General features: G+C 72.4%; 45 protein-coding genes and 1 pseudogene (1 of these 46 cut by a window edge). 32 read left to right on the top strand and 14 right to left on the bottom strand.

Going from position 1 to position 57,671, the window contains the following annotated elements:
- A protein-coding gene (locus QFZ75_RS15465) for a response regulator transcription factor (RefSeq protein WP_307537412.1) crosses the window boundary here: on the top strand, positions 1–318 show its end. Its footprint begins 360 nt before the window's first position; only the last 318 of its 678 coding nucleotides appear in the window; its start codon lies beyond the left edge, outside the window; it ends in the stop codon at positions 316–318.
- Between the two features lie 156 nt (positions 319–474).
- Entirely contained in the window at positions 475–1,746 is a 1,272-nt protein-coding gene (locus QFZ75_RS15460; RefSeq protein ID WP_307537410.1) for an ATP-binding protein, read from the top strand.
- Between the two features lie 155 nt (positions 1,747–1,901).
- On the opposite strand, the gene QFZ75_RS15455 is transcribed toward QFZ75_RS15460, so the two are convergent.
- Positions 1,902–2,462 carry a GtrA family protein gene (locus QFZ75_RS15455; protein WP_307544507.1) on the bottom strand — a complete coding sequence of 187 codons (561 nt, stop codon included), beginning with the start codon at positions 2,460–2,462 and terminating at the stop codon, positions 1,902–1,904.
- A 203-nt stretch (positions 2,463–2,665) separates the two neighbouring features.
- Here QFZ75_RS15455 and QFZ75_RS15450 point away from each other — a divergent pair, with 203 nt between their 5' ends.
- The 3 genes from QFZ75_RS15450 to QFZ75_RS15440 are packed head-to-tail and all read left to right on the top strand — an operon-like array spanning position 2,666 to position 5,552.
- The gene (locus QFZ75_RS15450; RefSeq protein WP_373465878.1) at positions 2,666–3,826 is read left to right on the top strand and encodes a 5-(carboxyamino)imidazole ribonucleotide synthase; all 1,161 of its coding nucleotides are present in this window, start codon (positions 2,666–2,668) and stop codon (positions 3,824–3,826) included.
- Positions 3,823–4,350 carry a 5-(carboxyamino)imidazole ribonucleotide mutase gene (purE, locus tag QFZ75_RS15445; protein WP_307537408.1) on the top strand — a complete coding sequence of 176 codons (528 nt, stop codon included), beginning with the start codon at positions 3,823–3,825 and terminating at the stop codon, positions 4,348–4,350. The genes QFZ75_RS15450 and purE overlap by 4 nt, the downstream gene beginning before the upstream one ends.
- A 14-nt stretch (positions 4,351–4,364) precedes the next feature.
- Positions 4,365–5,552, top strand: coding sequence for a dipeptidase (locus QFZ75_RS15440; protein ID WP_307544505.1), 1,188 nt, complete (start codon positions 4,365–4,367; stop codon positions 5,550–5,552).
- Here QFZ75_RS15440 and QFZ75_RS15435 read toward each other — a convergent pair.
- Positions 5,549–6,754, bottom strand: a complete 1,206-nt coding sequence (locus QFZ75_RS15435; RefSeq protein WP_307537406.1) for a methyltransferase domain-containing protein — start codon at positions 6,752–6,754, stop codon at positions 5,549–5,551. The two genes, QFZ75_RS15440 and QFZ75_RS15435, sit on opposite strands and share 4 nt — an antisense overlap.
- Before the next feature lie 90 nt (positions 6,755–6,844).
- Here QFZ75_RS15435 and QFZ75_RS15430 point away from each other — a divergent pair, with 90 nt between their 5' ends.
- The 4 genes from QFZ75_RS15430 (at position 6,845) to groL (ending at position 11,014) form a co-directional block, all read left to right on the top strand.
- The gene (locus tag QFZ75_RS15430; protein WP_373465877.1) at positions 6,845–7,813 is read left to right on the top strand and encodes a polysaccharide deacetylase family protein; all 969 of its coding nucleotides are present in this window, start codon (positions 6,845–6,847) and stop codon (positions 7,811–7,813) included.
- Positions 7,810–8,595, top strand: coding sequence for a polysaccharide deacetylase family protein (locus QFZ75_RS15425; protein WP_373465876.1), 786 nt, complete (start codon positions 7,810–7,812; stop codon positions 8,593–8,595). The genes QFZ75_RS15430 and QFZ75_RS15425 overlap by 4 nt, the downstream gene beginning before the upstream one ends.
- Before the next feature lie 365 nt (positions 8,596–8,960).
- Positions 8,961–9,269 (top strand): co-chaperone GroES, encoded by a 309-nt coding sequence (gene groES / locus QFZ75_RS15420; protein WP_307537404.1) that lies wholly within the window; start codon positions 8,961–8,963, stop codon positions 9,267–9,269.
- Between the two features lie 119 nt (positions 9,270–9,388).
- On the top strand, positions 9,389–11,014 hold the full coding sequence (gene groL / locus QFZ75_RS15415) for a chaperonin GroEL (protein WP_307537402.1): 1,626 nt from the start codon (positions 9,389–9,391) through the stop codon (positions 11,012–11,014).
- 118 nt (positions 11,015–11,132) lie between these two features.
- Here groL and QFZ75_RS15410 read toward each other — a convergent pair whose 3' ends face one another.
- Positions 11,133–11,906 (bottom strand): SDR family oxidoreductase, encoded by a 774-nt coding sequence (locus tag QFZ75_RS15410; protein WP_307537400.1) that lies wholly within the window; start codon positions 11,904–11,906, stop codon positions 11,133–11,135.
- Between the two features lie 76 nt (positions 11,907–11,982).
- The gene (locus QFZ75_RS15405) at positions 11,983–12,660 is read right to left on the bottom strand and encodes an MOSC domain-containing protein (RefSeq protein WP_307537398.1); all 678 of its coding nucleotides are present in this window, start codon (positions 12,658–12,660) and stop codon (positions 11,983–11,985) included.
- An 80-nt stretch (positions 12,661–12,740) separates the two neighbouring features.
- Between QFZ75_RS15405 and QFZ75_RS15400 the strand changes: the two genes are divergently transcribed.
- A complete protein-coding gene (locus QFZ75_RS15400) occupies positions 12,741–13,655 on the top strand; it encodes a LysR family transcriptional regulator (RefSeq protein WP_307537396.1) in 915 nt (304 codons plus the stop codon).
- Between the two features lie 54 nt (positions 13,656–13,709).
- On the opposite strand, the gene QFZ75_RS15395 is transcribed toward QFZ75_RS15400, so the two are convergent.
- Positions 13,710–14,033, bottom strand: a complete 324-nt coding sequence (locus tag QFZ75_RS15395) for a WhiB family transcriptional regulator (RefSeq protein ID WP_307537394.1) — start codon at positions 14,031–14,033, stop codon at positions 13,710–13,712.
- A 380-nt stretch (positions 14,034–14,413) separates the two neighbouring features.
- Here QFZ75_RS15395 and QFZ75_RS15390 point away from each other — a divergent pair, with 380 nt between their 5' ends.
- The 4 genes from QFZ75_RS15390 (at position 14,414) to QFZ75_RS15375 (ending at position 18,828) form a co-directional block, all read left to right on the top strand.
- Positions 14,414–15,025, top strand: coding sequence for a response regulator transcription factor (locus tag QFZ75_RS15390; RefSeq protein ID WP_003948568.1), 612 nt, complete (start codon positions 14,414–14,416; stop codon positions 15,023–15,025).
- 271 nt (positions 15,026–15,296) lie between these two features.
- The gene (locus QFZ75_RS15385; RefSeq protein WP_307537392.1) at positions 15,297–15,884 is read left to right on the top strand and encodes a sigma-70 family RNA polymerase sigma factor; all 588 of its coding nucleotides are present in this window, start codon (positions 15,297–15,299) and stop codon (positions 15,882–15,884) included.
- Positions 15,885–16,074: 190 nt separating this feature from the next.
- Entirely contained in the window at positions 16,075–17,580 is a 1,506-nt protein-coding gene (gene guaB / locus QFZ75_RS15380; RefSeq protein WP_307537390.1) for an IMP dehydrogenase, read from the top strand.
- 123 nt (positions 17,581–17,703) lie between these two features.
- Positions 17,704–18,828: a GuaB3 family IMP dehydrogenase-related protein gene (locus QFZ75_RS15375; RefSeq protein WP_307537389.1), complete on the top strand. Its 1,125-nt coding sequence runs from the start codon at positions 17,704–17,706 to the stop codon at positions 18,826–18,828.
- A gap of 402 nt (positions 18,829–19,230) precedes the next feature.
- On the opposite strand, the gene QFZ75_RS15370 is transcribed toward QFZ75_RS15375, so the two are convergent.
- On the bottom strand, positions 19,231–20,436 hold the full coding sequence (locus QFZ75_RS15370; RefSeq protein ID WP_307537388.1) for a nucleotide sugar dehydrogenase: 1,206 nt from the start codon (positions 20,434–20,436) through the stop codon (positions 19,231–19,233).
- 287 nt (positions 20,437–20,723) lie between these two features.
- Between QFZ75_RS15370 and QFZ75_RS15365 the strand changes: the two genes are divergently transcribed.
- The 9 genes and pseudogenes from QFZ75_RS15365 (at position 20,724) to QFZ75_RS15325 (ending at position 38,941) form a co-directional block, all read left to right on the top strand.
- Positions 20,724–22,430: a glycerol-3-phosphate dehydrogenase/oxidase gene (locus tag QFZ75_RS15365; RefSeq protein ID WP_307537386.1), complete on the top strand. Its 1,707-nt coding sequence runs from the start codon at positions 20,724–20,726 to the stop codon at positions 22,428–22,430.
- Between the two features lie 286 nt (positions 22,431–22,716).
- A complete protein-coding gene (locus tag QFZ75_RS15360) occupies positions 22,717–24,888 on the top strand; it encodes a serine/threonine-protein kinase (RefSeq protein ID WP_307537385.1) in 2,172 nt (723 codons plus the stop codon).
- Between the two features lie 154 nt (positions 24,889–25,042).
- Positions 25,043–27,845 (top strand): annotated as a pseudogene (locus tag QFZ75_RS15355) (protein kinase).
- Positions 27,846–28,136: 291 nt separating this feature from the next.
- Positions 28,137–29,951 (top strand): serine/threonine-protein kinase, encoded by a 1,815-nt coding sequence (locus tag QFZ75_RS15350; RefSeq protein ID WP_307544499.1) that lies wholly within the window; start codon positions 28,137–28,139, stop codon positions 29,949–29,951.
- Positions 29,952–30,113: 162 nt separating this feature from the next.
- Positions 30,114–31,727 carry a serine/threonine-protein kinase gene (locus tag QFZ75_RS15345; RefSeq protein ID WP_307537383.1) on the top strand — a complete coding sequence of 538 codons (1,614 nt, stop codon included), beginning with the start codon at positions 30,114–30,116 and terminating at the stop codon, positions 31,725–31,727.
- A 108-nt stretch (positions 31,728–31,835) separates the two neighbouring features.
- The gene (locus QFZ75_RS15340) at positions 31,836–33,626 is read left to right on the top strand and encodes a serine/threonine-protein kinase (RefSeq protein WP_307537381.1); all 1,791 of its coding nucleotides are present in this window, start codon (positions 31,836–31,838) and stop codon (positions 33,624–33,626) included.
- A gap of 136 nt (positions 33,627–33,762) precedes the next feature.
- Positions 33,763–35,196: a diacylglycerol kinase family protein gene (locus QFZ75_RS15335; protein ID WP_307537380.1), complete on the top strand. Its 1,434-nt coding sequence runs from the start codon at positions 33,763–33,765 to the stop codon at positions 35,194–35,196.
- 203 nt (positions 35,197–35,399) lie between these two features.
- The gene (locus QFZ75_RS15330; protein ID WP_307537379.1) at positions 35,400–37,025 is read left to right on the top strand and encodes a succinic semialdehyde dehydrogenase; all 1,626 of its coding nucleotides are present in this window, start codon (positions 35,400–35,402) and stop codon (positions 37,023–37,025) included.
- A gap of 77 nt (positions 37,026–37,102) precedes the next feature.
- Positions 37,103–38,941, top strand: coding sequence for a GMC family oxidoreductase (locus tag QFZ75_RS15325; protein ID WP_307537377.1), 1,839 nt, complete (start codon positions 37,103–37,105; stop codon positions 38,939–38,941).
- 239 nt (positions 38,942–39,180) lie between these two features.
- Here QFZ75_RS15325 and QFZ75_RS15320 read toward each other — a convergent pair whose 3' ends face one another.
- Positions 39,181–40,203, bottom strand: a complete 1,023-nt coding sequence (locus tag QFZ75_RS15320) for an LPXTG cell wall anchor domain-containing protein (protein ID WP_307537375.1) — start codon at positions 40,201–40,203, stop codon at positions 39,181–39,183.
- A gap of 258 nt (positions 40,204–40,461) precedes the next feature.
- On the opposite strand from QFZ75_RS15320, the gene QFZ75_RS15315 reads away from it, so the two are divergent.
- Both QFZ75_RS15315 and QFZ75_RS15310 read left to right on the top strand, forming a co-directional pair.
- Entirely contained in the window at positions 40,462–41,691 is a 1,230-nt protein-coding gene (locus QFZ75_RS15315) for a hypothetical protein (RefSeq protein ID WP_307537373.1), read from the top strand.
- A gap of 95 nt (positions 41,692–41,786) precedes the next feature.
- Entirely contained in the window at positions 41,787–42,608 is an 822-nt protein-coding gene (locus QFZ75_RS15310; RefSeq protein ID WP_307537372.1) for a hypothetical protein, read from the top strand.
- A 647-nt stretch (positions 42,609–43,255) separates the two neighbouring features.
- Here QFZ75_RS15310 and QFZ75_RS15305 read toward each other — a convergent pair.
- Positions 43,256–43,558, bottom strand: a complete 303-nt coding sequence (locus QFZ75_RS15305) for a chorismate mutase (protein WP_307537370.1) — start codon at positions 43,556–43,558, stop codon at positions 43,256–43,258.
- A 496-nt stretch (positions 43,559–44,054) separates the two neighbouring features.
- On the opposite strand from QFZ75_RS15305, the gene guaA reads away from it, so the two are divergent.
- On the top strand, positions 44,055–45,632 hold the full coding sequence (guaA, locus tag QFZ75_RS15300; RefSeq protein WP_307537368.1) for a glutamine-hydrolyzing GMP synthase: 1,578 nt from the start codon (positions 44,055–44,057) through the stop codon (positions 45,630–45,632).
- A 30-nt stretch (positions 45,633–45,662) separates the two neighbouring features.
- Here the strand turns inward: guaA and QFZ75_RS15295 are convergent, their stop codons facing one another.
- Complete coding sequence (locus QFZ75_RS15295; RefSeq protein WP_307537366.1) at positions 45,663–46,145, bottom strand: pyridoxamine 5'-phosphate oxidase family protein; 483 nt, start codon at positions 46,143–46,145, stop codon at positions 45,663–45,665.
- A gap of 29 nt (positions 46,146–46,174) precedes the next feature.
- On the bottom strand, positions 46,175–46,768 hold the full coding sequence (locus QFZ75_RS15290) for a hypothetical protein (RefSeq protein WP_307537365.1): 594 nt from the start codon (positions 46,766–46,768) through the stop codon (positions 46,175–46,177).
- A 272-nt stretch (positions 46,769–47,040) separates the two neighbouring features.
- On the opposite strand from QFZ75_RS15290, the gene QFZ75_RS15285 reads away from it, so the two are divergent.
- Positions 47,041–47,835 (top strand): class II aldolase/adducin family protein, encoded by a 795-nt coding sequence (locus QFZ75_RS15285; protein ID WP_307537363.1) that lies wholly within the window; start codon positions 47,041–47,043, stop codon positions 47,833–47,835.
- Positions 47,836–47,893: 58 nt separating this feature from the next.
- On the opposite strand, the gene QFZ75_RS15280 is transcribed toward QFZ75_RS15285, so the two are convergent.
- A complete protein-coding gene (locus QFZ75_RS15280) occupies positions 47,894–48,877 on the bottom strand; it encodes a DUF4429 domain-containing protein (protein ID WP_307537362.1) in 984 nt (327 codons plus the stop codon).
- Between the two features lie 198 nt (positions 48,878–49,075).
- Here QFZ75_RS15280 and QFZ75_RS15275 point away from each other — a divergent pair, with 198 nt between their 5' ends.
- Positions 49,076–50,377, top strand: a complete 1,302-nt coding sequence (locus tag QFZ75_RS15275) for a hypothetical protein (protein WP_307544497.1) — start codon at positions 49,076–49,078, stop codon at positions 50,375–50,377.
- Positions 50,378–50,512: 135 nt separating this feature from the next.
- Positions 50,513–51,052: a DoxX family protein gene (locus tag QFZ75_RS15270; protein ID WP_307537360.1), complete on the top strand. Its 540-nt coding sequence runs from the start codon at positions 50,513–50,515 to the stop codon at positions 51,050–51,052.
- A gap of 61 nt (positions 51,053–51,113) precedes the next feature.
- Here the strand turns inward: QFZ75_RS15270 and QFZ75_RS15265 are convergent, their stop codons facing one another.
- Positions 51,114–51,350: a hypothetical protein gene (locus QFZ75_RS15265; protein WP_307537358.1), complete on the bottom strand. Its 237-nt coding sequence runs from the start codon at positions 51,348–51,350 to the stop codon at positions 51,114–51,116.
- Positions 51,337–52,782, bottom strand: a complete 1,446-nt coding sequence (locus QFZ75_RS15260) for a PspC domain-containing protein (protein ID WP_307537357.1) — start codon at positions 52,780–52,782, stop codon at positions 51,337–51,339. The genes QFZ75_RS15265 and QFZ75_RS15260 overlap by 14 nt, the downstream gene beginning before the upstream one ends.
- 299 nt (positions 52,783–53,081) lie before the next feature.
- Between QFZ75_RS15260 and QFZ75_RS15255 the strand changes: the two genes are divergently transcribed.
- The 3 genes from QFZ75_RS15255 to QFZ75_RS15245 all read left to right on the top strand — a co-directional run bounded on the left by QFZ75_RS15255 (position 53,082) and on the right by QFZ75_RS15245 (position 56,167).
- Positions 53,082–54,365, top strand: a complete 1,284-nt coding sequence (locus QFZ75_RS15255; protein WP_307537355.1) for an ATP-binding protein — start codon at positions 53,082–53,084, stop codon at positions 54,363–54,365.
- Positions 54,362–55,144, top strand: a complete 783-nt coding sequence (locus tag QFZ75_RS15250; RefSeq protein ID WP_307537353.1) for a response regulator transcription factor — start codon at positions 54,362–54,364, stop codon at positions 55,142–55,144. The genes QFZ75_RS15255 and QFZ75_RS15250 overlap by 4 nt, the downstream gene beginning before the upstream one ends.
- A gap of 792 nt (positions 55,145–55,936) precedes the next feature.
- Positions 55,937–56,167 carry a hypothetical protein gene (locus QFZ75_RS15245; protein ID WP_307537351.1) on the top strand — a complete coding sequence of 77 codons (231 nt, stop codon included), beginning with the start codon at positions 55,937–55,939 and terminating at the stop codon, positions 56,165–56,167.
- Between the two features lie 248 nt (positions 56,168–56,415).
- Here the strand turns inward: QFZ75_RS15245 and QFZ75_RS15240 are convergent, their stop codons facing one another.
- Positions 56,416–57,477: a C40 family peptidase gene (locus QFZ75_RS15240; protein WP_307537349.1), complete on the bottom strand. Its 1,062-nt coding sequence runs from the start codon at positions 57,475–57,477 to the stop codon at positions 56,416–56,418.
- Between the last annotated feature and the right edge of the window lie 194 nt (positions 57,478–57,671).

The following is a 57,671-nucleotide window of genomic DNA, read 5'->3' as shown; positions in this document are numbered from 1 at the left end:
GCCGCCGAGCCCCAGCAGCCGCCCGCCACGCACGGGGTGCGCATCGACGTCGAGTCGCACCGGGCGTGGATGGGCGACGAGGAGCTCCAGCTCACGGCGAAGGAGTTCGACCTGCTCCGGGTGCTCGTCCGGGACGCCGGCCGGGTCGTCACGCGCGACCAGCTGATGCGCGAGGTCTGGGACACCACGTGGTGGTCGTCGACCAAGACCCTCGACATGCACATCTCGTGGCTGCGGAAGAAGCTGGGTGACGATGCCGCGAACCCGCGGTACATCGCGACGGTGCGCGGGGTCGGGTTCCGCTTCGAGAAGAGCTAGCCGCTCCGCCGGACTTTCCGAGTTCGCCTTTTCGCCGTTCGGGTGCCGGTGCGCATGCGGCTGCGGGCCGGTGGGGGCTCGTCGCGCAGTTCCCCGCGCCCCTGAAAGGGCGTGCCGGGTCACACTGGTTCGGAAGCCATCTGCCCGGAGGGACCTGTGCGCCGTCGTCTCATCAACTCCACGCTCGCCGTCGTGCTGGTCGTGATCGCCGTGTTCGGGGTCTCGCTCGTCATCGTCGAGACCCGCACGATCAGCAACAGCGCCCAGGAACGGGTGGACTCCGAAGCGGTGCGGCTCGTCAGCATCGTCGACAGCCGCATCCTCGGCGACGAGCAGATCAACGCCCGTGTTCTCAAGGACCAGGTCACCGGCGACCGGTTCGCGCGCATCAGCATCCCGGGCCGCGACACGATCCGTATCGGCACCGAGCCCACCGGCGACGTCATCACCTCCAGCCGCACGGGCGAGGAGGGCGAGACGGTCACCGTGGAGGAGGCCCGCTCGGCCGTCACCCGCGAGGTCGGCCGGACCCTGCTGATCATCGCCGCGGTGGCCCTGCTGGCCGTGATCGCCGCCGTGCTCCTCGCGGTCCGCCAGGCCAACCGGCTCGCCTCCCCGCTGACCGACCTCGCGGAGACCGCGGAACGGCTGGGCTCGGGGGACCCGCGGCCGCGCCACAAGCGGTACGGGGTGCCCGAGCTGGACCGGGTCGCGGACGTGCTGGACAGCTCCGCCGAGCGCATCGCCCGCATGCTGACGGCCGAGCGGCGCCTGGCGGCCGACGCCTCGCACCAGCTGCGTACGCCGCTGACCGCGCTGTCCATGCGGCTGGAGGAGATCACGCTCACCGACGACCCGGGCACGGTGAAGGAGGAGGCCGCCATCGCGCTCGGGCAGGTCGAGCGGCTCACCGACGTGGTGGAACGGCTGCTGACGAACGCCCGTGATCCGCGTACGGGGTCCGCCGTCACCTTCGACCTCGACGAGGTCATCAAGCAGCAGCTCGCGGAGTGGCGCCCGGCCTACCGCAACGCCGGGCGCGCCATCGTCAGCTCCGGCAAGCACCATCTGCAGGCCGTCGGGACGCCCGGGGCCGTGGCCCAGGTCCTGGCCGCGCTGATCGAGAACTCACTGATGCACGGTGGGGGGACGGTCGCCCTGCGGACGCGGGTCACCGGCAACCAGGCCGTGATCGAGGTCACCGACGAGGGGGCGGGGGTGCCGGCCGACCTGGGGGCGCGGATCTTCGAGCGGGCGATCAGCGGGCGCAACTCCACGGGGATCGGGCTCGCCGTGGCGCGGGACCTCGCGGAGGCGGACGGGGGGCGGCTGGAGATGCTTCAGGCGCAGCCGCCCGTTTTCGGGTTGTTCCTGTCGCGTACGCCGCTTCGGGTTCCGCGGGAGGGGGATGCGCCCACCGTGCGGTAGCGGTCCCCTCGGTCTGGCGTGGGGTGCGTGTCGGGTGCGTGTCGTGGGTGGGTGCGGCGCCGTCGTGGCTGGTCGCGCAGTTCCCCGCGCCCCTAAAAGACAAAGGCAAAGGCTAAGGACAAAGGATTGCGCCGTTTCCCGTATCCCTGGTGGTCCTAGCGGACCCGTTGGACCTGGCGGGACGGGGGGTCCTCCTGGAGCCGGGGGGCCGAGGGGGTCAGGAACGATTCGGCGCCGGAGACCGCCTCGTGGGCCGGGGCCACCCGGAAGACCCAGGTGCGGTAGGACCAGAAGCGGAAGAGCGTCGCGACGCCGATGCCGACGAACTTGAAGACGTTGCTCGCCAGGGGGCTGTCGAAGCCCAGGCCGTACGTGGCGGCGAAGAGCACACCGTTCTCGATGACCAGGCCGATCGCGCTGAACAGCACGAACAGCGTCATCTCCTTGGTACGGCCGCTCTTGTCGCGGTCGCGGTACGTGAAGTAGCGGAAACCGATGTAGTTCGAGACGATCGCGACGACCGTGGCGATCACACTGGCCCGGACGACCTGGAGGTCGGTGGTACTGCGCACCAGGTTGAAGGTGATCAGGTTGACCAGCAGTCCCGCTCCGCCGACCGCGCCGAACTTGGCGATTTCCCTGGTCAGACGGTCGATCCGGACACGGACGGCGCTCGGTGGCCGGACACGGGACCTGCGTTTGCCACCTTTGCCCATGGTGTCGCCCAGCCCCCGTCTCGTCGGATACCTCGTGTTCGTCAACCTTCGTCGACCTGGCCATGCTAACCAGCGGGTCCTCCGGGTGCCCGGCCCGGACTCGAAGATGTGGCCGGGATGTGACGGGCCGCGGAACTTCCGGCGATCACGTGCGTGACAGGCGCGCGACAGGAGTGGCTCGAAACGGCCGATACCCTGGAGGCGTGACGTTCCCGGTAGTCGGCATGGTCGGCGGCGGTCAGCTCGCTCGTATGACGCACGAGGCTGGCATCCCGCTCGGCATCAGGTTCAAGCTCCTCAGTGACACCCCCCAGGATTCCGCGGCGCAGGTGGCCGGCGAGGTCGTCGTCGGCGACTATCGCGACCTCGGCACGCTGCGGGCCTTCGCGCGGGGCTGCGACGTGATCACCTTCGATCACGAACACGTACCCACAGAGCATCTGCGGGCACTGGAGGCGGACGGCATCCCCGTACGCCCCGGCCCCGACGCGCTCGTGCACGCCCAGGACAAGGGCGTGATGCGCGCGAAGCTCGTCGGGATCGGCGTGCCGTGCCCGCGGCACCGGATCGTGAGCGATCCGGCCGACGTGGCCGCGTTCGCGGCCGAAGGCCTCACCGAGGGCGCCGAGGGGGACGGCTTCCCCGTCGTCCTCAAGACCGTCCGCGGCGGCTACGACGGCAAGGGCGTGTGGGTCGTCCGGTCCGCCGCCGACGCCGAGGACCCCTTCCGGGCCGGCGTCCCGGTCCTCGCCGAGGAGAAGGTCGACTTCGCGCGCGAGCTGGCCGCCAACGTCGTACGGTCGCCGCACGGCCAGGCCGTCGCCTATCCCGTGGTCGAGTCCCAGCAGGTCGACGGGGTCTGCGACACGGTGATCGCGCCCGCGCCCGGCATCGCCGACGAACTCGCGCTCCGGGCGGAGGAGCTGGCCCTGCGCATCGCGAAGGAACTGGGCGTCGTCGGCCACCTCGCCGTGGAGCTCTTCGAGACGAGGGACGGCCGCCTCCTCGTCAACGAACTGGCCATGCGCCCGCACAACTCCGGCCACTGGACCCAGGACGGCGCGATCACCTCGCAGTTCGCCAACCACGTCCGCGCGGTCCTGGACCTGCCCCTGGGCGACCCGCGCCCGCGCGCGCCCTGGACGGTCATGGTCAACGTCCTCGGGGGCGACTACCCCGACATGTACTCCGCGTACCTGCACTGCATGGCCCGCGATCCCCAGCTCAAGATCCACATGTACGGAAAGGACGTGAAGCCCGGCCGCAAGGTGGGCCACGTCAACACCTACGGCGACGACCTGGACGACGTGCTGGAGCGCGCCCGTCACGCAGCCGGCTACCTCAGAGGAACGATCACCGAATGAGCCCTGTCGTAGGCATTGTCATGGGGTCGGACTCCGACTGGCCCGTCATGGAGGCCGCCGCGAAGGCCCTCGACGAGTTCGAGATCGCGTACGAGGTGGACGTGCTCTCCGCGCACCGGATGCCGCGCGAGATGATCACGTACGGCGAGGAGGCGGCCGGCCGCGGCCTGAAGGCGATCATCGCCGGCGCGGGCGGCGCGGCGCACCTGCCCGGCATGCTCGCCTCGGTCAGCCCGCTGCCCGTGATCGGCGTGCCGGTCCCGCTGAAGTACCTCGACGGCATGGACTCGCTGCTGTCGATCGTCCAGATGCCGGCCGGTGTCCCGGTCGCCACGGTCTCGGTGGGCGGCGCGCGCAACGCGGGCCTGCTCGCCGCCCGCATCCTGGCCACGCACGACGAGGAGCTCCTCGGGCGGATGCGTGACTTCCAGCAGGAGCTGAACGACCAGGCCACCGAGAAGGGCAAGCGGCTGCGCTCCAAGGTCGACAGCGGCACGGGCAACGGCTTCGGCTTCGGGAAGTGACGGAAGTGACAGAAGTGACGAACACGGCCTCCCTCGACGACGCCCGCGCACTCCTCGCCGAGTTCCCCGTGGTCGACGGGCACAACGACCTCCCCTGGGCGCTGCGCGAGCAGGTCCGCTACGACCTCGACGCCCGCGACATCGCCGGCGACCAGAGCGCCCACCTGCACACCGACCTGGCGCGGCTGCGCGCGGGCGGCGTCGGCGCGCAGTACTGGTCGGTGTACGTGCGCTCGGACCTGCCCGGCGCGGTCACGGCGACCCTCGAACAGATCGACTGCGTACGGCAGCTGATCGAGCGCCACCCGGCGGACCTGCGCGCCGCCCTGACCGCCGCTGACATGGAGGCGGCCCGCGCCGAGGGCCGGATCGCCTCGCTGATGGGCGCCGAGGGCGGTCACTCGATCGACAACTCCCTCGCCACCCTGCGCGGCCTCTTCGAGCTGGGGGTCCGCTACATGACCCTCACCCACAACGACAACATCGCGTGGGCGGACTCGGCGACGGACGAGCCGGCCGTCGGCGGCCTGTCGCCCTTCGGCCACGAGGTCGTCCGCGAGATGAACCGCCTGGGCATGCTGGTGGACCTCTCCCACGTGGCCGCCACGACCATGCGGGACGCGCTGGACACGTCCACCGCGCCGGTGATCTTCTCCCACTCGTCCGCGCGCGCGGTCTGCGACCACCCGCGCAACATCCCGGACGACGTCCTGGAGCGCCTGCCGGCCAACGGCGGCGTGGCGATGGTGACGTTCGTGCCGAAGTTCGTCCTGCAGGCGGCCGTCGACTGGACGGTCGCCGCGGACGAGAACATGCGCGAGAAGGGCTTCCACCACCTCGACTCGACCGCCGAGGCGATGAAGGTCCACAGCGCCTTCGAGGAGTCCCACCCGCGCCCCGTGGCGACCGCCTCGACGGTCGCCGACCACCTCGACCACATGCGTGAGGTGGCCGGCGTCGACCACCTCGGCATCGGCGGCGACTACGACGGCACGCCGTTCACGCCCGAGGGCCTCGGCGACGTCTCCGGCTACCCGAACCTGATCGCGGAGCTCCTGGACCGCGGCTGGTCCAGGGCGGACCTCGCCAAGGTGACCTGGCAGAACTCGGTACGGGTCCTGGGCGCCGCGGAAGACGTGGCGCGCGACGAGCGGTCCCGCCGGGGTCCGTCGAACGCGACCCTGGAGCAGCTGGACGGCTAGCCGTCCCGGTCGCCGAACGTGACGGGGTGCCCCAGGAGCATGGTCGGGGCGCCCCGCACGCGCGTGAGGAACACGGTCGCGGAGTTCGGCCCCTGCGGCTTCACCCTGCGCCGCAGCTCCTCCGGTTCGACCGCCGATCCGCGCTTCTTGACGGTCAGGACGCCCACCTCGCGCTGCCGCAGGAGGGCCTTGAGCTTCTTGAGGCCGAAGGGCAGCCGGTCGGTGATCTCGTAGGCGGTGGCGTACGGGGTGGCCGTCGCGGAGTCCGCGGTGATGTACGCGATCGTCTCGTCGACCAGCCCGCCGCCGTCCAGTTCCGCGGCCACCTCGGCGACGAGGTGCGCGCGGATGACGGCGCCGTCGGGCTCGTAGAGGAACCGCCCCACGGGCCGCACCGCGGGATCGGGCAGCCCGCGGCCGGGGAGGGTGCGCGGTCCGGGCAGCAAGGTGGCGCGGACGGAACCCCCCTCCCCCGTGCCGAACCACAGCACGGCCTCCTTCACGTCCCCGGAGTCGGAGATCCACTCGGCGCCCGCCTCGGCGGGGACGGCCTCGTGCGGAAGGCCGGGGGCGACCTTGAGCGCGGCGACCGGTGCGGCGCGGGCGGCCCGCACGGCCCACGACAGCGGCGGCGAGTAGGCCTCGGGGTCGAAGACGCGTCCCCGCCCGCCCCGGCGCGCCGGGTCCACGAACACGGCGTCGTACCCGGCGGTGTCGACCTCGGTGACGTCCGCCTCGCGCACCTCGATCAGCCCGTCGAGGCCGAGCGCCGCGGCGTTCGCCCGGGCCACGGCCGCGGTCAGCGGGTCCCGGTCGACGGCCAGGACCCGGATCCCGGCCCGGGCCAGCGCGATCGCGTCCCCGCCGATGCCGCAGCACAGGTCGGCCACGGACCGCACCCCGAGCTCCCCGAACCGCGCGGCGCGGTACGCGGCCACGCTCGCCCGGGTCGACTGTTCGACCCCGTTCGGCGTGAAGAACATCCGGTCCGCGTCCGCCGCGCCGAACTTCACGACGGCCCGCTGCCGCAGCCGCCCCTGCGCGAGGGCGGCCGACACGAGCCCGACGGGGTGCTCGCGTCGCAGCCGCGTCGCCACGGCCAGCTCCTGGGCGGGTTCGGTCCCCCGGACCGCGTCGAGAAGGGCACGTCCCTCGGACGTGAGCAGAGCACCGAAGGAGGCCACCGGATCAAGGTCGTTCACCGCCCCATTGTGGGCCAGTCGATGGACGGCACGCGCGCGACGGCGGTGTCGGGCCGGGGAGGCGCCCTTGACCTGCGAGTATCCGGCCCCATGCGACTTGTGCGACAAGAGGACGGTAAGGGTGGAAGTGGGGTCCCTGTGGGCGCCCCTTCAGGCACGTGGGGAACCGCGCGGCCGGCCCTCACCGGCCCGCGGGCGGCCACCCTCCCGTCCCGCCCGGCACGCACCGTCCTGGTCCTGCTGACGGTCACCGCACTGGCCACCGGCTGCTCGGGCCGGCCCGCCCCCGCCGACGCCGGGCCGGCCGCGGGCCAGCAGGCGGCCGACCGGCTCGGCCGGGAGCAGCGCGCCCGCGCCGCCGCGGCGAAGAGGTGGGGCCTGGCTAAGGTCCCCCTGCCCGCACCCCCCGCCCCCGCGAGGAAGCCGCACATCGACACCCGTGAGGGCTTCGAGGTGGAGGACCACGAAGGCCTGCCGCCCGTCTTCACGACCGTCCCCACCCGGGACAGGATCGTCTTCCTCACCATCGACGACGGCGCCGAGAAGGACCCGGCGTTCCTGCGCATGATGAGCGAACTGAAGGTCCCGTACACCGCCTTCCTCAGCGACCGCCTCGTCAAGGACGACTACGGCTACTTCGGGAAGATGCAGGCCGCGGGTGTGGTCCTGAACAACCACACCCTCCGCCACCGCTACCTGCCGGACCTGTCGTACGCCGGGCAGAAGCGCGAGATCTGCGGCATGCAGGACGTGATCGAGAAGCGGTACGGCAAGCGGCCGACCCTCTTCCGGCCGCCCTTCGGCAACTACAACGAGGACACCCTGCGCGCGGCCGGGGCCTGCGGCATCAAGGCTGCCCCCCTGTGGAACGAGGAGGTCTTCGTCGACCACTGGGAGTACCGCGAGTGGGACCGCGACCTGCACCCCGGGGACATCGTTCTCAGCCATTTCCGCGGCCGGAAGGACTGGAACGGCACGATGCCCGACATGGTCCGCCGCTTCCTGGACCTGGTCACCGACAAGGGGTACGCGGTGGCGCGCCTGGAGGACTACCTGTGAGGCGGCGGAGCAGGGGCACGGCGGCACTGCTCACCGCCGCGCTCTGCCTCGCCGGCTGTCTCTCCGGCTGCGCCCAGTCCGTCGACCCCATCGAGCGGCTGGGCAAGAAGGCCGCGCAGAAGGTACGCACGCACGGGCCGCCGGTGGACGCGTACCGCCGCTGGGGCCTGGGCGCGCCGCTCGCCCCGGCGCCGCGCCCCGGCGTCCGGCGGCCCGCCGTGCGCGCCGCGGGGCCCGGTCTGCCGCCCGTCGTGGACCGTGTGCCGACCCGCGACAAGGTCGTCTTCCTGACCTTCGACGACGGCGCCGAGAGGGATCCGCGGTTCGTCGGCATGGTGCGCGAACTGCGGCTGCCGGTCACCGTGTTCCTCACGGACCGTGTGGTGGGGCCGGGGTACGCGTACCTCGGCCGGCTGCGCGCGGTCGGCGCGAGCGTGCAGAACCACACGCTCGACCATCCGTACCTGCCGGGTCTGCCGTACGCGGGCCAGCGGGCCGAGATCTGCGGCCAGCAGGAGAAGCTGAAGCAGCGCTTCGGGATCCGGCCGCGGCTCCTGCGGCCGCCCTACGGCGACTACGACGACGACACGCTGCGGGCGGCGGCGGACTGCGGGATCGCCGCGGTCGTCCTGTCGGGCGAGGGGGACCCGCTCCGGCCGGGCGACATCCTGCACTGCCCGCAGGACGGCGACGGCGCGGGCCTGACGGCCGCGACGGTCGCGATCCTGCGACGCGTCCAGGAGGCGGGCCTCACGGTGGCCCGCCTGGAGGACTACCTCTAGCGGGTTGCCCCCGCCCCCGCCGCGCAGTTCCCCGCGCCCCTGGGCCCCAGGAGCTTGGGCACCCAGGGGCGCGGGGAACTGCGCGGGCAGCCCCCGCCGGGCCCGTGGACGGAATTGGCGGGGGTCCGGGGCGCGGCCCAGGGGCGTTCACCCGGCCCGGGCGGGCGCCCGGACTGCCGCCATCCGCCGGAGGCAACTGGCACTCCGCTTGACCGAGTGCTAATCGCAGTCATAGTCTCAGCTCTGGCACTCACCGCAGGAGAGTGCCAATAGCGACAGGCAGGTCCGGCACCCGCGACGACGGATCCACCTGGTCGCCACCTCAGACAGTTGACCCCGTAATCTCCGAAGGGGGAGGTCGGATCGTGACGACCACCAGCTCCAAGGTTGCCATCAAGCCGCTCGAGGACCGCATTGTGGTCCAGCCGCTCGACGCCGAGCAGACCACCGCCTCTGGCCTGGTCATTCCGGACACCGCGAAGGAGAAGCCCCAGGAGGGCGTCGTCCTTGCCGTGGGTCCGGGCCGCTTCGAGAACGGCGAGCGTCTTCCGCTCGACGTGAAGTCCGGCGACATCGTGCTCTACAGCAAGTACGGCGGCACCGAGGTGAAGTACAACGGCGAGGAGTACCTCGTCCTCTCGGCTCGCGACGTGCTCGCGATCATCGAGAAGTAATTCACCCAGGTTTGCTTTGAACTGCGCCCCTGGCCCCCGCGAGTACTGAGAAGCACGAGTACTGAAAAGCCGGGCGCCTGGGGCGCTGTTCGTTTTTTCGAGAGGACTGAATCAGCTCCATGGCGAAGATCCTGAAGTTCGACGAGGACGCCCGTCGTGCCCTCGAGCGCGGCGTCAACAAGCTTGCCGACACGGTGAAGGTGACGATCGGCCCCAAGGGCCGCAACGTCGTCATCGACAAGAAGTTCGGCGCCCCCACCATCACCAACGACGGTGTCACCATCGCCCGCGAGGTCGAGCTCGACGACCCGTACGAGAACCTCGGTGCCCAGCTGGTGAAGGAGGTGGCGACCAAGACCAACGACATCGCGGGTGACGGTACGACCACCGCCACCGTGCTCGCCCAGGCGCTCGTGCGCGAGGGCCTGAAGAACGTCGCCGCCGGCGCATCCCCCGCCCTCCTGAAGAAGGGCATCGACGCGGCCGTCGCCGCGGTCTCCGAGGAGCTCCTCGCGACCGCCCGCCCGATCGACGAGAAGTCCGACATCGCGGCCGTCGCCGGTCTGTCCGCCCAGGACAGCCAGGTCGGCGAGCTCATCGCCGAGGCGATGGACAAGGTCGGCAAGGACGGTGTCATCACCGTCGAGGAGTCCAACACCTTCGGCCTGGAGCTGGACTTCACCGAGGGCATGGCCTTCGACAAGGGTTACCTGTCGCCCTACATGGTGTCCGACCAGGAGCGTATGGAGGCCGTCCTCGACGACCCGTACATCCTGATCCACCAGGGCAAGATCTCCTCGATCCAGGACCTGCTCCCCCTGCTCGAGAAGGTCATCCAGACCAACGCCTCGAAGCCGCTGCTGATCATCGCCGAGGACGTCGAGGGCGAGGCCCTGTCGACCCTGGTCGTGAACAAGATCCGCGGCACCTTCAACGCGGTGGCCGTCAAGGCCCCGGGCTTCGGCGACCGCCGCAAGGCCATGCTCGGTGACATCGCCACGCTCACCGGCGCCACGGTCATCGCCGAGGAGGTCGGCCTCAAGCTCGACCAGGTCGGCCTGGACGTGCTGGGCACCGCCCGCCGCGTGACGGTCTCCAAGGACGACACGACGATCGTCGACGGCGGCGGCAACAGCGCCGACGTGGCCGGCCGTGTCAACCAGATCAAGGCCGAGATCGAGTCCACGGACTCCGACTGGGACCGCGAGAAGCTCCAGGAGCGCCTCGCGAAGCTGGCCGGCGGCGTGTGCGTGATCAAGGTCGGCGCCGCCACCGAGGTGGAGCTGAAGGAGAAGAAGCACCGTCTCGAGGACGCCATCTCCGCGACCCGCGCCGCGGTCGAGGAGGGCATCGTCTCCGGTGGTGGCTCCGCGCTCGTCCACGCCGTGAAGATCCTCGAGGGCAACCTCGGCAAGACCGGCGACGAGGCGACCGGTGTCGCCGTCGTCCGCAAGGCCGCCGTCGAGCCGCTGCGCTGGATCGCCGAGAACGCCGGCCTGGAGGGTTACGTCATCACCTCCAAGGTCGCCGAGCTCGACAAGGGCCAGGGCTTCAACGCCGCGACCGGCGAGTACGGCGACCTGGTCAAGGCCGGCGTCATCGACCCGGTCAAGGTCACCCGTTCCGCCCTGGAGAACGCCGCCTCCATCGCCTCCCTGCTCCTGACGACCGAGACCCTGGTCGTCGAGAAGCCGGCCGAGGAAGAGGGCGACGCCGGCCACGGTGGCCACGGCCACTCCCACTAGGCGCCGACAGGCACATGGGGGCGCCTGCCCGGACGGTACGTCCGGGGAGGCACCCCGCGAAGGCCCGGTACCCCGCTCCGGCGGGGGCCGGGCCTTCGCGCCGTCCGAGCCACCGCGCTCACTTCGGCCCGTACCTGCGGCCCGCCTTCGAGCTGATGCCGCCGAGCAGACTTCGCGGGGCCACCTTCGCCACGCCCATCAGGGCCTTGTAGCGGGGATCCGGAATGGACAGCGACCTGCCCCGCGCCAGGTCGGCGAGGCCCGCCGCGACCACCTTGTCGGCGTCCAGCCACATCCAGCCGGGGATGTTGTCCGTGCCCATCCCGGCCCGCTCGTGGAACTCGGTCCGCACGAAGCCGGGACACAGGGCCATCAGCCGGACACCGCTGCCCGCCAGGTCCTTCGCCACGCCCTGCGTGAACTGCACGACCCACGCCTTCGACGCCCCGTACGTGCCGCGCGGCAGGAACGCCGCCGTGGACGCCACGTTGACCACGCCGCCGCGCCCGCGCGCCCGCATGGACTCCGCCGCCGCCGACGTCAGCCGCAGCACCGCCTCGCAGTGCACCTTGAGCATCTTCAGCTCGTCCGCCATCGGGACGTCCAGGTAGAGGCCCTTGTTGCCGAAGCCCGCGTTGTTGACGAGCAGGTCGACCGCGTTCCTGGGGTCCGAGACGCGGGCGGCCACCGCCTCGATGCCGCCGTCCGTCGCCAGGTCCGCCGTCAGCACCTCCGCCTCGATGCCGTGCCGGTCGTGCAGCTCCGTGGCCTGCTCGCCGAGCCGCTTCGTGTCCCGCGCCACCAGCACGAGGTTGTGCCCGTCGGCGGCCAGCCGCCGCGCGAAGGCGGCACCGATACCCGCCGTCGATCCTGTGATCAGAGCCGTTGTCATGGCCCAAGGTTAGTGACAGGCGGCCCGCTCCCCGGCCGTGAACGGTTCCGCGGGACGGCCGCCCCCGGCGCCCCGCTCACGTGTTCCCGTCGCCGTGCTTCTCGACGTACTTCTCCGCGATCGCCCGCGCCTCCGGGTGCAGGGCGTCGCCCGCGGCCAACAGCTGTGGCAGCAAGGTCCGTTCGAGGGTGACCGCGCGGAACTGGAGGGCCGCGGTCACCTCGTGGTCCGGCCGGTGCACGATCTCGACCGGATCGCCCGCCCGGATCTCCCCCGGCACGATCACCCGCAGATACGCGCCGGACGCGCCCTTGTGCGTGAACCGCCGGACCCAGCCCTTCTCCCCGAGGTGCCCCTGGAAGGTGAGGCAGGGGATCCGCCCGGACGTCACCTCCAGCACGACCTCGGAGCCGACGCGCCAGCGCTCCCCGATCCTCGCCCCGGACACGTCGATCCCCTCCGTCGTGAGGTTCTCGCCGAACGTCCCGCCGGTCAGGGTCCGCCCCAGCTCGCGTTCCCAGTCGTCCAGGTCCTCGCGCGCGAAGGCGTACACGGCCTGGTCGTCCCCGCCGTGGTGGCGCCGCTCGCACACGGCGTCCCCGGCGAGACCGCTCCCGCCGACCCCCTTGGGCCCCGGCGCGGACACCCGCACCGGCCCGTCCACCGGCCGCTTGTCTATCCCGGTCAGGCCCTCGGCCTGGGTCGTGTAATCGACGGCCCTGGGCCGGCCCAGATTCACTGAAAGAAGCTTCATGACGGCACGCTAGGCGATGACGAGCCAAAGCGTCGACGCGATATTCCTCGCCTTGTCCAAGATGCGCTTATGCTCGAAGGGTGATCGAGGCCCGCCATCTGCGCGTCCTGCGTGCCGTCGCCGCGACCGGTTCCTTCTCGGCGGCGGGGCGTGAACTGGGCTGCACCCAGCCCGCCGTCAGCCAGCAGATGAAAGCGCTGGAGGCCTCCGTCGGCACCCCGCTCCTGATCCGCACGGGTCGCGAGATGCGGCTGACCCAGGCCGGCGAGGCCCTCGTCCGGCATGCTGCGGGCATCATCGCCGGACTCACCGCCGCGGAGGAGGAGGTCGCCGCGATCGCGGGTCTGCGGGCCGGCCGGGTGCGCCTGGTCTCGTTCCCCAGCGGCAGTTCCACCCTCGTACCGACCGCGCTCGCCGCCCTGCGCGCCGCGCACCCGGGCACCCGGGTCTCCCTGGAGGAGGGCGAACCGCCGCGCTCCGTGGAGATGCTGCGCGAGGGCGACTGCGACGTGACGCTCGCCTTCCGGTACGAGGGGGCGGCGGGCGCCGAGGAGTGGGACGACCTGGTGGTCCGCCCCCTGCTCACGGACCGGCTCGTCGGTCTGGTCCCCGAGGGGCACCGGCTGGCCCGGGCGGGATCCGTCGCCATCGAAGACCTCGCCGGCGAGCCGTGGATCGCCGGCTGCCCCCGCTGCCGGGGCCAGCTGATCGAGGTGTGCGAGAGCGCGGGCTTCACCCCCCGCATCGACTTCGCGACCGACGACTATCCGGCGGTGGTCGGTCTGGTCGGCGCCGGTCTGGGCGTCGCGGTCCTGCCCGAACTGGCTATCGAGTCCGTGCGCCCCAAGGGTGCACGCACAGTGACGGTGGAGCCTGCCCTGCGGCGGGAGATCGTCGCGCTCACGCTGCCGGATCTGGCCCAGGTGCCCGCCGTGGCGGCCACGTTGGACCAGCTGGCGGGAGCGGCCGGGGCGGGGGACCGGAGGTCGCGGTAGGGGCACGCGCGTGCATGTCGCCACGTCGCCGCGCCGCTGCGGAGAAACGTTCCTTCAGTGGTGTGCCGATTCGCCTCCGCCCGACGCCGTGACCAGCCGGTTGCGCGCCCGGCCCATCAGTTCCTCGCGTTCGTCCTCGGTCAGGCCGCCCCACACGCCGTACGGCTCGCGCACCGCCAGGGCGTGTGCCGCGCACTCCGCTCGTACCGGGCACCTCATGCAGACCTCTTTGGCCGAGTTCTCACGAGCGCTCCGTGCCGCGCCGCGCTCTCCCTCGGGGTGGAAGAAGAGCGAGCTGTCGACCCCTCGGCAGGCCGCGAGGAGCTGCCAGTCCCACAGGTCCGCGTTGGGACCGGGGAGGCGGGAGAAATCTGCCATTGCTTTGTCCCCTTGTAGCCGTTTTGCTCGGTTACGTGGCCATCACCGTACATCTACGATCTAAGGAGATGAAAATATGACTCATTGCGAATCTAGCCTCAGACACCAATAAATGGAACGAAAAGCGTCTGAATGGGGCATTGGTTGTGATGAAACCTTGCGGGTCTGCCGCACGTGTCTCCACCGTGTCCGCGCCCTCACGTAGAGTGCCGAAGGTGGTTCACAGCCCCGTAACTCTTTCGAGTGACCGTCGTTGAGTGTGCGAGGCGGTTGAAGGAACAAGCGCTCGGGCAGGCGTCCGAGGCGGTCGACCGCACAGGTGACGATTTCGTACCAGCCTGGAGGCCCAAGGTGACGCGCATCAGCTGCGGAGGACGGCCATGACATCCGTCCTCGTCTGCGACGACTCCCCGCTTGCCCGAGAGGCGCTCCGCCGCGCGGTGGCGACCGTGCCCGGTGTAGAGCGCGTGACCACGGCGGCCAACGGCGAGGAAGTCCTCCGCCGCTGGGGTGCCGACCGTTCGGACCTGATTCTGATGGACGTACGCATGCCCGGACTGGGCGGCGTGGAGACGGTCCGGCGGCTGCTGTCCGCCGACCCCGGTGCGCGCATCATCATGCTCACCGTCGCCGAGGACCTGGACGGTGTCGCCCTCGCGGTCGCCGCCGGGGCCCGCGGCTATCTCCACAAGGACGCCTCCCGCGCGGAGCTGCGTGCGACCGTCACCCAGGCACTCGCCGACCCGACCTGGCGGCTCGCGCCGCGCAGGCTCCGGTCGGCCGAGATGGGCGCGGCGCCGACGCTCACGGCGCGCGAGATCCAGGTCCTGGAGGGCATGAGCCACGGCCGCTCGAACGCGGAGATCGGCCGTGAACTGTTCCTCTCCGAGGACACCGTCAAGACGCATGCCCGCCGGCTCTTCAAGAAGCTCGGCGCCTCGGACCGCGCGCACGCGGTGGCGCTCGGCTTCCGGTGGGGCCTGGTCCGCTAGGTGAACCGCCGCGGGGGTACGGGTTTCCCCGCCTGCCGGAAGGCGGGCGGGGCCGGGCCCGACAGGGGATCGGACGATGCTGTTCGGGTGCTCGATCCCCGTTTCCCGGCGGATGCCGCATCCTTGAGGTGTGGAGTTCCTCGGGAACGAGTCGGTCGAGCGGGAGGGGAGGGCGCAGGAGATGAGTTCCGGCGCACCTGCTCATAACGCTTCGGTGCACAACTACGGACGCGGTGCCGCGGACAGGACGACACCAGGGCACCATGGACCGATGCGTGACGATGAGGCGGCTGATGCCCACGGGGTGATCGGTGGGCTCGTCCATCGCGCGGTCGACGGCGATCAGCAGGCCACGCACGATCTCCTCGCGCATGTCCATCCGCTCGCCATCCGCTACTGCCGTACGCGTCTGTCCCGGTTGCCGGGTGACGCGCGGCACTTCGTGGAGGACCTGGCGCAGGAGGTCTGTGTCGCGGTGCTGCTGGCACTGCCGCGCTACAAGGACACCGGGCGCCCTTTCGAGGCCTTCGTCTTCGCCATCGCCGCGCACAAGGTGGCGGACCTGCAGCGGGCCGCGATGCGGCACCCCGGCTCGACGGCCGTACCGTCGGACGAGATGCCCGAGCGGCCGGACGACTCGCTCGGCCCCGAGGAGCGCGCCCTCCTCAGTAGCGACGCCGAGTGGGCGAAGAAGCTCATGGCCAACCTCCCCGAGAACCAGCGGGAGCTCCTGCTGCTGCGGATCGCGGTGGGGCTCACGGCCGAGGAGACCGGACAGATGTTGGGAATGTCACCCGGCGCGGTCCGGGTGGCGCAGCACCGGGCGCTCAGCCGCCTGCGGGCGCTGGCGGAGCAGTAGGTCCTTCCGGGGCGGTCGGCGTCGGTGCGGGGTGGACGCCGGCGCGGGGTGAACGGCGCCGCCGCCCGGTCCGTACGGAGTCGTGGGGCCGTGGGGTGCCCGTGGCCGTGCAACGACCGTGGAATGAGCGGGCCCCGCTTCCCGTTAGCATGGGCATCCGCACCGATCAAGGCCATTTGGGGAAGGTGTCATGACTGCAAACGTCGACGGAGTGCCCGAGAAATTCGCGACACTCGGGCTGACCTACGACGACGTGCTGCTGCTGCCGGGCGCATCGGAAGTGCTGCCCAACGCGGTCGACACCTCGTCCCGCATCTCCCGCAACGTGCGCGTGAACATCCCGCTGCTCTCGGCGGCGATGGACAAGGTCACCGAGTCCCGGATGGCGATCGCCATGGCCCGCCAGGGCGGCGTCGGCGTGCTGCACCGGAACCTCTCCATCGAGGACCAGGTCAACCAGGTCGACCTCGTGAAGCGCTCCGAGTCCGGCATGGTCACCGACCCGATCACGGTGCACCCGGACGCGACGCTCGCCGAGGCCGACGCCCTGTGCGCCAAGTTCCGCATCAGCGGCGTGCCGGTCACCGACGGCAACAAGAAGCTGCTCGGCATCGTCACCAACCGCGACATGGCCTTCGAGACCGACCGCTCCCGGCAGGTGCGCGAGGTCATGACCCCGATGCCCCTGGTCACCGGCAAGGTCGGCATCTCCGGGAACGACGCCATGCAGCTGCTGCGCCGCCACAAGATCGAGAAGCTGCCGCTGGTCGACGACTCGGGCCTCCTCAAGGGCCTCATCACGGTCAAGGACTTCGTCAAGGCCGAGAAGTACCCGAACGCCGCGAAGGACGCCGAGGGCCGCCTCCTCGTCGGTGCCGCGGTCGGTGCGAGCCCCGAGGCGCTGGAGCGGGCCCAGGCGCTCGCCGAGGCCGGGGTGGACTTCCTGATCGTCGACACCTCGCACGGGCACAACAGCAACGCCCTCAACTGGATGGCGAAGATCAAGTCGAGCGTCGGCGTCGACGTGATCGGCGGCAACGTGGCCACCCGGGACGGCGCGCAGGCGCTCGTCGACGCCGGTGTCGACGGCGTCAAGGTGGGCGTGGGACCGGGCTCGATCTGTACGACCCGGGTGGTCGCCGGCATCGGCGTCCCGCAGGTCACCGCCATCTACGAGGCGGCCCTCGCGGCCCGCGCCGCGGGTGTGCCGGTGATCGGCGACGGCGGTCTGCAGTACTCCGGCGACATCGGCAAGGCGCTGGCCGCCGGCGCCGACACCGTGATGCTCGGCAGCCTCCTCGCCGGCTGCGAGGAGTCGCCCGGCGAGCTGCTCTTCATCAACGGCAAGCAGTTCAAGTCGTACCGCGGCATGGGTTCGCTCGGCGCGATGCAGTCCCGCGGGCAGGGCAAGTCGTACTCGAAGGACCGCTACTTCCAGGCCGAGGTGGCCTCCGACGACAAGCTCGTCCCCGAGGGCATCGAGGGCCAGGTGCCCTACCGCGGCCCGCTCGGCAACGTGCTGCACCAGCTCGTCGGCGGCCTGCGCCAGACCATGGGCTACGTCGGCGCCGCCTCCATCGACGAGATGGAGACCAAGGGCCGCTTCGTGCGGATCACGTCGGCGGGCCTCAAGGAGAGCCACCCGCACGACATCCAGATGACGGTCGAGGCGCCGAACTACAGCCGCGGCCAGTAGCGGCGACACGGCAGCGACACGTTCGAGGGCGGTCCCGGGGCTTCCGGGACCGCCCTCGCCCTGTGTGCCGTACGTGTCGGGGATACTGGAACGCGCAGAACCGAAGAGGGAAAGGCCACACACGTGACTGAGATCGAGATCGGGCGCGGCAAGCGCGGCCGCCGGGCGTACGCCTTCGATGACATCGCCGTCGTCCCGAGCCGCCGTACGCGGGACCCGAAGGAGGTCTCGATCGCCTGGCAGATCGACGCCTACCGCTTCGAGCTGCCGTTCCTGGCGGCTCCCATGGATTCGGTCGTCTCGCCGCGGACCGCCATCCGCATCGGGGAGCTCGGCGGTCTGGGCGTCCTCAACCTCGAGGGCCTGTGGACGAGGCACGACGACCCGCAGCCGCTCCTCGACGAGATCGTCGGGCTGGACTCCGAGACCGCGACCCGCCGCCTCCAGGAGATCTACGCGGCTCCCATCCGGGAGGAGCTGATCGGGCAGCGCATCAAGGAGGTGCGCGACTCCGGTGTCGTCACCGCGGCCGCGCTCTCCCCGCAGCGCACGGCGGAGTTCTCCAAGGCCGTCGTGGACGCGGGCGTCGACATCTTCGTCATCCGCGGTACGACGGTCTCGGCGGAGCACGTGTCGAGCGCTTCGGAGCCGCTGAACCTGAAGCAGTTCATCTACGAGCTGGACGTGCCGGTCATCGTCGGCGGCTGCGCCACGTACACGGCGGCCCTGCACCTGATGCGCACGGGCGCCGCCGGTGTCCTGGTGGGCTTCGGCGGCGGCGCCGCGCACACCACGCGCAACGTGCTGGGCATCCAGGTCCCGATGGCGACCGCGGTCGCCGACGTGGCCGCCGCGCGCCGCGACTACATGGACGAGTCCGGCGGCCGGTACGTGCACGTGATCGCGGACGGCGGGGTCGGCTGGTCCGGCGACCTCTCCAAGGCCATCGCCTGCGGTGCCGACTCGGTGATGATGGGCTCCCCGCTCGCGCGCGCGACGGACGCGCCCGGCCGGGGCCACCACTGGGGCATGGAGGCCATCAACGAAGAGCTGCCGCGCGGCAAGAAGGTCGACCTCGGCACCGTCGGCACGATCGAGGAGGTCCTCACGGGCCCCTCGCACACGCCCGACGGCTCCATGAACTTCTTCGGCGCCCTGCGCCGCGCGATGGCCACGACCGGCTACAGCGAGCTGAAGGAGTTCCAGCGGGTCGAGGTCACGGTGGCGGACTCGCAGCACAAGCGCTGACATGACGCGGCGCCCGGCCTGAGCGGACGCACACGAAGGGGCCCGGTCACTCGCGGAGGCGAGCGGCCGGGCCCCTTCACGTACTCGAACGGCTTCGGCGGGGCGCGTTTCGCGTTCCGAGTCCCAGCGGGTGGGCCGCCACCGCGAGCCCACCCGCTGGGACCGGATCCGTCTGTGGACGGTGAGGTGCCGGAGGAGGTGGATCCTGCGGATTTTCGGATGGTGAGCGGCCGCCCCACCCACAACTGGGGGCGGACACTCCGTGAACCGTCCTGGAGCCTGCCGCAGTGCCACCTGCGGTGGGCTCCACCTGTTTCCGTACGGTGCCGGCGGCGGGCGGCGGGCGGCGGGCGCCGTTCGCCACAAGTCCCAGGGGCTCGGGGCGTCCTCGGGCGCCCCTTCTCACAACCTGTGCGCCGCCCCCGTGGGTGTCGCTCCCCGGGTGTCCAGCAGGAGTTGGGCCTTCACCGACAGGCCCTGGAGGTCGTACGTGCGGTGCTGCTGGAGCAGGATCGTCAGGTCCGCGTCGGCCGCCGCCTCGTACAGGGAGTCGACGCGGGGGACCGGGCGGTCGAGGACGCTCCAGGACGGGACGTGCGGGTCGTGGTAGCTGACCGCGGCGCCCAGTTCCATCAGGCGGGTCGCGATCTCCTGGGCGGGTGAGCCCTGCCGGTCGGCGTGGTCGGCCTTGTAGGTGATGCCGAGGAGCAGTACGCGCGCGCCGCGGGCCGACTTGCCGTGTTCGTTGAGGAGCGCCGCCGCGCGCTGGATGACGTACCGGGGCATGTGGTCGTTGACCTGCTGGGCCAGTTCCACCATGCGCAGGGCGCGGGTGCGCGGGCCCGCGAGGTCCCGCGGGACGGCGTGACCGCCCACCCCGGGGCCGGGGCGGAAGGCCTGGAAGCCGAACGGCTTGGTCTCGGCGCAGCGGATGACGTCCCACAGGTCGACGCCCAGGTCGTGGCAGAGGACGGCCATCTCGTTGACCAGCGCGATGTTGACGTGCCGGTAGTTGGTCTCCAGGAGCTGCACGGTCTCCGCCTCGCGGGGTCCACGCGCGCGGACGACCTTGTCGGTGAGGCGGCCGTAGAACGCGGCGGCGGACTCGGTGCAGGCGGGGGTGAGCCCGCCGATGACCTTCGGCGTGTTGGCGGGGCCGTGGTCGCGGTTGCCGGGATCGACCCGGCTGGGCGAGTACGCGAGGTGGAAGTCGCGGCCCGCGCGGAGCCCGGAGCCCTCCTCCAGGAGGGGGCGCAGGAACTCCTCCGTGGTCCCCGGATACACGGGGGACTCCAGGATCACCGTGGTGTGCGGGCGCAGATGCGCGGCGAGGGTGCGGGCGGCGTCGGCCACCTGCCCCAGGTCGAGCGTCCCGTCCGCGCCGCGCGGGGTCGGGGCGCAGATGACGGCGGTGCGTACGCGGCCGAGTCCGGCCGGGTCGGTGGCCGGCCGGAATCCCGTGGAGAGCATCCGGCGCAGGTCGGCGGCGGCCAGCGGCGCGGGGTCGCCGCACTCGTAGCCGAGGGTGGCGATGCCGGTGGTCGCGGCGGCCTGGGCCAGGGGCAGGCCGAGCTGGCCGAGGCCGATGACGGCGAGGTCTGCGGGCATGGCGGTGGGCCGTCCTTCCCTGTAGCCGGAGTGGGAGTAGCCGGAGTGGGACGAGGGCGCAAGCCCTGTGGACAGAACGGGCGAGCGCAATGTCAGACTAGGAGTAAATATGACCGATATGCGGGATTGTCCGGTTGCGTTTCTCCGGGAGTCGCCCGGAGATATCCACAGGCGGACCGCCGGTGGTGGCCGATGTCGGGGAACACGGTCAGAATTTGGGCATGGGGGATGTGAGCGGGGCCTCGCCGTACGGGTGAGCCCGGCGCGACAGACAGCGGGAGGCAACTGTGCGGACAGCGACACTGGGACCGACGGAGCGTGCCGAATCACTCGCGGCGATGGCCGAGCACGAACTGGATGTGCTGGTCGTGGGAGCGGGCGTGGTCGGCGCCGGCACCGCCCTGGACGCCGTGACCCGCGGTCTGTCCACCGGCCTGGTCGAGGCGCGTGACTGGGCTTCGGGCACCTCGAGCCGGTCGAGCAAGCTGGTCCACGGTGGCCTGCGCTACCTGGAGATGCTCGACTTCGCGCTCGTCCGCGAGGCGCTGAAGGAGCGCGGGCTCCTGCTGGAGCGACTCGCGCCGCACCTGGTGAAGCCCGTCCCGTTCCTGTACCCCCTGCAGCACAAGGGGTGGGAGAGGCTGTACGCCGGATCGGGCGTCGCGCTCTACGACGCGATGTCGATGGCGCGCGGTCACGGCCGCGGCCTCCCGATGCACCGCCACCTCACCCGGCGGCACGCGCTGCGCGTCGCCCCCGCGCTGAAGAAGGACGCGCTGGTCGGGGCGCTGCAGTACTACGACGCGCAGATGGACGACGCCCGCTACGTGGCGACCCTGGTGCGCACCTCCGCGGCGTACGGGGCGAAGGTCGCGAACCGCGCGCGGGTGACCGGCTTCCTGCGCGAGGGCGAGCGCGTGGTCGGCGCCAGGGTGCAGGACGTCGAGGGCGGCGGCGAGTACGAGATCCGCGCCAAGCAGGTGGTCAACGCCACCGGCGTGTGGACGGACGACACCCAGGCGATGGTCGGGGACCGGGGCCAGTTCCACGTCCGGGCCTCCAAGGGCATTCATCTGGTCGTCCCGAAGGACCGGATCACCTCGACGACCGGGCTGATCCTGCGCACCGAGAAGTCCGTGCTGTTCGTGATCCCCTGGGGCCGGCACTGGATCGTCGGGACGACGGACACCGAGTGGGACCTGGACAAGGCGCACCCGGCGGCGTCCAGCGCCGACATCGACTACCTGCTGGAGCATGTGAACGCGGTCCTCGCGGTGCCGCTGACACGTGACGACGTCCAGGGGGTGTACGCGGGACTGCGGCCGCTGCTCGCCGGCGAGTCGGACGCCACGAGCAAGCTGTCGCGCGAGCACACCGTGGCGCATCCGGCACCCGGGCTCGTGGTCGTGGCGGGCGGCAAGTACACGACGTACCGGGTGATGGCCAAGGACGCGGTGGACGAGGCGGTGCACGGCCTCGACCAGCGGGTCGCCGAGTGCGTCACCGAGGACGTCCCGCTGATCGGCGCCGAGGGCTACCGGGCCCTGTGGAATGCGCGGGCGCGCATCGCCGCCCGCACCGGCCTGCACGTGGTGCGCGTGGAACACCTGCTGAACCGGTACGGATCGCTCGCCGAGGAGGTGCTCGACCTGATCGCCGCGGACGCCACGCTGGGCGATCCGCTGCCCGCGGCCGACGACTACCTGCGCGCCGAGATCGTCTACGCCGCCTCGCACGAGGGCGCGCGCCACCTCGACGACGTGCTGACGCGGCGCACGCGCATCTCGATCGAGACGTTCGACCGGGGCACGCGCAGCGCGCGCGAGGCCGCCGAGCTGATGGCGCCGGTACTGGGCTGGGACAAGGACCAGATCGAGCGCGAGGTCGAGCACTACCAGAAGCGGGTGGAGGCGGAACGGGAGTCCCAGCGCCAGCCGGACGACCTGACGGCCGACGCGGCCAGGCTGGGGGCGCCGGACATCGTGCCGTTGTAGGGCGCGGGCGTGGGCCGCCGCGGGTGCGGTCGTCGGTCTCCCGCCGACTTCCGCCCGCCGACTTCCGCTTCCGCGGCGGCGAACGGGGTACGCGCATCTTCAACGGCCACCGGGGCAACGGCCGGTGCCCCGCCGCACGGTGGCGAGCCGCGTCGGACGGCAGGCGGGGGCAGGAAGAGGGACAACTCGGGAAGCACTGTTCGGACCAGGGGCACCCGGGGCACCGGACGGTGCCCGAGTGGGTGACAATGGAGGCTCTGTCAGGGCGGGTTGCATGAGGGGACGCATGTCGGAGGCGGAGCGGGCGGGAGCATCCCGTCAGGACGATAATGGACGTCTCCTCGCCGGGCGGTACCGGTTGGGGGGAGTCCTCGGCCGCGGCGGCATGGGCACCGTGTGGCGGGCGGAGGACGAGACGCTGGGGCGCACGGTCGCCGTGAAGGAACTGCGGTTGCCGCCGCGCATCGACGAGGATGAGAAGCGCCGGCTGATCACCCGGACCTTCCGCGAGGCCAAGGCGATCGCGCGGATCCGGAACAACAGCGCGGTGACCGTCTACGACGTGGTCGACGAGGACGACCGGCCGTGGATCGTGATGGAACTCGTCGAGGGCAAGTCCCTCGCCGAGGTGATCCGTGAGGACGGGCTGCTCACGCCGAAGCGCGCGGCGGAGGTCGGCCTCGCCATCCTGGACGTGCTGCGTTCGGCGCACCGCGAGGGCATCCTGCACCGCGACGTGAAGCCGTCGAACGTGCTCATCGCCGAGGACGGCCGGGTCGTGCTCACGGACTTCGGCATCGCCCAGGTCGAGGGCGACCCGTCCATCACCTCGACCGGCATGCTGGTCGGCGCGCCCTCGTACATCTCGCCGGAGCGGGCCCGGGGACACAAGCCGGGCCCCGCGGCCGACCTGTGGTCGCTCGGCGGCCTGCTGTACGCGGCGGTGGAAGGCGTACCGCCGTACGACAAGGGGTCCGCCATCGCCACGCTCACCGCGGTGATGACGGAGCCGGTGGAGCAGCCGAAGAACGCGGGCCCGCTGGAGAACGTGATCTACGGCCTCCTCGTCAAGGACCCCGAACAGCGGCTCGACGACGCCGGGGCACGGGCGATGCTCACCGAGGTGATCAACACGCCCGAGCCCGAGGACGAGCCGGAGCCGGTGGACGCGACGAAGATCGTGCCGTTGCCGGACATCCCCGCGCAGGACCGGGCGAAGAAGGGGACCCCGGGCGGCGGCAGGAAGAGCGAGGAACCCGCGGACCGGCTGCGCGGGGCGCTGCGCTCCGCACGCAAGGGCAAGGGCAAGGCCAAGGGCAAGGGTGCGGCGGCAGGAGCTGTCGCCGCCGCCGGAGCCGCCGGTACCGGGGTCGCCGCGGACCGGCCGGCGCAGGCACCGGGCGGACCGGCCGGCGCGGCCTCCGCCCCGGCGGCGCCGGGCGCCCCCGCGCGCTCCGCGTCCGCCGGCGATCCGGGCCCCGCCTCCGGGGCCCGCTCCGCCCCGGCCGCCGCCGCGACGGGGGCCGCAGCCGGGGGGACCGCAGCCGGGGGGACCGGCGCCGAGGGAACCGGTGCGGCCGCTTCCGCGCAGCACCGGGATGCCGCTGCCGTACTGAACTCCAGTGCGGTCGGCGGAAGTTCGGGCGGTTCCGGCGGTGCGCCCGCGCGGACCACCACGTCCCGGGCGCCGCTCACCGATGTGGTGTCCCGGCGCTCGCTGGTGATCGTCGCCGTCGTCGTGGCGCTGGCCGTGCTGGGCACGATCCTCGCCGTCACGCTGGGTGGCGACGACGGCTCGGCCTCCAAGGGCGACAAGGGCGGAGCCGACACTTCCACATCCAGCGGCGCGAACGCGGGAAGCGACACCAAGCAGGACGAGGGCAGCGGCACGGGCAAGGACGACGACGGCAAGGCGGGCTCCTCCTCCGGCGGCGCGACCGAGGAGAGTTCGCCCAGTGCGAGCGCTTCCGGCGAGTCGGACGACTCGGGCGGCTCGCAGGACGGCTCCGGCAGCGGTTCGGGCAGCGGGGTCGAGTCGACGCACAAGGACGGGCAGGGCTTCTCGATCGGTCTGCCGAAGGGCTGGAAATACCAGTCCACCAGTGCGGCCGGCGCCCGGTTCGCCGGTCCCGACGGACAGAAGCTGCTGGTCGGCTGGACCACGACGCCCAAGTCCGACCCGGTGGCCGACTGGAAGAACCAAGAGAGGTTCATGCGGCGGTCGCAGTACGAGCGGATTCGAATAGAGAAGGTGGACTACCGCGGCTGGAACACGGCCGACTGGGAATTCACCTACGTGGAGAGCGGCACGCAATACCGGTCCATAGACCGCGGCTTCGTCGTCGACGGCAGCCAGGGATATGCGCTCATGTACACCGCGAAGGCCTCGAAATGGGGCACCGAGCTCCGTGAGGAGACGTGGCGGACGCTGACGAAGTCGTTCGAACCGAAGTCCTGAGGGTCACGAGACAATGGAGATCTGGTATCTCCTCATTGCGGGTTGACTTCGGCACGTATCGTGAGTGGTTGCGGACCGTACGCAGCCACAACCGCGGCGACAACGGGGCGCAAGGCGAACGGAATTGACCAACCGGGCGGCCGGGGGAGGCTTCGTGGACGACTATGCGGGACGGGTACTCGCCGACCGTTATCGCCTGCCTCTCCCGCTGTCGGACGAGGACGACTTCCGCGAGTCCCGCGCCTTCGACACCTACAGCGGCCAGGAGGTCGTGGTCCGGCAGGTGCCGTTGCCCGAGGTCGTCGAGGCGGAGGTGCTCGACGCGGACGGGCTGCCCGACGGGTTCGTGGCGCGGGACTCGGGTCTGCGGCGCCCTTCCGCACGGACCACCCGGCAGCCCGCCGAGCCCGCCGTGCGACGGGCGATCGAGGCGGCGCAGGCCGCGGCGCAGATCCCCGATCACCCGCGGCTGGCCCAGGTCTTCGACGTGTTCGCCGAGGGCGGGTCGCTCTGGATAGTGAGTGAGTCGGTGCCCTCGCGGCAGCTCGCGGCGCTGCTCGACGAGGGGCCGCTGAGCCCCTACCGGGCCGCCGAGGTGGCCTCCGACGTGCTGACCGCGCTGCGGGTGCTGCACGCGCACGGCTGGGTGCACCGGAACATCACCGCGCGCACGGTGCTGGTCTGCGACGACGGGCGGGTGATGCTCACGGGGCTCGCCTCCGGAGCCGCGGAGGAGGCACTGTGCGGGTACGACCCGGTGCCGCCCGCCGAGGGTGAGGACCAAGGCGGCGCGGGCCGGCCCGCGCCGGACGGTGGCCCGGAGGGCCGGAGGGGGCGCGGGAGGTCCGGCCGGTCCCGGCGGCCCGGCGGCCCCGGGACACGGGGCGGGCCCGGGCGGTCCGTCCGGGCAGACAGGCAGGACAGCGGGCAGGACGGACGGCGGGATCGGGCAGTTCGGGCAGGCGGTGCCCGGAGCGCGTGGACCGGACGGCGGACGTGCCGCGGTCGAGGCCGTGCGCGGGGGCGGTAGCGCCCTGCCCGTCACACAGGCGCAGGCGCAGACCGCGCGGGCCTCGGACATGGCCCAGCGGGCGCTGGACGCGGGCGGCGACGTACGGGCCGCGCGGGCCGGAGCCATCGCCGCCTACCGGGCGGGCGCGCGGGCGGCGGCCAGGGTGCAGGAGGAGCAGCGGGACGGCCGGAACCCTGCGCTGCCCGCTCCGCGGCCCCGGTCCGCCGGAAGCGACACCGGGGCCGGTCAGCAGGCCGGTCAGCACCCCGGTCGGCAGGCCGGCGAGCTCACCGGACAGGTTCCGGGCCAGATATCGGGGCAGATCGCCGGGTCCGGACACGGGATGGAGCACACCGCGCCGCCGGGGCAGATCGTCGACCCGTACGGGGTACGGCCGCCCGGTTCCTGGCACGGCGCGGCGCCGCGCGGGGGCGCGCCTATGGTCACGGATTCCGGGCAGGACCGTGCTTCCGTGCTTCCGGGCGGCGGCAGCGGTGGCGGCGCGACCGGGGGACGGGCGGCGGAGACGGCCGCGTACGGCGCCGGGTACGCGCCCTCGGCCGACCGGGCCGCTCCGGACACCGGCACCGCCTTGGACACCGGCACCGGCGTGGCTCCCACCCAGTGGAACCGGCTCACCTCCGCCGCGGTGCCCGCCGGGCGCGGACCGGCCACCGCGCTGGCCGCGGAGCGGGCCCGGCAGGCGCGGATGGCCGTCGTGGGACCCGTCACCGAGCGCTGGGCGCCCGAGCAGGCCGGACCGGTGCACGAGAACTGGCAGCTGGCGGCGCCGATCGGCCCCGCGACCGACCTGTGGGCGCTGGGCGCGCTGCTCTTCCGCGCCGTCCAGGGCCACGCGCCCTACCCCGAGGAGAACACCGCCGAACTGGTGCAGCTGGTGTGCGCCGAGCCGCCCGCCTTCGCGGAGGAGTGCGGTCCGCTCCGGCCGGTCGTGGAGTCGCTGCTGCGTCAGGACCCCACCGAGCGACTGGACTTCGAGGAGCTGCGGGGCTGGCTGCGTTCGCTGGTGCGGTCGGCGCCCGAGCCCGAGGCGGGTACGTACGTCGTCGCGGCGCCGCCCATGGACCCCACCCGGCTGCCCGTCGTACGGCGCCGGGGCGAGATGGTCCGCAGGCGCCGCGCCGGACTGCCCGCCACCAGCCCGCACGGCCGGCACAAGCGGGACAGGCAGGGCGGGGAGGCCGGGCCCCGCCGGCTCGGCCGCACCCTGCTGCTGCTGATCCTGCTCGCCATGGCGGCGGCCGTCGCGTACGCCGTGGCGTTCATGCCCAGGTCCGACTCCGGCGGGCAGCGCACCGGTTCGGCGGGAGAGGTCGTCAGCCCCGGCCCCGGCCACTCCTCGGACAGCGGCACCGGCACCGACCAGGACGGGAAGACCGGGACCGATCCGCAGGACGACAGGACGCCGAGCGGGGAGAGCAGCCCGACGCGCTCGTCCAGTTCCACCACCCAGACCACCGGACCCGAGCTGCCGCAGGGCTTCACGCTGCGCAAGGACTCCGAAGGGTTCCACGTGGCGGTCGCGAACGGCTGGGACCGCACCGGGAAGAACGGGCGCGGGCAGGTCGTCTACGCGCACGGCCGCTTCGAGCTGCTGGTCGTCCCGGGCCGCGACACGACCAAGCAGTACGGCGGAGACCCGATGACCTACCAGCGCGAGGAGGAGCGCGAGCTGCAGCCGTTCCGCGACTCGACCTGGGCCACCTCCAGCGGGATGCGGCGCATCGACGTGGGCGGACGCGCCATGGCCGAGGGGCAGTTCACCTGGCAGGACTCCTCGGGCGGCGAGGTCTTCGTACGCAACCTCGTGATCATCGCCGACGGGCGCTACCACGTGGTGCAGGTGCGCGGTCCGGAGGCCGAGCGGGACGAGGTGACGCGGCTGTACGAACAGGCGTCGTCGACGTACCGGATCACTGGGTGAGTCATCGGCCGAGTCATCGACCGAGGCAGGGGCCGGATCACCGGCTGACGTGACGTCATGACCCTGTGTGTCCACGCTTCTTGCGCGGCCGTGGGCGGCAGGTCCTCATGTCACCCGGTGTGAGGGTGACGGTGGATCGGGGCACAACGCCTGATCACCCGGCGGACACCGCTCGTTCACGCGCGCGGCAAGCGTCACAGTGCTGTCTCCGTAGGACCCCGCCGGTTCCCTGGGCGGGTGCCGGTCCTTAGTCTGACCCTGTCAAGAGCATTGCGGGGAAACGTGAATCAGATGCAGGGCCTGCTTCTGGCGGGCCGCTACCGGCTCGCCGACTCCATCGGCAGTGGCGGCATGGGCCGGGTGTGGCGCGCGCGGGACGAAGTGCTGCACCGCGCCGTCGCGATCAAGGAGCTGACGGCCGCGCTCTACGTGTCCGAGAGCGAGCGCGCCGTCCTGCTCGCCCGTACCCGGGCCGAGGCCCGGGCAGCCGCGCGGATCAACCACTCCGCCGTCGTCACCGTGCACGACGTGCTCGAACACGACGGCCGGCCGTGGATCGTGATGGAACTGGTCGAGGGGCACTCGCTCGCCGACGCCGTCAAGGAGGCGGGGCGCATCGAGCCGCGGGAGGCGGCCCGGGTCGGGCTGTGGGTCCTGCGCGCACTGCGGGCCGCCCACTCCGCCGGGGTACTGCACCGCGACATCAAGCCCGGCAACGTACTGCTGTCCCACGACGGGCGTGTGCTGCTCACCGACTTCGGGATCGCGCAGGTCGAGGGGGACACGACGATCACCCGTACCGGCGAGATCGTCGGTTCGGTCGACTACCTGGCGCCGGAGCGCATCCGCGGCCAGGACCCTGGCCCGTCCGCCGACCTGTGGGCACTCGGCGCCACGCTCTACACGGCGGTCGAGGGCCGGTCGCCGTTCCGGCGGACGACGCCCCTGACCACCATGCAGGCCGTGGTCGGCGAGGAGGCGGACGCCCTTGAGCACGCCGGGCCGCTGGCGCCCGTCATCACCGCGCTGCTGCGCAAGGATCCGGCCGGGCGGCCCGGGTCCGAAGAGGCCGAGCAGATGCTCGCCGAGGCGGCGGAGGGGCGTACGCCCGACGCGGCGCAGGCGTACGTGCCGACGCAGCATGTGACCACCACCGAGGAGCCGGGCGGCACGTACGGCCAAGGGACCCAGGGCACGTACGGCCAAGGGGTCCAGGGCACGTACGGACAGGGCCGAGCCGTGGCGCCCGGGCCGGAGGGGGCCACCCACTCCGTCGCCCACGGCGGGTACGGGCCGCACGAGGCGTACGGGGTGTCGGGCGGCCCGTATCCGCAGGGCGGCTTCGGGGCGTCGGGCGGCCATGACACCTACGGCAGCCAGGGGCGGCCCGCCTCCGACCCGGCCGGCGTCACCGCGCACCAGTCGGCGGTCGTCGGCGGGCCCGGGCGCCGCCGGATACGTATCGTCGCGGCGGTCGTGCTGGCGGCCGCGCTCGTCGGGGGCGGGAGTGTCGCGGCGATGCTCCTGGCGGACGGGCGGGGGGACGACGACACGTCGACGTCCGCCGGGCCCACGCCGTCGCCCGGTACGTCGTCCTCGCCGAGCGGGGACGACGACGGGAAGCAGACCGACGCGAACCAGGCCGGGGACGTGCCCGACGGCTGGGAACGGGTCGACGACGTCAAGGGTTTCAGCCTCGTGCTGCCCGAGGGGTGGAAGCGGCAGGTCGAGAACGACCAGGTCGACTACACGCCCGACGGCGGCGAGCACTTCGTGCGGATCGCGGTGAACGACTCCCCGGACTTCGACACGCCGTACCGGCATCTTGTCGACCTGGAGGAGCAGTTGGCGCGGCTGAGCGACTACCGGCGGGTCACTCTCGAGACCAACACCTACCGGGACCGGCCGGGGGCGCTGTGGGACTTCACCTGGACCGCGCTGGCCAAGGACACGGAGTTCCCCGGTCCCCGGCGGGCGATCGAACAGGCGTATTACGGCCGGGACGGGGTCGAGTACGTGATCTACATGTCGGCGCCGGCGGGGGACTGGGACACCGCGCGGGAGCGGTTCGACACGATTCTTCGCGGGTGGCAGCCCCCGCAGTGACGTTCCGGTTCCCCGGATTCCGGCCGGAACACGCCCCCGGGGCGCGGTTCCCCGCGTCCCTGAGGGACGCCCCCTCGGGTGGACTCGTGTAAGCGTCGGTTGTCGGCCAGGAGCGGTGTCCGGCCCCGGAGGGACCGAGTCCGGTGCGGCATGATGGGGCGCATGGGGACCCAGGGGGAGAGACCCGAGGACAACGTCCGCGTCATCGCGGGCCGTTACCGCCTGGGAGCCAGACTCGGCCGGGGTGGCATGGGCGTCGTGTGGCAGGCCACGGACCAGTTGCTCGCCCGGCAGGTCGCGGTCAAGGAACTCGCCGTGGACACCTCGCTCTCGGCGGAGGAGTCCCGGCTGCAGCGCGAACGCACCCTGCGGGAGGCGCGCGCCATCGCGCAGCTGCGGCACCCGCACATCATCGTCGTGCACGACGTCGTCGAGCAGGACGAACGCCCGTACATCGTCATGGACCTGCTCGAAGGCGGCTCGCTCGCAGACCGCATCTCCCGGGACGGGCCCGTCGGCGCCGTCGAGACCGCCCGGATGGGCATCGACCTGCTCGGCGCGCTGCGCAAGGCGCACGGCGCCGGTGTCCTGCACCGCGACCTGAAGCCCGGGAACGTGCTCCTCAACCTGGACGGCAGGGCGATCCTCACCGACTTCGGGACCGCGCAGGTCGCGGGCGCGACGACGGTCACCGAGAGCGGCTCGTTCGTGGGGTCGCCCGAGTACACCGCGCCCGAGCGGATGTCGGGCGTCAGGACCGGGCCCGAGTCCGACCTGTGGTCGCTCGGCGCGCTGCTCTGCACGGCGCTCAGCGGTGAGTCCCCGTTCCGGCGCGACTCGCTGAGCGGCATCCTGCACGCGGTCGTGATCGACGACATACATCCGCCCCCGGCCGCCGCGCCCCTGCTCCCCGTCATCCTGGGCCTCCTCGAACGCGACCCCGAACGGCGGCTCGACGCGGTGGAGGCGGAGCGGCTGCTGCGGGTGTTCCTGGCCACGGGCCACATGCCGCCGGCCTCGCCCGGTCACGTGCCGGACCACCGGGACGCCACCGGACGGAGCCCCGGCACGCCCGCGCCGCCGGTCCCGGAACCGGCCGTGCGCCTCCCGCTGCGGCCGGCCTTCGCCGTCCGCTCCTCCATGCGCAACGCGCTGATCGCGGCCGCCCTGGTGGCGGCGATGGCCGTGGCGGGTGTCTCGGCGGCCGCGCTGCTGATGGGCGACGACGGCAACGGGCTCACCCCGCCGACGGGCCCGGCCCCCTCGTCCCGTACGGCCGCCGCGACCACCGGCACCGGCTCCCGGCCGTCGGCCTCCGCGAGCCGGACCGTGCCCACGGGATACCGCCTCGTCCGCGACGCGGAGGGGTTCTCCTTCGCGGTCCCCGTGGGCTTCACCCGTGAGGTGCAGGGCGAACGCGTCTACTACCTGTCGGCGGCGAAGACCTTCCGCATCGGCGTCAAGGTGTCCGACCCCGAGCCGGACGGCCCGCTCGCGGTGCTGCAGCGCGCCGCCGCCGAGGGGCCGGACACCTATCCCGGGTACCGCGACGGCCGGGTCACGGACACCACCCGCTCCGGACGCCCCGCCGCACTCTGGGAGTTCACCTGGAACGGCTTCAGCAAGGCGGAGGGCGCGCGGCACCTCTACGACCTGTGCTGGGAGGAGAGGGGCCGGATGTACGACGTGCTGGTGTCGGCGCCCGTCGGCCAGGCGCGCCAGGCGCGGGAGTACTTCGACGTGGCCGTCGACACGTTCGTCCGGTCGCGCCCATGAGCCGCACAGCACCGTAAAAGGTTCATAAGGAACGTCGTGCGTCACGGGTCTGTGACCGGAAAGCGCCCAGGGTGGAGCGGGGGTGGCCGGCGCGATAAGGATGGACCCATGAGCAGCCACGGGGGAGCCCAGCACGGACCCGACGAGCCGACGAGTTTCGCTCTGCGGCCACCGCAGCCGCCGGCTGCCGTACCGCACCCCGGGAACCCGTACGCCACGCCCGCCCGGGTGACGCCCGAGTCGCAACCGCAACCGCAGGCGCAAGTGGAACTGCAACCGCAACCGCAGGCGCAAGCGGAACCGCAACCGCAGGCGGACCCGCAGCCGCAGCCGCACCTTGAACCACAGCCGCCGGAGCCGGAGCCGGAGCCGGTACACGCCTCGCACGACTCCGGTGCGGGGCGGCTCATCGGGGGCCGGTACCGGCTGCTCGACAAGCTCGGCCACGGCGGGATGGGCACCGTGTGGCGGGCCCAGGACGAGACGGTGGACCGGGAGGTCGCGGTCAAGGAGCCGCGCATCCCCGACCACCTTCCCGAACGTGAACGGGCCAACGTCTTCGAGCGGATGCGCCGCGAGGCGCGCGCCGCGGCCCGGCTCGACCACCCGGCCGTCGTGAACGTCCACGACGTCGCCGTCGTGGACGGCCGGCCCTGGATCGTGATGGAGCTGGTCCGGGGACGCTCGCTCGGCGCCGCCCTCCAGGAGGGCACGCTCGGCACGCGTGAGGCGGCGAGAATCGGCCTCCAGGTGCTCGGCGCGCTGCAGGCCGCGCACACGGCGGGCATCCTGCACCGCGACGTCAAGCCGGACAACGTCCTGCTGGGCACCGACGACCGGGTCGTTCTCACCGACTTCGGCATCGCGCAGATCGAGGGCGAGACGAATCTGACCGACACGGGCGGCTTCGTCGGCTCGCCCGAGTTCATCGCCCCCGAAAGGGTGCTGGGGCAGCGGCCCGGCCCGGCGTCGGACCTCTGGTCGCTGGGCGTGGTCCTGTACGCGGCCACGGAGGGCGTGTCGCCGTTCCGCCGCAGCAACACGCCGGCGACGCTCCAGTCCGTCCTCAACGCCACGCCGGCCGCGCCCAACGCGGCCGGCGGACCGCTCGCCGAGGCCATCGACGGCCTCCTGGACAAGGACCCGAACCGCCGTCCGGACGCGGCGCGGGTGCGCGCGCTCCTGGAGCAGGCCGCCCGGCCGCCCCGGCCGGCGCCCACGCGGGTCGACCCGCTGCCGGCGCCCGCCCGGGGCAGGGCGGCCCGTCTCGGCCGCAAGGCGTGGCTCGGCATCGGCGGCGGCGTCGCCGCCGTGGTCGTCGCGGCGGCGGTGACGGCGTACCTGGTGGTCGCGGACCCGTTCGCGGGCCCCCTGCCCGACGGCTGGCGGAAGACGGACCTGAAGGCCCTGGGCGCGACGGTGGCCGTACCGGAGGGGTACCGGAGGACCGTGCCGAAGGCCGACGCGCCCGAGAACGAACACTGGGTCCGGTTCACCGACCCGAGCGGCGCCCTCTGGGTCAGCCTCTCGCTGGCCAGGAAGGACGAGGACGCCTCGGGCGAGATCGCCTCGACGGCTTCGGCGGAGATGTACGAGGACGACGCCGCCTACAAGCAGAGCGGCTCCTACGGCCTGGACATGAACTCCGACCCCGTGCCCAGGAGCGACGCGAGCGACGTCGGGTACAAGGGCCGCAAGGCCGCCAGGAACACGATCGTCCACTCCACCACGGACACCACCGACCCGCGGCCGCGCGAGCTCCAGGTCTTCTACTACAAGGCCACGTCCGGCGACATGTACAAGCTCATGATCGGCTATCCGGGCAAGGGCGACTTCACCGAGCGCGGCCGCGAGGTCGCGAGGACGGCCATCGCGAACCTCGACATCGACCGTCTGTGAGTCCGGGCCCGAGTCCGAGCCTCCGCCCCCACCTCCGCCTCTGCCCCTGCCCCCGCCCCTGCCGGGCCGGAACCGGAACGCCGTACCGCCTTCCGGGGGGCATACTGCTGCCTTCGGACAGGGAGAGGTGGCGGGCGTGAGTCTGGATCTTGACGGACGGGCACACACCCGGCAGCGGTGGGCGGCGCGCGGCGCCCTGACCGCCGGCGGCGTCGCGGTGCTGCTGCCGCTCGGGTACGCGAGGGTCCAGAGCCTGCTGCTCGTCACGGTCGGAGTGCTGGGCACGGCGGTGACGGTGGCCGCGCTGTGGTGGGTGCTGACCCTGCGGGGACCGGCCCGCGCGGCGGCCGTGGCCCTGGCGGTCGCCACGCCCACCGCGGTCGTCTGGTTCTTCGCCGCGGAGAACCTGCTGTGGGTCGTGACCGTCTCCCTGGCGCTGTGGGGATGCGCCGTCTGGGCCGGGAAGTTCGCGCTCAGCAGCACCAGATCGCACACCGTGACCGTGCCCGAGCACCACACCCCGGCACCCGACCGGCCCTTCCTGATCATGAACCCGCGCTCCGGGGACGGGAAGGTCGAGCGGTTCGGGCTGAAGGAGAAGGCCGAGAAGCTCGGCGCGCGCGTCCACCTGCTCGACCCCGGGAACTGGGAGGACGTGACGGAACTCGCCCGGCAGGCCGTCGCGGACGGCGCCGATCTGCTCGGCGTCGCAGGCGGGGACGGCACGCAGGCGCTCGTCGCCGCCGTCGCCGCGGAGCACGACGTGCCGTTCCTCGTCGTCAGCGCCGGCACCCGCAACCACTTCGCCATGGACCTGGGGCTGGACCGGAGCGACCCGGCGGCGAGCCTCGACGCGCTCACCGACGAGGGCGTCGAGCTCCACGTCGACCTCGGCTTCGCCGACACCCACCCCTTCGTCAACAATGCCTCGTTCGGGGCGTACGCGGTGGTCGTGCAGAGCCCCGAGTACCGTGACGACAAGGTCCGTACGACGCTGGAGCTGCTGCCCGAGCTGCTCACGCACCAGCGGGGGCCGCGGCTGACCGCCCGGGTGGAGGGCGCCGAAACAGCCGGCACGGCCGGCACGGCCGGAACGGCCGTGATCGACGCGCCCCAGGCCCTCCTGGTGAGCAACAACCCGTACCGCATGGACGATCCGGCAGGGCTGGGCTACCGCGAGCGGCTGGAGTCCGGGGTGCTCGGCGTCCTGGGTGTCACGGTCACGAACGCCGCCGAGGCCGCCGGCCTGCTGCTGGGCCGGCACTCCACCGGACTCACGGTGCTGACCGCCCGCGAGGTGATCGTGGACGCCGACCGCGCCGAGATCGAGGTCGGTGTGGACGGCGAGGCGCTCGTCCTGCCCACGCCGGTACGGTGCCGGATCGAGCCCGGTGCCCTGCGCGTGCGCGTCCCCGGGAACCGGCCGGGCGTCCCGGAGACCAAGCCGCCCCTGGACTGGCGCCGGCTGCGCAAGCTCGCGGCGGCGGTGGGCCGTACCGCCCTGCCCAGGCAGCGGACCCTGCCCGCGCAGGCGGGCCCGCCGGAGAACCGGACACCGCCCACCGCCTGACGCCGACGAGTCCCCCCGCACGGTGGCTGTGGGGCATGAGCGAGGACGTCGCGGTCGAGGAGCCCCGACTGTCCGGTGATGCGCCGGACAATGCCCTGATCAGGGCATTCGCTGCCAGTGATCACTGGCAGCGTGTGTGCAGTCGGTGAAACCCTGTTACCGACGGGTACCCAAAGAGCGCGGGCGGGCATACCCTGCGGCTCATGACGGACTCGCAGGCCCCGGCACAGGCCCCGGAAAAGACCGGCACCAACCCTCTCGCGCCCGCACCCGAAGGCGCCCGCACGGCTGCCGACGTGGTCACGCCGGAGCTGATCGCCCAGCTCACGCGTGGCGTGGTCGGCTCGGGCCGCACCGCGAACCACACCCCGTTCACCGGCGAGAAGCTGGCCGACCTGCCCGAGTCCGGCCCCGAGGACGTGGCGCTGGCCTACGAGCGGGCCCGCGCGGCCCAGGCCGTCTGGGCGCAGACCCCGGTCAGGCAGCGCGCGGCGGTCCTCCTGCGCTTCCACGACCTCGTGCTGGCCCGTCAGGCCGAGGTGCTGGACCTGATCCAGCTGGAGACCGGCAAGGCCCGCCTGCACGCGCACGAGGAGGTCCAGGCGGTCGCCGTCGCGGCCCGCCACTACGGCCGCCGGGCCCCCTTCTACCTGCGCCCCAAGCGGCACGCGGGCGCCATGCCGGCCCTCACCAAGGTCACCGAGCTGCGCCACCCGCGCGGTGTCGTCGGTCAGATCGCCCCCTGGAACTATCCGCTGGAGCTGTCCGTCGGCGACGCGCTGCCGGCCTTCGTCGCGGGCAACGCCGTCGTGATGAAGCCCGACACCGAGACCTGCCTCACCGCCCTGTGGGCCCGTGACCTGCTGATCGAGGCGGGCCTGCCGGCCGATGTCTTCCAGGTCGTCCTCGGCGAGGGACCCGTCGTCGGCCCGGAGGTCGTCAAGCACGCCGACTACGTCTCCTTCACCGGTTCCACCCGGACGGGCCGCGAGGTCGCCCGGGGCGCGGCGGCCCGGCTGGTCGGTGTCTCCCTCGAACTCGGCGGCAAGAACGCCATGCTGGTCCTGGCGGACGCCGACATCGAGCGGGCGGCGGCCGGCGCGGTCCGCGCCTGCTTCTCGTCGGCCGGGCAGCTGTGCATCAGCATCGAGCGGCTGTACGTCCACGCGTCGGTCGCGGACGCGTTCCTGGCGCGGTTCGCCGCGCGGACCAGGGCGATGCGGCTCGGCACGTCCCTCGCGTACGGCGCCGACATGGGCTCGCTGGTCGGCGAGCGCCAGCTGGAGACCGTGACCCGGCACGTGGAGGAGGCCGTCGCCAAGGGGGCGACGGTCGTCGCGGGCGGTGTCGCGCGCCCGGACGTCGGCCCGTACTTCTTCGAGCCGACGATCCTCGACGGCGTCGAGGCGCCGATGGCGGTGTGCGGCGAGGAGACCTTCGGCCCGGTCGTCTCGGTCTACCGCTTCACCGACGAGGACGAGGTGATCGAGGCCGCGAACGCCACGGCGTACGGCCTCAACTCGTCGGTCTGGACGAAGGACGGCCGCCGCGGCGCCGAGGTCGCGGCCCGGCTGCGCACCGGAACGGTCAACATCAACGAGGGCTACGGACCCGCGTACGGCAGCGTCCAGTCGCCGATGGGCGGCATGAAGGACTCCGGCCTCGGCCGCCGCCACGGCTCCGAGGGCATTCTCAAGTACACGGAGGCCCAGACGGTCGCCCGGCAGCGCCTGCTGCCGATGGCCCCGTCCCTGGGCATGACCGACGAGAAGTACGCGGCCTTCATGACCCGCAGCCTCCGCCTGATGAAGACACTCCGCTTCCGTTAGGAGCCCCCCGCAAGGGGCGCCGGGGAACTGCGCGAGCAACCACGAATCACCCGCACGCACACTCAACGAGGAGCACCGTGCCGCAGGACACGTACGACTACGACGTCATCGTCGTGGGTTCCGGTTTCGGCGGATCCGTCACCGCCCTGCGCCTGACGGAGAAGGGCTACCGCGTCGGCGTCCTGGAGGCCGGCCGCCGCTTCACCCGCGAGACGCTGCCCAAGAACTCCTGGGACCTCAAGAACTACCTCTGGGCGCCGAAGCTCGGCATGTACGGCCTCCAGCGCATCCACCTCCTCGGCAACGTCATGGTGCTCGCGGGCGCGGGCGTGGGCGGCGGCTCCCTCAACTACGCCAACACCCTCTACGTACCGCCGAAGCCGTTCTTCGAGGACCCGCAGTGGAAGGACATCACCGACTGGGAGGGGGAGCTGAAGCCGTACTACGACCAGGCCCAGCGCATGCTCGGCGTGCGGCTGAACCCGACCATGACCCCGTCGGACGTCCACCTGAAGGCGGCGGCCCGGCGGATGGGCGTGGGCGACACCTTCCACATGGCGCCGGTCGGCGTCTTCTTCGGTGACGGCCAGGACGCCGACGGCACCGCGAGGGCGCGGCCGGGAGAGCAGGCCGACGACCCGTACTTCGGCGGCGCCGGCCCGGCCCGCAGGGCGTGCGCCGAGTGCGGCGAGTGCATGACGGGCTGCCGGCACGGCGCGAAGAACACCCTCAACGAGAACTACCTGTACCTCGCCGAGAAGGCGGGCGCGGTCGTCCACCCGCTGACGACCGTCGTGTCCGTCACGGACGACTCGCGGGGCGGCTACGCCGTCACGACGCTCCCGACGGACCGCGGCCGCAGGAGCGGAGGCCGCAGGGGCGGAGGACGCAAGGGTGAAGGACGTCAGGGCGGAGGACGCCAGGCCGAGGGGCGCGTCCTCACGGCCCGCCGGGTGGTCCTGGCGGCCGGTACGTACGGCACGCAGACCCTGCTGCACCGCATGAAGGCGAGCGGCCGGCTGCCGCACGTGTCGGGCAGGCTGGGCGAGCTGACCCGTACGAACTCCGAGGCCCTGGTCGGCGCGCAGACCGACGACCGGCGCTACCGCAAGGCCACCGGCGAGGCGAAGGTCGACTTCACGCGCGGGGTCGCGATCACCTCCTCGATCCACCCGGACGCCAACACCCACATCGAACCGGTCCGTTACGGCAGGGGCTCGAACTCGATGGGCAGCCTGTCGATCCTCCAGGTCCCGTACACGGAGGGCTCGTCGAGGTTCCTCGCCTGGCTGCTCAACGCGGTGCGGCACCCCAGCCGCACGGCCCGTTCGCTCTCCAACCGCCGCTGGTCGGAGCGGACCATCATCGGCCTGGTGATGCAGTCCCTCGACAACTCCCTGACGACATACCTGAAACCGAAGGGCGCGGGCAAGGGCCTGCTGACGGCACGGCAGGGGCACGGCGCCCCCAACCCGAAGCAGATCAGGGCCGCTTCGGAGGGCGCGTCGGCGATAGCCGCCGAGATCAACGGCTTCGCGGGCTCGAACGTCGGCGAGCTGATGGGCATGCCGCTGACCGCCCACTTCCTCGGCGGCTGCCCGATCGGCGCGTCCGCGGACGAGGGCGTCATCGACCCCTACCACCGGCTGTACGGGCACCCGGGCATCTCCGTCGTCGACGGCGCCGCGGTCTCGGCGAACCTGGGCGTGAACCCGTCCCTGACCATCACCGCACAGGCCGAGCGCGCGATGTCGTACTGGCCCAACAAGGGCGAGGCGGACCCGCGTCCGGCACAGGGCGCGGCATACGAACGCCTGAAGCCGGTGGCGCCCCTCTCCCCGGCGGTCCCCGCGACCGCCTTCGGCGCCCTGAGGCTCCCCTTCCTCGGGATGCCGGCGATGCCCCCGAAGAAGTGATCCCCTGAAGGAAGCAGCCTTCCGGAGGAGTCCGTGGAAAGGGGCCCGCGGAAAGGAGTCCGTGGAAAGGGACCCGCGGAAAGGGACCCGCGGAAAGGCGAAGGACCTGCGCCCCCCTCCGAGCGCAGGTCCTCACGTCGTGCACGGGGCGTGCGGAGCAGGCCCCTTCCAGGAATGCGGAGAACCACGGGCCCGGCTCCCACCGGGCCCGCAGCCGCGATCCGCACCCCCGGCGGGAGTTACGCGTCGGCGCCGGCCTTGCGGCGGCGGGCGACGACGACGGCCCCCACACCGGCGACGAGCGCGACCCCGCCCACGAGACCGACGGTCGGCAGCGCGGAGCTGGACCCGGTCTCGGCGAGGCTTCCGGTCGGCAGCTCGGAGACGTTGCCCTGCGGCTTCTTCACCGGGTCCTTGTCGGCGTCCTCGTCCGGCGTGGCCGTACCCGGGTCCGTGTTGTCCGAACCGGCCTTCAGGACCTCGAAGTCGTACTGCGCCCAGCCCTCGGCGACACAGTCCTGGCCCTCGACGCTGTCCAGGTAGGCACCGGAGCCGAAGGAGTACGAGTCGCCGACCGGCGCGCCCTTGGCGACGCTGAAGCGCAGGTCGACCTTCTCGCTCGCCTTGGCCTTCAGCTCCTCGACGTAGAAGAAGTAGTTGCCGGCCCAGTTCTCGTCGCCGATCCGCTCCCACTTGCCGGACTCGGTGTTCTTGAACTGCAGCGTGACGTACGGGCTCAGGAACTTCGACTCGTCGAGCTCGTAGTTCTCGATCTCGGCGTAGAAGGCGACACCCTCGATGTCGGCCTTCGACTCGTTGGTGACGACCAGCTTGAAGGCGTGGAAGCCGTCGCCCGCGACGATCTTGCCCGGCAGGCCCTTGATGTCCGCGGAGACCTTGGCGTCGCCGTAGTTCTCGTCCAGGTCCTCGCAGAACGGGGCGTCCGGGTCGCCCGGCTCCTCGGACGGCCCGGGCGTCGTGCTCGGCGTCCCGGTGGCCGTCGCGCTGCCGCTCGGCGGCGTGGTCGTGGTCGGCGTGCCCGAGGGGATCTCGCTGCTCGGCGGCGTCGTCGTGGGCGTCGCGGTGGGCGTGCCGGAACCGCTGGTCTCGGTCTCGGTGGTGGTGGCGGTCGGCGTCGCGGACGTGGTCTCCGTCCCGGTGGGCTCCGGGTCGGTCGCGAAGGCGGCCGGGGCCGACAGCAGCGCGAGCGGGGCTATGACAGCGGTCGTGGCCGCAGCGGCCATGACACGGCGAAGCTTCATGAAGACCTCAAAAGTCCGGTGCGCCGCGGTGTCACGACGCGAGATTTCCAGGGAGGCCTCCGCGTGGCGGTCGCGGGTGTGGCCATGGGTTGCGCAAGTGAGACCCGTGACCCCTGTGAAGGGTTGCCCTGGAACTCACAGAATTTTTATGTGGGCTGGGTCACGTGAGGGGCCGACTTGTGAACTCCTGTGCCCACGGCTTAGAACTGACCCTCGGTCGGCCGTCGGGGCCGACGATCGGGGAGGGGCGCGAGCGCCGTGGGGGAGAAGCCGTCCGAGAAGCCGTCCGAGAGGTCGCCGGGGGAACCGCCGGAGGAGCCGGAAGGACTCGGGGAGTCCCTGCCGGACGACGTGTGGGAGCAATTCGTCCGGGACAGCGAGCGGGACATCCGGACCTCCGGGGCGCCCAAGGAGCCGTCCGCGCGCGCCCGCATGGTGACCGAGCGACTGCGGCAGCAGGAGGCGCGCGGCGAGCTGCCCCAGGGCTGGCGCACGGTCCCCGACGGGCAGGGCATGAACGGTCGCCGGGCCCGGCGCCGCAGGGTGCGGACCGCGATCGGTGTCGTGCTCGCGGTCGCGGTGGCCGTCGTGGCGATGAAGCCGTCCCTGCTGCCGGGCGACCCCTTCGGCACGGACTCCGGCACGCGTTCGGGTACGGACTCCGGTACGGATCCCGGTACGGGCTCGCAGTCCCTGCCTCTGCTGCCCGCGGAGACCGCACCCGAGACCGCGGCGCCGGGCTCCGTGCCCGGGACGCCCACCCTGGAGGAGCCGTTCGCCGGCTCCCCGGCCGTGCGGTACGCCGACGGCGCCGCCGGGATCGTGCCGCCGGAGGCGAAGGCGGTCGGCGCGTTCTCGAAGGACCAGGTGGCCCGGGCCCTGGAACGGAGCAGGACCCTGCTGGTCGACGCGAACCTCGACCGCGGCACGCTGTTCGGCGGCACCCCCGGGACCGTCCTGGACGAGGTGCTCGACCCCAGGCAGCCGGAGCTGGTCGACGATCTGAGGTCCTGGCTGCGCAAGCCCGGCGAGGACCGCGATCCGCTGCGCATGTTCACCCGCTTCGACCGGGACGAGGTGCGGCTCGTCGGTGACGTGGTCAAGACCCGTGGCCGTACGACCTTCGAGGAGGGCCGGGACGGGGCGCTGGACATCCACACCGACTACACCTTCGTGTACGCGCTGGCCCCGGCCGACCCGGACTCCACCGAGGTGACCCGCACCATCGTCCGCCGGATCATCGACCTGCGGATGTCCGACCCGGCGAAGTACCGGGTGACCCCGGGCCGGCTGGCGGTCGTCTCCTACGACGACGACGTCTCCAACACCGCCTGCTTCGTGCACGACGGCTTCCTGCACCCGGAGCCGGCCTGGTCCGATCCCCCGAGCGCGCCCCCGAGCGGGCCCACGGTCGATCCGTACGACCGCAGCCGGGACATCGGCGACGACTCCGGACCGGAGCCGTGCGGGACGGTGTCACGGACATGAGGACCCGGACGGGAACGCAGGCGGGAACGCGGACAGGAACAGGGGCGGGGACGGGGACGGGGACGGACAACAGGATCTCGCGGCCCCTCGTCGCGATGACGGTTCTGGTCGCCCTCGCCTGTACGGCGGCGTGCGGCACGGGCGGCTCCGGCGAGGACGGGAAGTCCTCGCGCCGGGCGACGGACGGGCGGACGCCCGGCAGCGACGGAAGGACCGGGACACCGGACCGGAACAGCCCCGGATCCCAGGACCCGCAGGACACACAGGAATCGAGGGACTCGCGCGACGCACAGGACCTGCAAGGCACCCCGGGCACCCCGGGCACCCCGGACACGCGGAGGACGGCCCGACGGCCCCTGAGCGGGGCGCAGTTGAAGAAGGCGGTGCTCGTGACGGGTGACGTCAAGGGCTACGAGGTCAACACGTCGGACGCGGCGGACCTCCTCAACCGGTCGGTCCCGGCGGCTCCGTCGAAGTGCCAGCCGGTCGCCGACATGTTCCTGTTCGCCACCGACCCGGCCCCGGCGGCCGGAGTCAGCCGCGGTGTCGGCGCGAAGGACGAACTGGACGCCTCGGTGACCACGCTGGCCCTCCTCTCGTACGGGTCCGGCGACGCCGAGGAGGTCATGGACGGCCTGCGTTCGGCGACGGAGGACTGCACCGCGTACCGGCACACCGGCTACGACTACAAGAACGTGAAGGCGCTGCCCGGCCCGGACCAGGGCGACGAGTCCCTCGCGTTCAGGCTGGTCGCCTCGATCGAGGGGGCGCGGGTGCCGGTCGCGTGCACGGTCGTCCGCGAGGGCACGACGCTGGTGGCCTTCAACTCGATGAACATGCTGGAGGCGGGGGGCGCCGAGGTTCCGGCCGAGCTGGTCGGGGCGCAGCTGAAGAAACTGGTGAGGACCGCCGGCTGAACCGCCGGGGCCGGCGGACGGACAGCCGGACAGCCGGACAGACGAAGGGCCCCGCGGGACGATCCGCGGGGCCCTTCGTGATCAGCACCGACGTCAGGGCAGCGCCGGTGCCTCGGAAACGGCGCTGGGGGGGGGAGCGCCGCTTGTTGGTTTGTCCGCCGGTCGACGCTCCGGCGCACGGGGGAGTGCGCGTGGCGTCGACCAATGGCGGCAGGACGGTGCAGTGCTGCGCATGCCGCCGTGGGACGTGGATCTGTCCCTGCATCGTGCTCGACGGTCCACGGCCTCCGCAGCCGTTTCGACCGCTCTTGCACGGATTCCGCCGGTCGGCCCCGGGCGTCCCCGGAGCCGACCTTCTGTTGGGTGACCGGGCTGCTGTCCCCTGCCGTCCGGTCACTTCTCCGGAACGAGGTCCCACGGCGCACTTGCGTACGCCTCCCGTCCCGGCGGAGCCACGCGTGGTTCTTCGGGCCCGCCCCTGGCTGGCACGGACACCGGGACAACGAAGCCCGGCACGGGACGGTCACGCGCCGTACGGGTGAGAGGGCATGCGTACGTGCGTGCACCGGACGTCCGTCGTACGGGACCGTCCTACGGGTTGGTGCACGCGGTGCCGTACACCGTGCCGTACCCGGCGCCAGGTGTCCTCAGACGCGGCCCCTGCACAGCTCCAGCAGCGTCATCGCGAGCGCGGTGCCGGGCTTGCCGAGGGCTTCCCTGTAGTGGCCCAGCACCTCCATCTCGCGGGACAGGTTCACGCGACGGCCGCCGGAGGTGATGCGGGCCTCCTGGATGACCGCCGAGACGGCCATGCGTTCCTGGACGAGGCCGATGATGCGGTCGTCGAGGGTGTCGATGCGTTCGCGGGCGCCGGTGATCACGCCGGCGGCCTCCTCGGTGCGGGCGCCGGTCTTGTCCGCCGGGGTCGCTGTGTTCGTCCGGGTGCTCATCTGGGGCTCCTCTTCGGTTCTCGACGGGGTGCCCCGGAGCGGCAAGGTCCGGAAAACGCAGGCGCCCCGGGCCTTGTCGGCCCGGGGCGCCTGGGAAGTCGCTCGTCAGTTGCTCAAGCGGCACGACCATGGCAGCCGGTGGGCCGGTTGCCATAGGTAAAGACGAAGGTCTGGTGCGTGAGCATGGGAGCAGTATGCCCCCGTACTCCGCGCGGTCCAACCCGGTTCGCATACTGAGACACCCTGTTTCCGCCCCCGAACCCCGGTCCTCAAGCGCCGGACGGGCTGGATGTCCAGCCCGTCCGGCGCTTGAGGACGAGCGCGCAGCGCGATCGCGGCGGTCCGGGGGCGGCAGCCCCCAGGGGACGGGACGGGAAGGTGACGGGAAGGGGTGGCAGGGGCGGCAGGGGCGGGGAAAACCCCGGCGCGGGCGCCCGCCCCCGGGCCACCGTTAGAATCAGACCCACAGCCCTGCTCAACCGCCGGAAGGCAAACCGTGCCAGAAGCGTCCCCCGCCGCCACCCCCGACACCGTCCTGGTCGTCGACTTCGGCGCGCAGTACGCCCAGCTCATCGCCCGCCGGGTCCGCGAGGCCCGGGTGTTCAGCGAGATCGTCCCGAGCACCATGCCGGTCGAGGAGATGCTCGCCAGGAAGCCGGCGGCGATCATCCTCTCCGGCGGCCCCTCGTCGGTGTACGCGGAGGGCGCCCCCCGCCTGGACGGCGCGCTCTTCGAGGCCGGCGTCCCCGTCTTCGGCATGTGCTACGGCTTCCAGCTGATGGCGACCGCCCTCGGCGGCACGGTCGACAACACCGGCGCCCGCGAGTACGGCCGTACCCCGCTGCACGTCTCGAAGTCCGGCTCGACCCTGTTCGAGGGCACCCCGGACGAGCAGTCCGTCTGGATGTCGCACGGCGACGCCTGCAGCGCGGCCCCCGAGGGCTTCACGGTGACGGCCTCCTCGGACGTCGTCCCGGTCGCGGCCTTCGAGAACGACGAGAAGAAGCTGTACGGGGTCCAGTACCACCCCGAGGTCATGCACTCCACGCACGGCCAGCAGGTGCTCGAGCACTTCCTGTACCGCGGCGCGGGCCTGAGCCCGGACTGGACCACCGGCAACGTCATCGAGGAGCAGGTCGCGCTGATCCGCGAGCAGGTCGGCGACAGGCGTGCCATCTGCGGCCTCTCCGGCGGCGTGGACTCCGCGGTCGCCGCGGCCCTCGTGCAGAAGGCCATCGGCTCGCAGCTGACCTGCGTGTACGTCGACCACGGCCTGATGCGCAAGGGCGAGACCGAGCAGGTCGAGAAGGACTTCGTGGCGGCGACCGGCGTCCAGCTGAAGGTCGTGGACGCGGAGGAGCGCTTCCTCACCGCCCTCAAGGGCGTCTCGGACCCCGAGGAGAAGCGGAAGATCATCGGCCGCGAGTTCATCCGGGTCTTCGAGCAGGCCCAGGCGGAGATCATCGCGGACGAGGGCCCGGAGGTGGCGTTCCTCGTCCAGGGCACGCTCTACCCGGACGTGGTCGAGTCCGGCGGCGGTACCGGCACCGCCAACATCAAGTCCCACCACAACGTGGGCGGGCTCCCCGAGGACCTCGAGTTCCAGCTGATCGAGCCGCTGCGCCAGCTCTTCAAGGACGAGGTCCGGATGGTCGGCCAGGAGCTCGGCCTGCCGGAGGAGATCGTCCAGCGCCAGCCGTTCCCCGGCCCGGGTCTCGGCATCCGGATCGTCGGCGAGGTGACGAAGGAGCGGCTCGACCTGCTGCGCGACGCCGACGCCATCGCCCGCGAGGAGCTGACGGCCGCCGGCCTCGACCGCGACATCTGGCAGTGCCCGGTCGTGCTGCTCGCCGACGTCCGCTCCGTCGGGGTCCAGGGCGACGGCCGCACGTACGGCCACCCGATCGTGCTGCGGCCCGTCTCCTCCGAGGACGCGATGACCGCCGACTGGTCGCGGCTGCCGTACGACGTCCTCGCGAAGATCTCCACGCGCATCACGAACGAGGTCGCGGACGTCAACCGGGTCGTCCTCGACGTGACGTCGAAGCCACCGGGCACCATCGAGTGGGAGTAGCCGTCCCCGGACCCCGGATTCCTCCGGGGTTCAGGTCCGCCTGAGGGTGCGCACCGGCACTCCGGGTGCCCAGATCTCGACGACCAGGTACGTGTCGTCCTCGACGTGGGTCCGTACGACCTCCGTCAGCTCGGTGCGGAAGAGGTGGAACGGCTCCGGCGGTTCCACCTCTTCGACGTACCGGGCCCTTTGCGCACCGTCGTGGACCTCGACGGCCCGGCCGGCGATCCGCACGTCGCCGCCGCCCATCCCGGTGTCCGCACCCGGATTCGCCTGCAGGGCGAACCGCGGGTCCCGCCGCAGGTCCAGCGCCTTGCGGGAGTCCGGCATCATGCCGAGCCACAGCTCCCCCGCCAGGAAGCGGACCTCCAGGCCGGACGTGCGGGGCGAGCCGTCCTTGCGGAGGGTCGCCACGATGTGGTGCGTGAAGGCCGCGAACCGTCCCTCGACGGCCTCGGCGAGCTCCGGTTCCGCGGCGACGAGGGCCGCCCAGTTCGACGTCGTACGAGTCATACGGCGAGTGTGGCGCCGATACCCGACACCTAGTGGCGCCTTTTGGGCAGGGTGTTGCGCGCGGCGCGTCCGCCGGAGTTGCGCCCCGCCGACCGCAGCCGCCGGGCCAGCCGGTCCTTGCGCACCATCTCCAGGCGCAGGAACACCGCGAACACCGCGGCCATCGCGACGCCCGTGGTGAGCGACACCCGCCAGCCCACGGGGATCAGGACCAGCGTCATGAGGGCCGCGCTGGCGGTCATGAACAGGGCCTTGCGGCGCAGGTCGGGATCCTCGTCCAGGGCGTCGAACTCGATGCGCGCCCTGAGCAGTTCCACCGCCGGTGCCACGTCCGGCAGCGGCTTCAGCGTGCCGGGACGCATCCCGGGGGTGCGGCCCGCGGCGAGCCGGCCGAGCGCCGCCGTACCGCGTTCGCGGGCCTCGGGGCTGGGGTCGCGCACCAGCCGGACCCGGAGCGTCTGGCCGGCCCTGCTCGCACCGTCGTACCGGAAGCCGTACTGCACGGCGATGTAGGTGAGGGCGGCGAGGCGGCGCGGGGATCCGCCGGTGTCGTCCAGGGCGACCACGTCACGCGTGGCGAGCTGTCTGAGCAGGGTCGCGACGCGACGCTCGGTTCTCTTCATGCGCGGGACGCGGACATGGTCGCGGACGCGGTCGCGGGGTGCGGTCCGTACGTCGTGCGGGGCGGGTGGGGAAGGCGGTGCACGGGGGGTCCCTCCGGGGAGCGTCGGCGCGGGTGCCCGACGAGTGTGACGGCTCCGGTCCGACAGACAAGTGACCCCGTACAACGGTTGTGCACTCTCTTCTCCTGCATCTCTGTTCTCCTGCGCCGACCGCCGGTAATTTCCCGCCGGTAAACACCGTACGGAGTCCTGCCCCCAGGGCTGGAGGACATATGCCCGGCCCCACGCCGCCCCCGCCGCTCCCCACCGACCGGCTGCGGTTCGCCATGCCTCCCATGCACGAGTCGCTCGACGACGAACGCCGGCACCGCAAGGAACGTCTCGCGGGCGCGCTGCGGCTCTTCGGGCGGCTCGGTTTCGAGGACGGAGTCTCTGGCCACATCACCGCGCGCGACCCGGAGTACAGCGACTGTTTCTGGGTCAACCCGTTCGGGATGCCCTTCAAGCATGTCACTGTCGGCGACCTGGTCATGGCCAACGGGGCGGGACAGGTGCTGGAGGGCCGCTACCACGTCAATCAGGCCGCGTTCACCGTGCACGCCCAGGTGCACGCCGCCCGGCCCGACGTCGTCGCGGTCGCCCACTGTCACTCGGTGCACGGACGCGCGCTGTCCGCGCTCGGCGACCTGCTCGACCCGATCACCCAGGAGAGCTGCGCGTTCTACGAGGACCACGCGCTGTACGACGCGTACTCGGGGGTGGCCGTGGACGCCGAGGAGGGGCGGCGGATCGCCTCCGCGCTCGGTTCGTACAAGGCGCTCGTGCTGCGCAACCACGGGCTGCTCACCGTCGGCGACTCGGTGGACGCGGCGGCCTGGTGGTTCCTGTCGATGGAACGGTCCTGCCAGGTGCAGCTGACCGCGCGGGCAGCGGGACGCCCGGTGCTCATCGACCACAAGCAGGCGGTCGCGACGCGGGAGCAGGCCGGCGGGGACCTGGTGGCGTGGATCAACTACCAGCCGTTGTGGCAGGACATCAGCCGCAGCGAACCGGACCTGCTGTCCTGACGGATCTGCTGTCCTGACGGACCTGCTGTCCTGACGAGCCTGCCGAGGGGCTGTTCGTTCAGAAGTCCCGCAGCACGACCGCCTTCGTCGTCGCGAACTCCTCGTCGGTGAGCACGCCGTCGCGGTGCAGTTCGCCCAGCTCGCGCAGCCGCCGCAGGAGTACGTCGTGCAGGTCCTGCGGTTGCGCCGGGGGCGCCGGGGACCGTCCGGAGCGCGGTACCGGGTCCCCGGGAACGGAAGCGGGGGCGGGGACAGGAACGGCGCCGGTGGCGGTGGGGATGCCGGTCGCGCGCGGGAGCGCGGGCGGACCGCCCCGCGCGAGTTCGCCGGTCCGGGTGGACGGGTGCGGGAGGCGGGCCGTGACCGCGGTCGCGACGAGGGCCGTCAGCAGGTCGCGCCGCGCGCTGCCCCACAGGTCGAGGGCGAACGGGTCCTTCTCCGGCGGCAGTTCGGAGAACACCGAGCCGTGGGTCACGAACCGCAGGAAGCCGTCCTCGTAACCGGAGTTGGGTAGCCACTCCACCCGCACGAGATCCGGTACGCCGATGATGCGCGGTCCCGTCGCGCGCTTGACCCGGTCCGAGGTGTCGCTCCAGTCGATACGGACACTCGTCCCGTCGAAGGAGACGGTGCCGTCGCTGGAACGGACCGAGACGGGCACGGGCGGCCCGGGCAGCAGATACGCGCCGGCCGGCTCCTCGGGTATCTGCTCGATGAGCAGGGTGTGCCGGATCTCCTCGGCGACGTACTCGGCGACCCCGGAACGGTCGACGTCCACCGACAGCCGGTACGGGTCGGCCGCGTCGGGCAGCCGGCCCCCGGTCGCCTGGAGCAGCGGGTCCGCGCCCTCGCGGAGTCTCAGACGCAGCCGGCCGCGCTTGCGGTCGGGTTCGTGGACGACACCCGCGACCGCTTCGAGGGGCACGGCGATCTCCCCGTACGTCTGCCGGAACAGCGGCACGGAACGGTGCAGTCCCGGGGTGATCCGGACCGTGCTGCCGTCGAAGGCCCAGGTCCCGTCGCGCTGGATGATCTCGGCCATACGGGAATTCTCGCAGCCGGGTCAACACGGGGGTGGCCGGTTCACCCGCGCCGGCCGGACCTGGCGAACGCGGGGGGTGTGCGGTACGGCACAATGCGCTGTCGTCACAAGGCAGTTGTGCGGCCGCGCAGGTGTGCGGTGGGGCGGATGTACGGCCGATGGACATTCGACGGAGCGGTGCGGAAGGCGGCGGCGGGCGTGGCGGTGCAGGAGGCTGGACAGGGGGCGGGGCATGAGACCGGCCGGGGGGCCCGGCAGGGTGGCCACGAGGGGGGCTGCACCTGCGGGGACTGCCCGTACGGGGCGCGTGAGGGGCACCGGCGGGCCGTCGCCGCGTTCCTCGCCGAGCGGGACGAACTGGCGTCGGGCCAGGGGCTGCCCGCCGCGGTCGCCTACTCGGCCGGCGCCTCCCGGCAGTGGGTGTCGGACGCGCTGACCCAGTCAGCCGACCTCGTCGCCGAACGCGGCCGGGCCGAGGGCGAGGTCTGGCTCGGTCTCGTCTGGCGGCGGACCGTGTTCGCCGTGTGGGGGGCCGTCACGGTCCTGCTCCTCGTCCAGTCGCTCACCGCGCTCGGGGCGGGCTGGACGTCCGCGCGCACGGCGGGGCTGCTCGCGGCGGTCGTCGTGGCCGTGCTGCTGACCGTCGCGTCCTGGTTCCACCGGGCGCGGGGCGGGGTGCTGGCGCCGGTCGTCGGCGAGGACAACCGGCTCTCCACCTCCCGGGTGGTGGCCGCCGGCTGGGTCCTCTTCGTCGTCTACGCCGTGCTGGTGCTGGCGGGCCGGCTCGCCGGGGCGTCCTCGCACGCCGAGCGGGACGCCCTCATCGCGGGCCTGGAACTCGCCCGCGGCGCAGGCATCGTGACCGTCCTCGCCGTCGTGTGCGCGATCGCCGTCCTGGTGCGGCGGGTGGTGGGTCTGCGGGTGCTCGGACAGCGGCTGCAGAAGGTGCGCGCCGACCGGCCCCGGGCCGCCGACCTGCTGACCGACGACTCCGGGCGCGGCAGCTTCGCCGACACGCAGTACGTGGTGCTGGGCGCCGTCGCGCTGATGTTCGCGGCGGTACGGCTGGCCCGGCGGCCCGAGCAGCTGCCGGACCTGCCGTGGGGGCTCGCGGTCATGGTGCTGATCTCGGCCGCCACGTACGTCGCCGCGAAGTACGCCGAGGGCGGCCGGCCGGTGATCCTCTCCGTCGTGCGGGCACGCGAGGCCGGGGACCTGGACGCGCCGATCCGCACGGGGGACGACATCGAGATCCGGGGCGCCGGGTTCGTGCCGCCCGGGGCGCAGAGCGCGGACCGGCTGTCGCGGATGGTGGTGCGGATCGGCGCGGTGCACGTGCACGTGCCGCTGGTCCCGGTGCCCGGCGGGTTCCGCAATCCGTCCGACGCGGTGCTGACCGTGCCGGTGCCCGCGGACGTGGAGCCCGGACGGGTGGAGGTGCAGGTCGTCACCGCGGCGGGCGTGGAGACGAACCGCGTGGAGATCGATGTGACGGACTGAGATTCCGCCCGAAAAGGGACGATCGGGTGGACGTGGTGAAAATTTGTCCGCCCTCCCTTGAGCGGGGATCGGTGCCCGTACGTATTGTCTTGTTGAGGGGTGAACCGTTCGGCGGTTGAGAGGTGGCGGAAGGCTATGGCTCACGGCATGCGGATGGACACGCACTCCGGATACGCGGACGACGACGGCGGCGGCAGTGACTGGCGGGACACCGCCACGCGGTACGCGCTGCTGCCGCTGCGGATCTTCCTCGGCGTCACCTTCATCTACGCGGGGCTCGACAAACTCACCGACAGCGCCTTCATGTCGGACTCCGGGGCGGGCTCGATCGGCGACATGATGCGCGCGGTCCGCGACTCGTCGGCCGTCCCCGCCCTGATCGACCTGTCCCTGAAGAACCCGGTCGGCTTCGGATACGCCATCGCCGTGGGCGAGTTGGCGGTGGGCATCGGGGTCCTGGTCGGCCTGCTGACCCGCCTCGCCGCGCTCGGCGGAGCGTTGATCTCCCTCAGCCTCTGGCTGACGATGAGCTGGGCCGCGGACCCGTACTACTACGGCAACGACCTCCCTTACATGATCGCCTGGCTGCCTCTCGTGCTGGCCGGAGCGGGCGTGTTCTCCCTCGACGCGACACTCCGCGCCCGCCGGAGGCGCCGGACGACAAGCGCCTACTAGGCCGGCCCTCGGCCGGCCCTCCGGTCCTCAACCCGCCCCGGGCGTCCGTCCGGGGCCGGGGTCAGCCCGGGGCGGGTGTGCTGTCCCGGGCGGGCTGTGCGCGGCGCTTGCGGCGGCGTATCCCGTGGGCCACGCTGCCCGCCACGGCCGCCAGGCACAGCCCTCCGGTGACGAGCGGGACCACCGCGAACCACGGGGTGTCCCAGAGGCCGCCCGCGTCGCCCGCGTAGACGACTCCGGTGAGAGCGACGAAGAAGCCCGCGATGAACCGGCCGGGCTGGAACTCATGACGCAGCACGGACGACCTCCGCCTGTCCGAGGCCGACTTCGAGAGTGAGGTCGAGCGTGCCGCCGTCCTCGCTCCCGCCCGCAGGCCTGAGTGTCAGTTGCTTGTGCTTGCCCGGAGCCACGTCCACGTCCTCTTTGTCGTCACCGGGCAACTGGATGTCGCCCACGCCCACTTCGACGTCCAACTTCACCGTCGCGTCCTTCGGTACGACCACCCTGAACTGCCCCACGCCCACCTCGGCGTTCGTCGTCACGGTCTGCCCCTTGGCGAGGTCGATCCGGCTGAGGTCGAGCGTGCCGACACCCGCGCCGAGGTCGTACTGCTCCTCGACGACGGCCGCCGTGGCCGGTGCCCAGTCCGCGCGCTGCCAGTGCGTGCCGATGTCCTTCGGCAGTGCCGTCGAGCCCGCCAGCAGGCCCGCTGTGAGGACCGAGAAGAAGACCAGCCCCGCTCCCGTGCGCCCGAGGAACGCGCTGACCGCCATCCCCAGGCCGAGCACCACCAGCGCGCAGGCCAGGCCGGTCTGCAGGCTGGTGCCGAGTATGTGGTCGTCCCAGGTCAGGCTCGTCCCGACGACGCCCGCGAAGAGGGCGAGCAGGACCACTCGGCCGCCGATCCAGCGCGGCCCGCGCGGCTTCGGGGCGTGCGCCCGTATGTCCCGGCCGACGATGCCGCGCGCGATGGCGGTCGCCGCCGCGATGTCACGGTCCCGAGTGCTCTTGGGACCCCACAGATAGCCCGTGCCGCCCACGTACGTCCCGTCCTTGACGATGGGCTCGCGCCACCAGGAGGGGAAGGCGACGGGCACGGGCGGAGCCTGCGCCTCCGGCGGGGCGTCGGCGACGGCCTGCGCGGCGATGGGACCGCCCCGGCCCGGGCGCGGCCGGGAGCTGGGGGAGGGGTCGGGGGCGTCGGCGCCGCGCTGCCGCGACCAGTAGCCGGCGCCCGCGAGGAGCAGGGACAGGAACACCGCGAAGGTCAGTACGCCGCTGTTGTTCAGCATGGAGAGGAACACCCCGCAGCCGACCAGGGCGAACAGCACACCGGTCAGCGCCTGGCCGTCCACGCGGCCGGTGAGGAGCTTGCGCACCTCGTTCTCCTCCTCGTCGTCGTACGGGACGAAGAGCCACGCGAAGCCGTAGAAGATGAGGCCGAGGCCGCCGGTCGCCGAGAGCACCGCGAGCACGATCCGGAAGATCACCGGGTCCATGTCGCACTGCCGCCCGAGCCCGGCGCACACCCCGCTCAGCATCCTGTGCCGCCGGTCGCGCCGGAACCTGCGCGGGACCTCGGGCGCCACCGGGTCCGCGACCCCCCCTCTGCCTCCGGGCGCGCGGGGCCCCGCGCCCACGGGCGCCGGGGCGTCCGCGGGCACGGCGTCCTGCGGCTCGGCGCCCGGACCGGGCCCCGGCCCCGCCGCGGCGTGCTGCTGATCGCTCATACGTCCATGGTGACGGCCGCGAGGGCTCCGCGGCAGTCCGGACGACCCTGGCCGAACCCTGAATTCCACCCCGGGCCGACCCTCATACCGGCGGCATCCGCCGCCGGGGCTCCCCGGCAGGCGGCCGGAGGCCCGATGGGGCAGCGGCCGAAGACCCGGCCCGGCGGTTGCCGAGGACCCGATGCGACAGCGACCGAAAGCCCGACCGGGCAGCGGTCGGAGGGCGGGAGAGAAGATCAGGGGAGTCTCGGGGGTCGACCCTGATGCCCGGTGGCGCCGGGCGTGTGAACATCGATGGCATGCCGGAAGCCGCAGCCCTGACCGTCGAGGACCCGCGGCCGCCGCGCAAGCTCTACCGCAGCAGCGACGGACGCTGGCTCGGGGGCGTGGCGCGGGGGCTCGCGGGGCACCTCGGCCTGCCCGTGATCTGGGTGCGGCTGGTCTTCGCGGGCCTGTTCATGGCGGACGGCCTCGGGGCCCTGCTGTACGCGTCGTTCTGGTTCTTCGTCCCGCTCGGCGTCGGGGGAGTGGACGCCGAGCGGCCCCCCGCCCTCGCCACCGAGACCGCGCCCGACGGCCGCCGCAGGCTCGTGGCGCGCAAGCCCGACAAGGGACAGATCGTCGCGCTGCTCGCGATGGTCGTCGTCACCATGGTCTTCGTGGGGAACGTCGACCTGAGCGGCGGCGCCAAGGCCTACCTCTGGCCCACCGTCCTGGTCGGCGCGGGCGTCGCCCTGGTCTGGCGCCAGGCGGACAACGCGCGCCGGGCCCGCTGGATGGCGGTCGGCCGCCGCAAGCGCACGATCACCCTGCTCCGTTCCGCCGCCGGGGTCCTGCTCGTCGCCGCGGGCGTCTCCGGGATATTCGTGCTGCAGGGCTCCGCCGCCCACCTCGGTTCGGTCCTGCAGGCCGCGCTCGCCGTCCTCGTCGGAATAGCGCTGCTGGCCGGTCCGTATCTCGTGCGGATGACCCAGGACCTCTCCGAGGAGCGCCTGATGCGCATCCGCGCGCAGGAGCGGGCCGAAGTCGCCGCCCACGTCCACGACTCGGTGCTGCACACGCTGACGCTGATACAGCGCAACGCGGAGAACGCGAGCGAGGTCCGGCGCCTCGCCCGCGCCCAGGAGCGCGACCTGCGCAACTGGCTCTACAAACCGGAGGGCACCGGCAAGGACGAGGCGGAGGAGCCCGGCACCCTCGCCGAGGCCGTCAAGCGCAGTGCGGCGGAGGTGGAGGACAAGCACGGGGTCCCCATCGAGGTCGTGGTCGTCGGCGACTGCCCGCTCGACGACCGGGTCGGCGCCCAGATGCAGGCCGCGAGGGAAGCCATGGTGAACGCGGCCAAGTACGGTGGCGAGGGCGGCGCGGTGCAGGTCTTCGCGGAGGTCGAGGGGAGGACCGTCTTCGTGTCGGTCCGGGACCGCGGTCCCGGATTCGACCTGGACTCGATACCCACCGACCGCATGGGCGTCAGAGAATCGATCATCGGCCGCATGGAGCGCAACGGCGGTACGGCCAGGCTGCGCGCGGTGCCGGACGGCGGCACGGAGGTCGAGCTGGAGATGGAGAGGGCACAGACATGAGCGACGCGAACGAACCGACCGGGACAACCGGGGCGACCGGGGCGACCGGGGCGAACGCCGGCGCGACGGGCGCGACCGGTGCGGCCGAGGGTCCGGCGGAAGCCGGACCCGGTCCCGGGCGGCGGGTGCGCGTGGTGCTCGTCGACGACCACCGCATGTTCCGTACGGGGGTCCAGGCGGAGATCGGGGAGACCGCGCGGACCGGCGTCGAGGTGGTCGGCGAGGCCGCCGACGTCGACCAGGCGGTCACGGTGATCACCGCGACCCGCCCCGAGGTCGTCCTGCTCGACGTCCACCTGCCGGGTGGCGGAGGCGTCGAAGTGCTGCGCCGCTGCGCGCCGTTGATGTCCGACGCCGAGCGACCGGTCCGGTTCCTCGCGCTGTCCGTGTCGGACGCCGCGGAGGACGTCATCGGGGTGATCCGGGGCGGCGCCCGCGGCTACGTGACGAAGACGATCACCGGCACGGACCTGGTCGACTCCGTCTTCCGCGTCCAGGACGGCGACGCCGTCTTCTCCCCCCGCCTGGCCGGCTTCGTCCTCGACGCCTTCGCCTCCACCGACGCCCCGCCGGTCGACGAGGACCTCGACCGCCTCACCCAGCGCGAGCGCGAGGTCCTGCGCCTGATCGCCCGCGGTTACGCGTACAAGGAGATCGCGAAGCAGCTCTTCATCTCGGTCAAGACGGTCGAGTCCCACGTCTCGGCGGTCCTGCGCAAGCTCCAGTTGTCCAACCGCCACGAGCTGACACGCTGGGCGACGGCACGACGACTGGTGTGACACGACGACTGGTGCGGCACGACGACTGGTGCGACGGGACCGGCAGGGCCCCGAAGCCGCGCGACCGTCCGGCGGGCACGTGCGCGATCACGCCGATACCCTGTGCGCGACGACGCGCCCGGCCGTCAGCCTGATATCCGCGTCCAGGGCAGCGTCCAGAGCCCGCAACGGGCCGACGGCGGGGCCCGGTTCCGCCCTCCCCGATGGGTCACCACGGTCCGAGACCTCGGCAGAGGGGTGCGCCGCTCCCGTGTCCGTGGCCACCCCCGCTGACGTATCGCCCCAGGAGCTGGAGCAAGAGGTCGATCGGGCCGGACAAGCCCCTCAGGCCGAGGGGCCCGGGTCCGCAGGGCGGGCTCGCCGCTCCCTCGCGTACGAGGCGCTCGCCCGGCGCGGGCGCGTAGAGCCTCGCTCGGTGCTCTCCGCCGTCGACTGTGCCGCCCTCGAAGAACTCGCCTCCGACTGGCTCGCCCGTGGTGCGACACGGGCCGGTCTGACGCGGTCCCTCGTCGCCGGGCTTCCCGAGCCGGTGCACTCGCCCCGCGCGCTCGTACAGCGGCGGCTGCGCGACAAGATGCCACCCCAGCCTGGCCGAGGCGACCAGGCGGCGTCCTGGCATTTCAGGTCACCCGGCCCAGCTTCCCGCCGTGGAGGTGGCGTCGGTGGACCGGATCGTCGCCGACGCCATGGGGTACATAGTGACCATGTTCTTCCCTGCGCAGCCGCAGCCCTGGGCCCTGTCCGAAAAATGATCTCGCCGGTCGTTCACCGCGCTCTTGAGGGAGGCCGTTCATGCTTTCGGCGCTGCTGGGGATCCTGGGAGGCGTACTTCTGCCCGTCGCTGTCCTTTTGCTGATCATCGGCAGGTCATGGCTCTGGGGCCCCGGGGCGCTGGAACTGCCTTGGCGTCTCCTCTTCGTCCTGGTCCTCGTCGTGCTTTTCGCAGTGAGTGGTCTGGCGCTGTGGGCCGATGCCGACTGCGGCGCCGACTGCCAGCCGGTGGTGACGCCGGTGTTCCCCTGACCGGGAAGTTGCGAAGGAGCCTCCGCCGGGGCTCGGCGGGCGGATACCCGTCGGGCCCCGAGCGCGAGAAGTGCAAGGCCGGACACCGCATCGAGTGCCGGATCGGCCTGCTCAAGCAGGCCCGTGGCGTCGTGACGCGCCAGCTACGACAAGCGTGCCGTCCGCTTCGGAACGACCGTCCGACTCACCCTCGTACGGCAATCCCTGTGACCCTGCCTCCTCACGTCACCTGCCTCACACCACCTGCCTCACACCACCCGTGTCGCCCCCGCGAACGGCATCTCGTCGATCGGGGCCACCCGTACCGGTGCCGACGGGTTCGGTGCGTGCACCATCCGGCCGTTGCCCACGTACAGCCCCACATGGCTGATGCCCGAGTAGAAGAACACCAGGTCGCCGGGGCGGAGTTCGGAGCGCGCGATGCGCCGCCCCGCGTCGATCTGCGCGTACGTCGTCCGGGGCAGTTCGATGCCCGCGGAGCGGTACGCGGCCTGCATGAGGCCGGAGCAGTCGAAGGCGTCCGGACCGGTGGCGCCCCACACGTATGGGCTGCCGAGCTTCCCGTACGCGTAGGAGACGGCCGCCGCCGCACGGGAGTCGGAGGCGGCCGCGGGGGAGCCCGTGCCGAGGCCGCGCGGGGCCGGGCCGGTGCGTGAGGCGCGCGCGATGTCCGGGTTGTCGGCACCGATGCGCGCCCGGTCCCCGTCCGGCAGGCGCGCGAGCAGTTCGCGCGCCTCGCCGAGCTTCCCGGTGACCGTCTTCTTGTGCCGCTTCAGGTCGGCCCGGTGTGCTTCCAGCGCGGTCAGTTCGACGTGTGCGGCACCGCGCAGCCGCTCGATGTCGCGCAACTGGGTGCGTACACGGGACACCGTCGTCGCCTGCCTGCTGCCGGCCCGCTCGGCGAACGCGGCGCCGTCCAGGTACTGATCGGGGTCCGAGGAGAGCATCAGTGCCAGTGAGGGATCGACGCCTCCGTCCCGGTACTGGGCACTGGCCAGCGAACCGAGCACGTCACGCTCGGAGTTGAGCCGCTCCGTCTTGCGGGCCGCCTCGTCCTGCAGGGTGCCGAGCCGGTCCGCGGCCTTCGTGGACTTCTCCTTGGCCCCGTTGTACTTCTCGGTGGCGGCCTCCGCCTCCTGGTACAGCTTGTCGACCTTGGCCTTCACCTGCGCCGGTGTCAGCTCGGGCGCCGCGACTCCCGTCCCGCTGAAGCCGGTCGCGCCCGCCGCGCCCGCGAGGGCGACGGTGAAGGCGGTACGGGCCGTGCCGCCGCCGAACGAGCGCTGCCTGGGCCTGCGGTGTGCTGCCACGTGCGATCCACGTTCCTTCCGTAGGGCCGGTCGTACGTCCGGCGGCGGCCCGCACAGGGGGAGCGGGACGCCGCCGGACCTTTCTGGCGGTGGTGCCGACCGCCGCCCCTGGCCAGGGCGGATGTGGTGGGGAGCCGGGCACCTGGGGAAGGACGCTAAACCTGGCCGCACACCCTTGGTAACGCCATGCACGG

Origin of the sequence: Streptomyces sp. V3I8, from assembly GCF_030817535.1 — a bacterium.
Lineage (GTDB): Bacteria > Actinomycetota > Actinomycetes > Streptomycetales > Streptomycetaceae > Streptomyces.
Note: the sequence above shows the minus strand (reverse complement) of the source record. Positions and strands in the feature narration are given on the sequence as shown.

Bases quoted from the DNA above. Each gene is read 5' to 3' on its own strand.
- QFZ75_RS15455 (WP_307544507.1), bottom strand. From the start codon at position 2,462: ATGGGCAAAGGTGGCAAACGCAGGTCCCGTGTCCGGCCACCGAGCGCC.
- purE (WP_307537408.1), top strand. From the start codon at position 3,823: ATGAGCCCTGTCGTAGGCATTGTCATGGGGTCGGACTCCGACTGGCCC.
- QFZ75_RS15430 (WP_373465877.1), top strand. From the start codon at position 6,845: ATGCGACTTGTGCGACAAGAGGACGGTAAGGGTGGAAGTGGGGTCCCT.
- groL (WP_307537402.1), top strand. From the start codon at position 9,389: ATGGCGAAGATCCTGAAGTTCGACGAGGACGCCCGTCGTGCCCTCGAG.
- QFZ75_RS15410 (WP_307537400.1), bottom strand. From the start codon at position 11,906: ATGACAACGGCTCTGATCACAGGATCGACGGCGGGTATCGGTGCCGCC.
- QFZ75_RS15405 (WP_307537398.1), bottom strand. From the start codon at position 12,660: ATGAAGCTTCTTTCAGTGAATCTGGGCCGGCCCAGGGCCGTCGATTAC.
- QFZ75_RS15395 (WP_307537394.1), bottom strand. From the start codon at position 14,033: ATGGCAGATTTCTCCCGCCTCCCCGGTCCCAACGCGGACCTGTGGGAC.
- QFZ75_RS15390 (WP_003948568.1), top strand. From the start codon at position 14,414: ATGACATCCGTCCTCGTCTGCGACGACTCCCCGCTTGCCCGAGAGGCG.
- QFZ75_RS15385 (WP_307537392.1), top strand. From the start codon at position 15,297: ATGCGTGACGATGAGGCGGCTGATGCCCACGGGGTGATCGGTGGGCTC.
- guaB (WP_307537390.1), top strand. From the start codon at position 16,075: ATGACTGCAAACGTCGACGGAGTGCCCGAGAAATTCGCGACACTCGGG.
- QFZ75_RS15370 (WP_307537388.1), bottom strand. From the start codon at position 20,436: ATGCCCGCAGACCTCGCCGTCATCGGCCTCGGCCAGCTCGGCCTGCCC.
- QFZ75_RS15360 (WP_307537385.1), top strand. From the start codon at position 22,717: ATGTCGGAGGCGGAGCGGGCGGGAGCATCCCGTCAGGACGATAATGGA.
- QFZ75_RS15350 (WP_307544499.1), top strand. From the start codon at position 28,137: ATGCAGGGCCTGCTTCTGGCGGGCCGCTACCGGCTCGCCGACTCCATC.
- QFZ75_RS15345 (WP_307537383.1), top strand. From the start codon at position 30,114: ATGGGGACCCAGGGGGAGAGACCCGAGGACAACGTCCGCGTCATCGCG.
- QFZ75_RS15340 (WP_307537381.1), top strand. From the start codon at position 31,836: ATGAGCAGCCACGGGGGAGCCCAGCACGGACCCGACGAGCCGACGAGT.
- QFZ75_RS15330 (WP_307537379.1), top strand. From the start codon at position 35,400: ATGACGGACTCGCAGGCCCCGGCACAGGCCCCGGAAAAGACCGGCACC.
- QFZ75_RS15320 (WP_307537375.1), bottom strand. From the start codon at position 40,203: ATGAAGCTTCGCCGTGTCATGGCCGCTGCGGCCACGACCGCTGTCATA.
- QFZ75_RS15310 (WP_307537372.1), top strand. From the start codon at position 41,787: ATGACGGTTCTGGTCGCCCTCGCCTGTACGGCGGCGTGCGGCACGGGC.
- QFZ75_RS15305 (WP_307537370.1), bottom strand. From the start codon at position 43,558: ATGAGCACCCGGACGAACACAGCGACCCCGGCGGACAAGACCGGCGCC.
- QFZ75_RS15295 (WP_307537366.1), bottom strand. From the start codon at position 46,145: ATGACTCGTACGACGTCGAACTGGGCGGCCCTCGTCGCCGCGGAACCG.
- QFZ75_RS15290 (WP_307537365.1), bottom strand. From the start codon at position 46,768: ATGAAGAGAACCGAGCGTCGCGTCGCGACCCTGCTCAGACAGCTCGCC.
- QFZ75_RS15285 (WP_307537363.1), top strand. From the start codon at position 47,041: ATGCCCGGCCCCACGCCGCCCCCGCCGCTCCCCACCGACCGGCTGCGG.
- QFZ75_RS15280 (WP_307537362.1), bottom strand. From the start codon at position 48,877: ATGGCCGAGATCATCCAGCGCGACGGGACCTGGGCCTTCGACGGCAGC.
- QFZ75_RS15270 (WP_307537360.1), top strand. From the start codon at position 50,513: ATGGCTCACGGCATGCGGATGGACACGCACTCCGGATACGCGGACGAC.
- QFZ75_RS15260 (WP_307537357.1), bottom strand. From the start codon at position 52,782: ATGAGCGATCAGCAGCACGCCGCGGCGGGGCCGGGGCCCGGTCCGGGC.
- QFZ75_RS15255 (WP_307537355.1), top strand. From the start codon at position 53,082: ATGCCGGAAGCCGCAGCCCTGACCGTCGAGGACCCGCGGCCGCCGCGC.
- QFZ75_RS15250 (WP_307537353.1), top strand. From the start codon at position 54,362: ATGAGCGACGCGAACGAACCGACCGGGACAACCGGGGCGACCGGGGCG.
- QFZ75_RS15245 (WP_307537351.1), top strand. From the start codon at position 55,937: ATGCTTTCGGCGCTGCTGGGGATCCTGGGAGGCGTACTTCTGCCCGTC.